This is a genomic window from Streptomyces sp. TBY4 (assembly GCF_024213195.1).
Lineage (GTDB): Bacteria > Actinomycetota > Actinomycetes > Streptomycetales > Streptomycetaceae > Streptomyces.
Map to the genome: position 1 here is coordinate 55,657 of NZ_JANAVF010000008.1, position 57,671 is coordinate 113,327.

The following is a 57,671-nucleotide window of genomic DNA, read 5'->3' on the forward strand; positions in this document are numbered from 1 at the left end:
CGACAACGAGATCAGCAAGGACGAGTTCGCCCGGTTCCTGCGGGACGTGTGGAAGAGCGACGCGAACGAGGGGATGGAGGCGTTCCACAAGCTGGACACCGACGGCGACGGCGTGATCTCGCGCCACGAGTTCATCCGCGCGGTGCGCGAGCACTTCCTCTCGAACGACCCGGACGCGCCGGGCAGCATGTTCTTCGGGCGCGTGTGAGCGGATCCGCATGAGCTCGTACTGCAATCGCGCTCTCGGAATGCGCTCCGGCTGAGACATGTGCCGTAGCGGCATTCGGGTGGTGGGCGGTAATGGCCCGGGATGAAATCGCTGTGTGGCGTGTCCCCGGCCCGCCCCGGCCCCCGAGCGCGGTTGCAGTGCGGCTCTTGGGTGTCCGCAGCGACATCCGTCGAAAGGCTTTTTCAGTGGTGAGCAGTGCATGAGCAGAGAGCACGCCGGGGGGATCCGATGATCTCGCCGCTCACCGCCCCGTCTGAATGCCCGGCTCTTACTCATCGCTGTATCCGTCCCCTTGGTCGCAGGAGCTTTCGTGTGGGGACAACCGGATCCGTCCGCGATCCCAGCGCGCGACTCGACAACCGTGAAAGGCACCTCATGCTGACGCAACCCCCCCACACCTCCCGCGAAGTGGGGACCTTCTACAACCGCCACACGGACGTGTACGACCGTGCGCTCGGCGGCAACATCCACGTCGGCTACTGGGACGACGAAGCGGATCGCAGCCCGATGGAGGTGGCGACCGACCGGCTGACGGACCTCGTCGCCGAACGCCTCGCGCCGGTCGAAGGACAGCATGTGCTCGACGTGGGATGCGGCCACGGGAGCACAGCGGCGCGCATCACCGCGCACCATGCCGTGCGGATCACAGGTGTCAGTGTCAGCGACTACCAGATCGCCCTCGCCAACAGCCGCCCGCAGCCGCCGGAGCTCCCCGGACGGGCCACGTTCCAGTTGGCCGATGCCATGGAACTCCCCTTCCCGGACGAGACGTTCGACGGCGCGTACGCCATCGAGTCCTTGATGCACATGAAGGACCAAGAGGCGGCCATCAGCCACATCGCACGGGTCCTGCGCCCTGGCGGGCGGCTGGTCATCGCCGAGCACAGTCTCGAAGGCGACCTCGATCTCCCGGACGCCACCCGCATGGCCGACGCGTATACGTTCTTCAAGTTCTCGCTGAGCACTGACGGATACCGGAAGATGCTGCGGGAATCAGGCCTGGAGGTGGTGGACCACACCGACATCACCGAGAACGTCCGGCGGTGCTACGACAGCATGGTCGACGGCTGGCGGAACGCCGCACGCGGTCTCGACGGCCAGGAGGCGCGCGAAATGGAAACGGCGGCCGACCTCGGCGAGTGGGTCTTCGGTGTCCCGATGCTGCGGTATGGCCTCCTGACCGCCGTTCGCTCCTGAGCCCCAGCCGGTACCGTCTAGGTCGTGACGCATGTCCTCCCTGCCCTCCCCGGCCCGCTGCCCTTTCCGCCTGGACGGCAGCGCCGCTGACATCCACGGCGAAGCCGCGGCGCTGCGTGCGCTGGGACCCGCCGTCCAGGTCGAGCTGCCCGGCGGCGTGCCGGCGTGGTCGGTGACCGACCCGGGTCTCGCCCGGCGGTTGCTGATCCATCCACGGGTCTCGAAGGACGCCCACCGGCATTGGCCGGCCTTCATCCACGGTGATCTTCCCGCCGACTGGCCGCTGCGGATCTGGGTCGACATCCGCACCGTCCAGACCGCCCATGGGGCCGATCACAGACGGCTGCGCCGCCCGTTGGTCCCCGCGTTCACCGCCCGCCGCGTACGGGCGCTCGTCCCGTGGATCGAGAACGCCACCAGCACGCTGCTGGACGACCTCGCGGAGGCGGCTGCCGTCGCTCCCGACGGAGTGGTGGACCTGCGGACGTACTTCGCCTCGCGACTGCCGTGGCTGACGGTCACCATGCTGGTCGGCCTGCCGGAGGCCATGCACGACAGGTTCCAGGCCATCAACGACACGGTCTTCACCACGGACCTCACCATGGAACAGACCGACGCCACCGCAGCCGAGGCCGCGCGGCTCCTCGCGGACCTGCTCGTGATCAAGACGGAGCATCCCGGTGACGACATCGCCAGCTCTCTGGTCGGCGCGTACCACGAGGGCCTGATCGACGAGCGGGAGCTGGCCGACAGCATCTGGATGGTGCTCGGCGCCGGCTACGGGACCACGGCGAACCTGCTCGACCACGCCGCGGTCAATCTGCTCACGCACCCGGCCCAACGGGACATGGCCGTGTCCGGCCGGGTGGGCTGGGAACAGGTCGTGGAGGAGACCCTGCGCCACCAGGCTCCGGTGGCCAGCTTCATGATGCGCTTTCCCACCGAGGACCTGTCCGACGAGGCGACCGGACTGACGTTCTCGCGGGGTGACGCCCTCATCATCAACTACGCCGCGGTCGGTCGTGACGCCGCAGTGCACGGCGCGGACGCCGAACTCTTCGACATCACCCGCGCCACCGCTCGCGAGCACCTGGCCTTCAGTCACGGCTCCACATACTGCCTGGGCGCGGAACTCGCCCGTCTGGAAGGCCGCATCGCGCTGTCCGCGCTCTTCTCGAGGTTTCCCGGCCTCCGGCTCGCCGTCGAACCGAGCTTCCTGACTCCACTGCCCTCCCTCATCTTCAACGGGCACCGGGAGATCCCGGTATGCCTCGAAGGAACGTCGAACAGTTGAGCATCGATCACCAAGCGTCCCGTCAACTGACGGCGTATCAGCGCGATGTATGGGCCGCCGGCTCCCAGGCTCCGGAGTCACCGCAGTTCAACTGCGTCCTCCATGAGCGCTTGGAGGGGGGTGTCGACCACCACCGGCTGGCCGGCTGTGTGGAGCGAGTGGTGCACCGGCACGAGACGTTCCGGCTGCGGTTCGCCGAACGTGCCGGCGTTCCCTTCCAACGGGTGGCACAGGAGAGGGTCCAGGTCTCCGTGGTCGACCTCTCGCGCCAGCCAGAACCGGACATCTCCTGCGCGGAGTGGATGCGCCGGTCGATGGCGGGCACCCTGCCGCTCAGCGGCGGCCCCCTCGTAGCGGCCGCAGTTCTCCTGGAGAGCCCGGACGTCACGCATCTGCACATCAAGGCCCACCACATCGTCGCCGACGGCTGGACCCTCGACCGGCTGGGCCACGAGATCCTCCAGGACTACGCCCGGGCACCGCACGACGTGCCCAACGGGAGCGCCCGGGAGGCCCCCTCGTACCTGCCGTTCGTCGAAGAGGATGCCACCTACCGCGCCGGCGCGGATGGCGACCGCGACCGCGCCTTCTACCGGGAATACCTCCACGGGGTGGCACCCGCGCTCTTCTCCCGTACGACGGACAGCGGTCCGCGCGACAGCGGCCGCCACTCGTTCATGATCGACGGTGCCCTCATCGGCCGGGTCCGCGCCGCGGGCTACTGGCCCTTCACCTATGTCGCGGCCATGCTCGGCATGTACCTGGCCCGCATCCACCGAAGCGAGGAAGTGGTCCTCGGCGTACCCTGCCTCAACCGCCCGACGGGGCGACACAGGCAGGTGCTCGGCCAGTTCGCCAACACCCTGCCGCTACGGGTCGCGGCACCCGGCGAGCGGACCGTTCGGGAACTGCTCGCCGACGTCCAGGGCGCGACCCGCGTGCTCCGGCGCCATGAGCGGCTCTCGCTCGGCGACATCCTGCGTGAGGTACCCGCCCCGGCCCGGGGCCCACGGCAGCTCTTCGACGTGACGCTCTCCTACGTGAACTGGCCCCGGCCGGAGATTCCGGGAGTCGCGCGGCGGGGCACCCTGATGGCCCGCTCGCACGACCAGGACGCACTGGGCGTCCTGGTGTCCGCCTTCGACGACACGGCCGACCTGCGTGTCGACTTGGACTACGCCCGCGACGTCTTCGACGAAGACCTTTCCATCGCCTCCGTGGCGGGGCACCTCATGACGCTCCTGGAGCACGGTCTGGATCTGCTGGACCGGCCCCTGTCCGAGGTCCCCATGCTCTCCCCGGCCGAATACCAGGACCTCACCGCCGGGCGTGCCCACGGGCGGCAGGTGCCCTACGCGGATCAGGCCACCCTGCACGGCTTGTTCGAGGTGCAGGCCGCCCGCCGGCCGGACCGGACCGCCGTGGTTTCGGCATCCGGGGAGACGCTGACCTTCGCCGAACTCGACGAGCGGGCCAACCGGGTCGCGCGGGCCCTGCGCGCGGAGGGCGTCGGTCCGGGCGACCGGGTCGCGGTGATGATGGAGCGGGAACCGCGGTTGCCGGTCGCGCTGCTCGGCATCCTGAAGTCCGGCGGCGCCTACGTACCGGTGGACCCCGGCCACCCGGCCGAGCGGGTGGGTTCTCTGCTGCGCGACAGCCGTGCCAAGGTGGTGATCGTCGATGACGAGGCCCCAGCCGGTCCTTCCCCCGCCGCGGCCGTTCGACGCGTCGGTGACCTGCTGACCGGCAGCGGCGCCCCGCTCGAACCGCTCGCCACCTCCCGTGACGTCGCGTACGTCATCTACACCTCCGGCTCGACCGGACAGCCCAAGGGCGTCATGGTCGAGCACCACAGCGTCGTCAACCGCCTTGCCTGGATGCAGCGCCGCTATGCGCTCGGGGAACGGGACGTCCTCCTGCAGAAGACGCCGGTCTCTTTCGACGTCTCGGTGTGGGAGCTGTTCTGGTGGGCCGTCGAGGGCGCGGCCGTGGCCCTGCTGCCGCCCGGGGGCCAGAAGGATCCCCGCGAGGTCCTGCGGGCGATCGGCGAGCACGGCGTCACGGCCGTGCACTTCGTCCCCTCCATGCTCGGCCCGTTCCTCGACGTGTTGGAGGAGTCGGCGGCGGCCCGCGAGGCCGTCCGGACCCTGCGGCACGTCTTCTGCAGTGGCGAGGCCCTGCCCGCCGCCCGGGTCGAGCAGTTCAACCGCGTGGTCAACTCATGGCGTCGTGAGAGCGGCACGGAGCAGCCGATGCGGCTGGTGAACCTGTACGGCCCGACCGAGGCCACCGTCGACGTCTCGTACTACGACTGCCCCGGCGGCCACGGCCGTAGCATCGCGCGGGTGCCCATCGGCCGGCCGATCGACAACACAAGGCTGTACGTACTGGGCACCGACGACCTGCCGCAACCCGTCGGTGCCGCCGGTGAGCTGTGCATCGGCGGAGTCGGCGTCGCCCGCGGGTACCTCGGCCGCCCGGAGCTGACCGCCGAGAAGTTCGGCGATGACCCGTTCGTGCCGGGCGGCCGCCTCTACCGCAGCGGAGACCTGGGGCGGTGGCTCGCGGACGGCACCCTGGAGTACCTCGGACGGATCGACAACCAGGTGAAGATCCGGGGCAACCGCGTCGAGCCCGACGAGGTGGCCGCCGCCCTGCGCGCGGTCCCCGGCGTACGGGACGCCATCGTGGTGGGCCACACCACCCCCCACCGCGGAACGGTCCTGGCCGGCTACTACGCGGCCGAGGCCCCGATCGACACGGCACTGCTGCGCGAACGGCTCGGGCAGACGCTGCCGGCGTACATGGTTCCGGCGTCCTTCACCCGGATCGACGCCGTTCCGCTGACCCCCAACGGCAAGGCGGCGCGCGACGCGCTGCCCCCACCGTACGACGTCCGGGAGGCCACCGCGGGCGGGCAGCCGCGCAACCGGACCGAGGCAGTACTGGCCGAGGTCTGGGCCGGTGTCCTGGGTCATGAAGCGGTGGGTATCCACGACGACTACTCCGCCCTCGGCGGCGACTCGATCACGATGCTCAAGGTGCGCGCCGAGGCGGAGGCGCGCGGTCTGCGCTTCTCGCTCACCGACCTCCTGCGCAACCCGACGGTGGCCGGCCTCGCCACGTGCACCGAGGAGTGCGACGCATCCGGGACCGAGGCCGTCCTGGTCCCGTTCGCCCTGGTGGCCGACGTCGACCGGGCCCGCCTGCGGGACGCCCAGGACGCGTACCCGCTGACCCGGCTCCAGCTCGGCTTGCTGTATCACAGCCGCCGGCACGAAAGGTCGGCCAGGTACCGGGACGTCTTCCGGTACACCCTGGAGATGCCGTGGAACGAGGAGCAGTTCCGTCGCGCCTTCGACCGGCTGACGGCACGCCACCCGGCACTGCGCACGGCCTTCGACCTGGCCGGCGCCGAACCGCTGCAGGTCGTTCACTCCCGGGTGCACGGCGGCCTGGAGATCGCCGACCTGCGTCCGCTCGACAGTACGGCGGCCGAGGCCGAGGTACGGGCGCACATCGAGGCACGCCGCCGCCACCCCTACGCGTTCGACCGGCCGCCGCTGTGCCTGTTCCGCGCCCATGTGCGGCCCGCCACCGTCGACCTGGTCCTCAGTTTCCACCACGCGCTCCTCGACGGCGGCAGTGTCGCCACCCTGCTCCAGGAGCTCCTCCAGGACTACGCCCATGGCATCGGCCTGAACACCGGCCCGGTCGAGGACGCGGCGCCTCCTTCACCGGCGACGCATGTGTGGTCGGAGCAGAGCGCTCTGCGTTCCGAAGAGGCGCGGAGCTACTGGCGGGAAAAGCTGGCCGGCTGCGCGTCCCTGCCCATCGAGGCGTTCGCGCCCCGTCTGCCCGGTACGGGCCACCAGCCGGCCTCGCGGCGAGTCGACCTGCCCGGCGCCCTCGTCGAACGGGTGCGGAACTTCGCGGCCGAACACTCCTTGCCCGTGAAGTCCGTACTCTTCGCGGCGCACGCCCTGACGCTGGCCATGCTCGCCGGTACCCGTGAGGTGACCACCGGCCTGATCACCCATGGCCGACCCGAACTGGCCGGGGCGGAGCGCATGGCCGGGCTCTTCCTGAACACCGTCCCCGTGCGCCTGGACACCGCACGGGACAGCTGGCTGGAGGCGGTGCGTGAGTGCTTCCGCCAGGAGCAGGACGGCCATCCCCACCGCCGCTACCCGCTGAGCGCGATCCAGGAGGACCACGGTGGGGCCGTGCTGGACACGGCCTTCAACTACGTGCGCTTCCACCAGCTGTCCCACGTCCTCGGGCTGCGCGGTCTGCGGCTCATGGAATTCCGCACCTGGGAGGAGAACGACTTCCGCCTCCTGGTGAACGCGGTCACCGAACCGGACGGCGCCGGCATGTGGCTGCGCATCGACTGCGACGGTGCGACGTTCTCGGCCGAGCAGGGCGACCTTTTCGCGGCCGGCTACCTGAGCATCCTGCACCGCATGGTGGAACAGCCCTACAGCGGACCGCACTTCGACTTCCTCGCCCCCCGTCCCGTCCTCGCCCCACCCACGGAGCACCCCACGGTCGTGGCGCGCTTCGCCGATCAGGCCGCAAGTACCCCGGACGCGACCGCCCTGGTGATGGGTGAGGAGCGATGGAGCTATGCCCGGCTGGCCGAGGCCGCCGAGAACGTGGCCGGGCGGCTGTACGTGCTCGGCGTCCCGGCGAACGCCCGGATCGGGATCGCCATGAACCGTTCCCCGCTGGCCGTGGCCGTGCTCCTGGGTGTTCTGCGGGCTGGATGCGCAGTCCTGCCGATGGACGTCAGCTACCCGGCCCCCCGGCTGGCCGCGATGGTGGGGCAGGCCCGGCCCTTCCGTGTCGTGGCCGAGCCCCCGTACGCCCACCTGGCCGGTGACCCGGCGCTGGTGCTGCCCGCCGAGTCGGTGGCCGCACCTGCGCCGGCCTGCCCGGTGCGGCGCGAGCCGGACGCCCGGAGCACCGCGTACGTCCTTTTCACCTCGGGCTCCACCGGTAACCCCAAAGGCGTCGCCATGCCGCACCGCACCCTGGCCGCTCTGGTGGCCTGGCAGGCCGGGGCGCCCAGCGCGGTCCCGGGCGGAGTGACGCTGCAGTACGCACCGCTGAGCTTCGACGTCTCCTTCCAGGAGATCTTCTCCACGCTGTGCTCCGGTGGCACCCTGTGCCTGGTCGGCGACGCGGAGCGGCGGGACATGCCCGCCCTGATGCGCCTGCTCGACCGCGAGCGCGTCGAGCAGGTCTTCCTTCCTCCGATGGCCCTCCAGCAACTGGCCGAAGCCACCGGCACGCTGGGCGTCGTTCCACGGGCCTTGCGGGTGGTGGTCACCAGCGGTGAGCAGCTGCGCGTGACCCCGGAGATCCGCGCGCTGTGCGCCGAGCTTCCGTCAGCCGTGCTGGAGAACCAGTACGGTCCGACCGAGACGCACGTGGTCACCGCGTTCACCATGACAGGGGACCCCGCGGCCTTCCCGGCGCTGCCGCCGATCGGCCGAGCCATCGACGGAGCCGAGGTACACGTACTGGACGCCCGGATGCGTCCGGTGCCGACCGGGGTACGGGGAGACATCTACCTGGGTGGCGGCTGCCTGGCCGACGGCTACGAGGGGCGCCCGGACCTGACCAAGGAGCGGTTCCTCGCGCATCCCTTCGCGGACGGTGACCGCAGGCTCTACTACACGGGCGACCAGGGCATGGTGCTTCCCGGCGGGGATGTCGTGTTCCTCGGGCGCGACGACGCACAGGTCAAGGTGCGGGGCTTTCGTGTGGAGCCGGCCGAGGTGGAGCTGGCCCTCACCGGCCTGGCGGAACGGTATCCGGGGCTGCGTGACGCCGCGGTCGTGGCTCGTCGGCGCGCGGGCGGCGAGACGTTCCTCGCCGCCTTTCTCCTCGGCGAGGGCACGGACGAGGACCTGACCGGCATCCGTGAGCGGCTGCGTTCCACCCTGCCCGACCACCTGGTGCCCTCGTACCTGCAATGGGAATCCGAGTGGCCTCTGACCCCCAGCGGCAAGCGTGACGACGCCGCCCTGCGCCGCGTACCGCTGGCCCTCCCCGGCCGGGCCCCCGCCACCGCGCCGCGCGACACCTACGAGCGGACGCTGACAGAGATGCTGGCGGACGTGCTGTCCCTGGACGCGGTTGGAGTGCATGACAGTCTCTTCGACCTCGGTGGCACTTCACTGTCCGCGATGCGGTTGGTGGTCCGGATCGAACAGCGCTATCGGGTACACATCCCCCTGGCGGAGTTCATCGCGACACCCACCCCCGCCGGACTCGCGGCACGGCTGCGCGACGGTGGGGCGAAAGCGGCGTTCGACCCCCTGGTGCCCATCCGGCCGCAAGGCGCACGCCCGCCGCTGTTCATGGTCCACCCCATGGGCGGCAACGTGCTGTGCTACGTCGGTCTCGCCCGGCACCTCCCGGACGACCAGCCGCTGTACGCACTCCAGGCCGCCGGCGCCGACCCCGGCACCACACCGCTGAGCACGGTGGAGGACCTCGCGAACAGCTACCTCACGGCGCTGCGGACAGTGCAGCCACACGGCCCCTACACCATCGGCGGATGGTCCTTCGGCGGCTTCGTCGCCTTCGAGATCACCCGTCGGCTCCGGGCCGTGGGCGAGCAGGCCACTCTGCTGGTGCTGGACACCACAGCCCTGGACCAGGGGCCGCGCATCGCGTGCGACGACGAGGCCCTGCTGGAGTGGTTCTTCCACGAGCTGCTCTGGCCGCGGGACGGCGGCGCGGCACCCGAGCGGGTCATCCCCGACGGACTCGGCTCGCCCGAGGAGAAGTTCGCGTTGATGGCCCGCGTCGCGAGCGAGCGCGGCGTCCTGCCGGCCGGCAGCTCCGGGGCCGTCATCCGCCGCCTGTTCGGCGTCTACCGTGCTCATTGGCAGGCAACGCTGGCCTACCGGCCCCCGCGAGAGAACCAGGACCTGACGCTGATCCGCGCCGCGGAGCCGCTTCCAGCCGCCCTGTCCGCGATGCACCGCGCTGCCGGAACCCGTGCCCAGGACCCCTGCAGCGGCTGGAGCGCCATGACCGGCGGCCGGATCCACATCGTCCGCGTCCCCGGCGACCACCTGACGATCATGGAGGAACCGCACGTGGCCCGACTGGCCGGTACCGTCGCGGGGCTGATCGGCACCGACTTCGCCCGAACCGGCAGGGAGAGCTGACGCCATGCCATCGGGACGGCCTGTGAAAGCCCTTGTCATCGGTGCCGGTATCGGCGGTCTGACGTGTGCGGCCGCGCTGAGACGCGCAGGCATCGACGTCGAGGTGTACGAGCGCGCCACCGAGCTGCGCGACGCCGGCTCCGGCCTGTCGGTGATGAGCAACGCCGTCACCGCCCTGACCGGCTTCGGCATCGACCTGGGCCTGGACAAGCGCGGTCAGGCCGTGGAGTCGTTCAGGATCATGGACCGGCGCGGCCGGCGGATCAGGGACCTGCCGTTCAAGGACGCCTGCGACCAGGTGGGCGCACCGAGCTTCTGCCTCAGCCGCGCGGACCTCCAGGAGGCCCTGTTGGCGGAGGTCGGGGACTGCCCGGTCCACCTGGGGGCCACTGCCGTCGGCTTCGAGGCCGCCGGGGCGGGGGTCACCGCCCACTTCGCGGACGGCCGCTCGGCGAGCGGGGACATCCTGATCGGAGCCGACGGCTTCAACTCGGCCGTGCGACGCCACCTCGTCGGCCCTGAGCAGGCCCAAGACAGCGGCTACCTCATCCGGCTCGGCATCGTCCCCTTCCGGCACCCGTGTTTTACCACGGGCGCCGTACGCCACTACTGGGGCCGCGGACAGCGTTTCGGCCTCATCGACATCGGCCACGGCCGCTGCTACTGGTGGTCGACCATGAGCACGCCCGACGACCCGCCCGCACCAGGCCATGTCAAGCATGCCCTCGGTCGGGCGTACGAGGACTGGGCCGAGGAGGTGCGGGCGGTGATCGAGGCCACCCCGCAGACGGACATCCTCACCGTCCCCTCGTACGACCGGGTCTTTCTGGAGCGGTGGGGCGACGGCCCCGTCACTCTGCTCGGGGATGCCGCCCACCCCATGCTGACCACCCTCGCCCAGGGAGCCGGGCTGGCCATGGAGGACGCCGTCGTACTGGCACGGACGCTGGCCGAGTCGGCGACGGCCGACGATCCGGTGCGGGCTCTGCGCGCCTACGAGGAGCGGCGCCGCGACCGCACCAGGGCGATGGTGACCGAGGCCCGCAAGATGAGCGACCTGACCCAGGGAGCAGGCCTTTGCCGGCGCCTGCTCCGCAACGCCTACTTCCGGTTGGTACCCCGTCACGTCCTCGCCCGGCAGACCACCCGGGCCCTCGCCTATGCGGACGATCCGGCCACCGAACCCAGCAGCGTACAGCGCGAGCTGAGCCCGTTGGAGCGCCTCTACTGGATCGCCGACCGAAGCTCGCCCCTCAACGTCATCGCCCGCGTCCGAGTCCACGGACACCTGACACCGTCGCTGCACCGCCGCGCACTGGACACCCTCCAGCTCCGGCACCCCCTGCTGCGCGTCGCGATCACCGACGACGGCACCGGAGCGCACCCCGCCTTCATCCCACTGGACGGGAGGCAGATCCCGCTTCGGTACGTCCACGTGCCGCCGGACGATCCCACGGCCGCCACGTGGTGGGAGCGCGAGGTGAACGACCGCGAGCTCGTGGAGAGCGTGGACTGGCGCGCCGGTCCGCTGCTGCGCGCGGTGGTGATCACCTCTGGAGACACGGGTGAGGAGGACGAAGGGACTCTCCACGACCTGGTGCTGACGGCCTCGCACATCATCGCCGACGGCAAGACGTGCCTGTCCCTGGTGCGGGAGTGGATCGAACTGGCCGCGCAACTGGACTGCGGCACGCAGCCTCAGGCCACCCCGCGACGGGCCCTGCCCGCGACCGACGACCTGCTCCCTCCTAGCCACCGTGGCGCTGCGGGTGTCACCCGGTTCAAGGCCATGATGCGACGGGAGGAGCGGGCGGCCAGGCGGCGCCCCGCACAGCGGGTCGTCCCCACTCAACAGGTGCCGTTCGAGCAGCGGCGCACCCGGATGGTGCACAGGTTTCTCACCGCCGAGCAGCTGGACCTGATGGTGACTGCGGCCAGACGGCACGGCACCACGGTCCACGGAGCCCTGGCCGCCGCGATGGTGACGGCGGTCGCCCGGGACGCGGCGGTCTCGGTGCCGGTACACTTCGCGATCGGCTCGCCGGTCGACTTCCGCAATGATCTCGAACCGGCCGTGTCCCCCGACGAGGTCGGCACCTACGTGGCCACGGTTCCCTCCCGCGTCCGTTACGAGCCCGGCCGACCGCTGTGGCCCATGGCCCGAGCCATCAGCCAGGATCTGGTGCGGCGCCGGAGACGCCAGGAGCACCTGGCGACGATCAGCCTGCCGCGCTGGACAGGACCGAAGTCACTGGCAGACGCCGAGTCGTTCATGCGTTTCATGGACGAAGAGGGGCCGATCAACCTGTGCCTGTCCAACGTCGGACGCTACGAGTTCCCCGACCGGGTGGGCACGTGGCGAGTCGAGGAGGCCCAGTTCCTCACGGGCATCTCGGTGATGGGCACCATCGTGGCGACGACGACCACCAGTCACGCCCGACTCGCCTGGAACTTCAGCTACGTCGAGGAACTGATCCCGACGCTGCGCGCACGGCGTATCGCTGACGACTCAGTCCTCACCGTGCTGTCCGCCCTGGCCGAGTGACGGGTGGACCGAACACGTGCCGGATCCCGCGGGCCTCCCTGGTTCCCGCTCCTGCGACCCCCGGCTGCCGCTGCGCGAACGGTCCACCCGTGCCCGTGTACTACCGCACGAACGGTGGGCGTTCACGCCGCCGACGCGTCTTGCTTGACCCGCATCAACTCCGCGATCTCCGCCAGGGTGCTCGCTTCCGCAAGTTCGTCAAAGGTGATCTTCAATCCGGGGTCCTCTTCCAGGACGAAGGACAATTCCACCGCGAACAGTGAGTCCAGGCCGAGGGCCGTCGGCGTGGCTTCGGGGGAGACCAGCTCGGGCCGCACCTGCAATCTGTCGGTCAGGATGCTCACCAGAATGTCGTACATGCCGTTTCTCCGAATGAGTTAGTGCGGGTGGGAGAGGTGCGGCCACACGACGGTGGTGGCGCCCCAGGTCAAGCCGCCGCCGAAGGCCGTCAGCAGGACCCGGTGCCCGGGCTTGAGGTCCCCTGCGCGGTTGGCGTGGTCAAGCAGGATCGGGATCGACGCGGCCGAGGTGTTGCCCACCTGCTCGATATTGGCCAGTGCACGATCCGCCGTGACGCCCAGCCGCTTTGCGAGCATGGCGAGGATCCGTGCGTTCGCCTGGTGGGCGACGATCCGGTCCACGTCCTGTGGTTTCCACCGCCTGGCGTCCAACGCAGCCCGGGAGGCAGCGGTCATGTGCTCCACGGCCCGCCAGAAGACTTCTTGCCCCTCCAGACGCAGATACGGGTCCGCCAGGGCGCCATGTGCCTGCGAGCGTTCCTCGGATCCGCCGCCGCGTACGGTGATCAGGTCGCGGCCGGCGCCATCGCTGCCCAGCACGCAGGGCCCCAGGGCACCGGGTTCCTCGCAGTGGCCCGAACGCAGGACAACAGCGCCGGCGCCGTCGCCGAAGAGCATGCTCGTGGGATCGTCCGGGGCGACGCTCAGCGACAGCGCATCAGCACCGATCACCAGAACGCTGTCCGCCGTGCCCGCGGCGATCAGGCCCTGCGCGACACCCAATCCATAGACAAAACCGGCGCACACGGCCTGGACGTCCAGCGCGGCCACACCGGCCAGTCCCAGCCGTGAGGCAACACTCGGAGCGGTGCCGGGGCATGGCCTGTCCGGCGATGTGGTGGCGACGACCACGGCTGCGACATCGCCGACCGCGGACCGGGCCAGTGCTTCACGCCCGGCCGCGACCGCCAGGTCCCCACTGGTGGTACCCGGCGCAACGATGTGCCGGAACCGAATGCCAGAGCGCTGAAACATCCAATCGGACGACCGACCCAGGCGCTCGACCAGCTCTTCGTTGGCCACCTGGCGTGGCGGCAAACACGATCCGACACCTACCAGGACGGACGCCGGCACACCTTGATCCCTCACTTTTCCACCGTCGACTTCGAAGGCGGACCGGAAGCCTGCTCGGGCGACCTCACCACGCTCCCCAGGGGACCCTCGGGCGGCTCACTGCCCACCGGGCCGTCATCGGGGGCAGCCCGTGCGGCGCAGCCGAACACCACGTCAGAGTCCTCTCGTTCAGCCGCCACAGACGTCCCTGCCTACTCCGGAGTGAGCGACACTACTCCAAGTAGCGACATGTATACGTAGTGTCTCATGTGGCCGGTAACGTCGCGCCGAACACCCCCCCCGCACAGTGAAGAGAGGTGAAACCAAGGGCATGGCAGCCAGGGGGCTTCTCACGGACCCCGACCTCTCGGTGGGGCTGGCCAGACCTTCGGTCGAACGCTCTATATCCTGCTCGCTCGCCACATTGGTACGCCCGCCCGCGCGGTGGCCTTCTTAGCGTCCAGCGGCCTGACCGCTGCGATCTTCGCCCTTGCCTCGGGCCGTTAGGCCTCGGGATCGCCGTATCGGTGGTGGCGGGAATGGCGCCCGGCAACCTCACGCTCCTGCTGGCCGCGTCGCCGACCCCTGAGGCACACAGCACTATGGTCGGCTCTCCGGAATCCTCAGCGCGCCCGCCACGGCCACATCCGCACTTGCTCCCTTCGCCGCCGATCTCCTCGCCAACATGATGGGCGGCTTACCCACCGCTTTGGGCTGCTCGCAGCCCTTGCCCTGCTCGCCGCACTCGTCGCGACCGGCACATCCGTCCGCGCAGGCAGCGGGGCGACCCTGATTTCGGAACCTGTGAGCAACAACCTCGAGGCCCCGGCAGGCCGGCCCCCACGGCGATGAGAGGTGGAAACGCGGCAAACCGGCGTCACGATTCCGCACGTAGTGCCCGTAACGCACACCGTCCACGTCACGGAGTCGGTCTCGCAAGGCTCTGACTTGCGGCTTCCTTCGACCTGTTTTACGTAGACCTTATTCTTGTGACCCACCACGTGGAGTGCGTCGCGATCCTGGAGCCGGTCGCAAAGGGCGCCTGACCCGGATCACGTCCTCGGCGTCGAGTCGAGGTCCTGGCTCAACTCCAGCTCAGGAATGCTCCGTTCGTGCCCGCGCCGTCGTGCGCTCGGTCATGATGCGTGGCATGAAGCCGGAGACCAGGCGCCTCGTCCTCGCCGTCGTGGGCGTGGCCACAGCCATCGGGTACGTCCTTCTCCTGTGGCGCGGGCCGTGGTGGGTCGACGGGGCCCATCTGCGCGCGACGAACCTGCAGCCCGCCGACGGCGTCGTCATCACCGGCTTCCGGACCATGCTCGTCGCCGTCGGTGCCGGGGCGATCGCGGGGCTCGGGCTGTACTACACCCACCGCAACCACCGGCACGCCGAGAAGCTCTACGAGCACAGCCAGGAGCAGTTCGCCCACGTGCGGGAGAAGGACCGCGAGCAGGCGGAGCTGACGCGGGAGGGGCAGGTCACCGACCGGTACGTCGCGGCGATCAAGCTGCTCGGGTCCGGGAACCTGCACGAACGGCTCGGTGGCATCTACAGCCTCGAACGCGTCATGAACGACAGCGAGAGGGACCACCGAACGGTCGTCGAGGTCCTGTCGGCGTTCGTGCGTACCCCGGTGGGGAAGGGGCGCGCGGACGAGGACTCCGGGGAAGGGGCGAGCGTCGACATCGCCGCCGACGTGAGTGCGGCCCTGGCGGTTCTCGGGCGCCAGCCCGTGCGGCAGAGCCATCCCGTGACGGACCTGCGCGGGTCCCGCCTCGTCGGCGCCACGGTCCGCGACGTGGACCTGAGGGAAGCGAACCTGCAAGGGGTCGAATTCGAGGGTGCGCTTCTGGAAGACGTCGTGCTGGCGGGCGCCCTTCTTGCTTCGGCCACCCTGGTTGGGGCCGGCCTCCGGGAGGTCGATCTGTCCCAGGCGATTGCCCCGGACGCCGACTTCACCGGAGCGCATTTCCAAGGCGTGAGCTTCACGAACGCGGTCCTGACCAGTGCGGTCCTGGTGGGAGCGGACCTGGGGGGCGTTGATTTCCGTCATGCGTCCTTGCGCCACGCCAAGCTGACCGGATCGTCTCTGGCCAACGCGGTGCTGAGTCACGCAAGTCTTGAGCGGGCCGACTTGAGCGGGGCGGATCTGGAGGGTGCGGACCTCACCCATGCCGATTTCACCGGCGCGAAACTCTGGAAGGCGAACCTCACCGGGGCCGACCTCGGCGGAGCCGACCTGACGCGAGCCGACCTCACCGACGCCGAACTCGCCGGCGCGGATCTCCTTACGGCCCGTGGGCTGAGTGTGCGCCAGCTGGTCAAGGCGCGGTTCACCCATGACACCAAGCTCCCCGAGGAGATGGCCGGTGTCCCGGAGGTCAAGGAGCGGGCCGACGCGTGCGAGGCCGGGGCGGGAGCGAGCCCGGAGTGATGGATCGTCGCAGCCCGGCCGGGTGCGTGAGGAGGCCGTCCAGCACGATCCCGCGGCAGCCGATGCCTGGCTGGGCCTGCCCGCGACAGGCCGGCGGGAGGCCGAAGCCGTTGATGCGAGGCAGCTTCGCCACCCCTCGGTCGGTGCGCTGCGCCGCAGGTGCAACATGGCGCTGCAATCGCGCTTCGACCTCGGCGTGTAAGTCACCCTCCGCCTCGAAACGGCGCGTTACCTCTGGCCGGCGCCGCCGTGTCGGGACTGCGGCGCGAGCGGAGCCGGAGGAAGCCTGGAGGTCACTCGAGGCGGCTCATCTCGACTGCGACGAAACGCGGTTCACCGCCACGAGGTACGCCTTCCTGAAGCAGGGCTGGCACCTCGTCCCGCACTTCTCGCGGAACATCACCAACACCTTCCTTCGCGACGAACCCTGCCCTGGTCGAATAGCACATGTTCCACGAGACCAGGAGTTCCGCGACAGCGTGATCACACCCTGAGGCCCGGCCCGGCGGCGCCGACTGTGCGGCCGTGAAGGCCGGCCCGCCCGGGGACCGTCCGGGGCGGGCCGGGGTTTTCGGGGGGTTACGGGCGGGACGTGAGGTAGCCGCCCATGGACTTGAAGTATTCGGAGGCCGGGAGTTCGCGGCCGTCTTCCGTGCGGACGCTGGTGATGGACAGGCCGTGGTTGCGGCCCGTGCGGGCGTCTGCGCCGGCGACGATGACCACGCCTTCGCCCTCGCGGTAGAAGATGCGGCCGGGGGTGCCGCCGTAGCGGCCCTCGGAGACGACGGCCGTGAGGATTTCGAGGCGCTTGCCCTTGTGGAAGGTGAAGGCGGAGGGGTAGGGGGCCGACTGGGCGCGGATCAGGCGTTCCAGGGTTTCGGCGGGCCAGTTCCAGTCGATGCGGATGTCTTCCTCGGCCCGCTTGTGGAAGAAGCTGGCCTGGGAGCGGTCCTGCTTCGTGAACTCCGTCTGGCCGGACGCGATGAGGTCCAGGGCGGCGATGGTGACTGGCGCGATCAGGTCGACCGTTTTGTGGAAGAGGTCGGTGGTGGTGTCCGTCGGGCCGACCGGGATCGCGTGCTGCATGACGATGTCGCCGGCGTCCAGGACCTCGTCCATCATGTGCGCCGTGACGCCCACCTCGGGCTCGCCGTTGATGAGGGCCCAGATGAGGGGGGAGAAGCCCGCGTACTTGGGGAGGAGGGAGTCGTGGATGTTCAGGGTGCCGTGCGTGGGCAGGGTGTAGATGCGCGGCGGGATCCAGGTGCGCCAGTTGTTGGCCACGAGGATGTCCGGGTCGGCCTCCTTGAGCAGCTGGAACAGCTCCTCGTCGTCCGGGCGGTTGCGGATGACGACCGGGACGCCGTGCTCCTCGGCGAGGTCGGCGACCGAGTCGCTCCAGATCTTCTCGTAGGCGTGCTCGCTCTTCGGGTGCGTCACGACCATCACCACGTCGTGCTCGGAGTCCAGGAGGGCCTGCAGGGTGCGATGGCCCCAGGTCTGATAACCGAACATGACGACCCGCATGGAGGTTCCTCCTCGGAAGAGCGAAATAAGCAAAGGTAAGTAAAGCAAGGCTTACCTAACGACGCAACAGTCCTTATTCTGGGCTTGATTGACCCAAGTGTGAGCCTGTTGTCCGGTTTGTCTGGTCGACAGCCTGCCTGGATCAGGTTAGCTTTACCTAAGTTCCACTCGGCTGCCGGTCACCGGTGCGCCTGGACTCCCCCTTTCCCCCACCCCTGACAAGACGCCTGGCAGGCGGCTGTCCCGCACCAAATGGGAGTGACATGTCACAGGCTCTTCCTGGCGACGCACCACTGATCCACGACCTGATCGGTATCGGCTTCGGGCCGTCGAACGTCGCCATGGCGATCGCGCTCAGCGAGCACAACGTGCGCGTCGGAAGGCAAGAGACGGTCACCGCTCACTTCTTCGAGCAGCAGCCCAGGTTCGGGTGGCACCGCGGCATGCTCATCGACGACGCGACGATGCAAGTGTCCTTCATGAAGGACCTGGTGACGCTCCGGAACCCGACCAGCGAATACAGCTTCCTCTGCTACCTGCAGGAGAAGGGCCGGCTGATCGACTTCGTCAACCACAAGAACCTGTTCCCGCTCCGGGTCGAGTTCCACGACTACCTCGAGTGGGCCGCGGCCAAGGTCGACGACATGGTCTCGTACGGCCACCAGGTCGTCTCCGTCGAGCCCGTGACGCGTGACGGCGTCGTGGAGTACCTCGACGTGACCGCGCGCTCCGGCGACGAGGTCGTCGTCCACCGTGCCCGCAACCTCGTCATCTCCACCGGGCTGCGCCCGGTCATGCCGGAAGGCGTCGAGCGGACCGAGCACGTCTGGCACAACACGGACCTGCTGAAGAAGATCGACGGTCTGGAGGGCGGCGAGCCCACCCGTTTCGTCGTGGTCGGCGCCGGCCAGAGCGCCGCCGAGAACGTCGCCTACCTGCACCGCCGTTTCCCGCAGGCCGAGGTCTGCGCGGTCTTCTCCCGCTACGGCTACAGCCCGGCGGACGACAGCAGCTTCGCGAACCGCATCTTCGACCCCCAGGCGGTGGACGAGTACTTCACCGCCCCGGAGGACGTGAAGCAGCGGCTGATGGGCTACCACGGCAACACCAACTACTCCGTGGTCGACATCGACCTCATCGACGACCTCTACCGGCAGTCGTACCAGGAGAAGGTGCTCGGCACCGAGCGCCTGCGCTTCCTGAACGTCTCGCGCCTGACGGGCGTCGAGGAGACGGCCGACGGGGTCCGCGCCACCGTCAAGTCCCTCGTCACCGGCGAGGAGAGCGTGCTCGACGCCGACGTCGTGGTCTGCGCCACCGGATACCAGCAGGCGGACGGCCTGGGGCTGCTCGGCGAGGTCGCGGACCGCTGCCACCGCGACGACCAGGGCCGGGTCCGCGTCGAGCGCGACTACCGGGTGGCGACCGACCTCGAAGTGAGCTGCGGCATCTACCTCCAGGGCGGAACCGAGCACACCCACGGCATCACCTCCTCCCTGCTGTCCAACACCGCGGTCCGGGTCGGCGAGATACTCGACTCGATCCTCGACCGGAACCTCAAGGCCGTGCCCGACCAGGCGCGCCCGGTTGCCGGGGGAGCCGCCGGCGCCCGCCAGCCGGCCGTCTAGCAGGTCCCGTCCGCTCACTGCCGTGCCTCCGATGCGTCCGCACCGGAGGCACGGCAGTACTGTGCAACCAGTCGCCCCACGAAGAAGGAACGTCCGTGCCCACTGGTACTCGCCGCCCCGCCGACGGCCCGCCCGCCCGCGAGCGCGAGGCGCCCGGACGGCCCCCGGTCCGCATCGGACGCAACGGATGACCCGCCTCGACGTGGGCGCGGCCACGGTCGAACGCCCGGCGCCTTCCCAGGTCGTCGCGCGGGTCCGGCGGCGGCGGATCGTGGGCCTGGGCGCCCTCCTCGCGGTCCTCGTGGTCGCGGCGGTGGTGTCCCTCGCCGTCGGCGCGCGGGCGCTCAGCCCCGCCGAGGCGTGGCACGGCCTCTTCGCGGACCCGGACCCCGACCAGAAGCTCTCCGAAGCCAGACTCATCATGCAGACCGTACGGGTGCCCCGTACGGTCCTCGCGATCGTGGCGGGCATCGCCCTGGGCGTCGCCGGCGCACTGATCCAGGGGTACACGCGCAACCCCATCGCGGACACCGGCCTTCTCGGGGTGAACACCGGAGCCTCGTTCGCCGTGGTGTCGGCGATCGCCCTGCTCGGGCTCACCGACCCGTTCGAGTACGTCTGGTTCGCCTTCCTGGGCGCCGGGCTCGCCGGTGTCGTCGTGTTCGGGCTGTCGAGCATCGGCCGGGGCGCCGGCAATCCGCTGACGCTCGCTCTGGCCGGGCAGGGGGTCGCGGTGTTCCTGATGGCGATGACGACGGCGGTCGCGCTGTCGGACAAGGCGGCGCTGAACGCCCTGCGCTTCTGGAACGCCGGGTCGGTGGCCGGCGTCGGCTTCGACGTCATCTGGCCGGTGACCGCCTTCATCGTGGTCGGGCTGGTCCTGGCGCTGGCCACCCTGCCCTCCGTCAACCTGATGAACCTGGGCGACGACGTGGCGCGGGGACTGGGCGTGAACATCACGCTGATCCGGATCACCGGGATCGTCGCCATCACGCTGATGGCGGGCGCCGCCACGGCGGCGTGCGGCCCCATCGCCTTCCTCGGACTCATGGTGGCGCACGTGGCCCGGTACCTGGCCGGGCCCGACTACCGCTGGCTGGTGCCGTACGCGGGCCTGCTCGGCGCGGTCGTCCTTCTGGTCTGCGACATCGTGGGACGCGTCGTGGTGCGGCCGGGAGAGCTGGAGGCGGGCATCCTCGTCGCTCTCCTCGGCGCCCCCTTCTTCGCGATCCTGGTGTGGCGGGGAAAGTTCAAGAACGCATGAACGTGACAGTGGTGAAGCCTGCCCGGGAGCCCGATCGGCGGCCTTCGGTGGCGCCGGGCGTGCGGATCGGCGGCATCTCGTTCGTCTGGCGGCCCAGGATCCTGCTGGTCACGCTGCTGTTGGCGGCGGCGGCCTTCCTGATGTTCTGCCTGTCCATAGCCGTGGGGGACTTCCCCATCGGCCTGTCCCAGGTGGTGGCCACCCTCTTCGGCGGGGGCGAGCAGGTCGACCAGTTCGTGATCATGGACCTGCGCATGCCGCGGGCCCTGGCCGGGCTCGTCGTCGGCATCGCGCTCGGGATGTCCGGGGCCATCACCCAGTCCATCGCCCGCAATCCGCTGGCCAGCCCGGACATCCTCGGCATCACCGGAGGCGCCAGCGCGGTCGCGGTGTGCCTGGTGACGGTGTCCGGCGGAGCCTCGGCCGCCGTCGTCAGCTCCGTGGGACTGTCCGGAGCGGCGCTCGCGGGCGGTCTCGGCACGGGCCTGCTGGTGTACTTCATGGCCTGGCGCCGCGGGGTCGACGGCTTCCGGCTCATCCTCATCGGCCTTGCCGTGACCGCCGCGATGGAGGCGATCACGACCTGGCTGCTGGCCATCGCCGACATCAGGGACGTGGCGCGGGCCCAGGCGTGGCTGGTCGGCTCCCTGGACAGCCGGTCGTGGGACGAGGTGGGGGTGGCGCTCTGGGGCACGCTCGCCCTCGCGGTGGTCGTGGCGTGCGTCTCCTTCCAGTTCAAGCCGCTGCACTTCGGCGACGACGTGGCCGCCGGTCTCGGTGTTCGGTATGCGGTGGTACGGGCCGTCCTGCTGCTGTGCGCGGTGCTCCTGGCCGGCTTCGCGGTGAGTGCGGCGGGGCCGGTCCCGTTCGTCGCCCTGGTGGCGCCGCAGGTGGCGCTCCGTCTGACGAAGTCCCCGACGCCGCCGTTGGCGGCGTCCGCCGTGGTGGGGGCGGTGCTGCTGATCGGCTCGGACCTGGTCGCCCGTACGGTGCTGCCGATCAGCCTGCCGGTCGGCGTGGTCACCGCCGCGATCGGCGGCCCCTTCCTCATCTACCTCCTGGTGCGGGCGAACCGCCGCTAGGTGATAAAAAGGTTAGGCAAGCCTAAATAGAGGGGGAGCCGTGGTCGCTCAGTCCATCACCGAGATCGAGTCCGGGGCCGGTGCCGTCCCGCGGCTGGCGGCCAAGGGCGTCACGGTCGGGTACGGCGACCGGACCGTCATCGACTCGCTCGACGTGGCGATACCGCCGGGCGTGGTGACCACGATCATCGGCCCCAACGGGTGCGGCAAGTCCACCCTGTTGAGGACCCTGTCGCGGCTGCTCAAGCCGACCGGCGGATCCGTGGTCCTGGACGGCGAGGACATCGCGCGGCTGCGGACCAGGGACGTGGCGAAGAAGCTCGGCCTGCTGCCCCAGGCGCCGGTCGCGCCGGAGGGCCTGACCGTGGCCGACCTGGTGGCCAGGGGCCGGCATCCGCACCAGAGCTGGCTGCGCCAGTGGTCCTCCGACGACGCCTCCGTCGTGGAGCACGCCCTGGCCATGACGGGGGTGGCCGACCTGGCCGACCGTCCGGTCGACGCGCTCTCCGGGGGGCAGCGTCAACGCGTATGGATATCCATGACCCTCGCTCAGGGCACGGATCTGCTGCTGCTCGACGAGCCCACCACCTATCTGGACCTGGCGCACGCCGTCGACGTGCTCGACCTGGTCGACGACCTGCACGAGTCGGGGCGCACCGTGGTGATGGTGCTGCACGACCTCAACCTGGCCGCGCGCTACAGCGACAACCTCATTGTGATGAAAGCCGGTTCGGTCCTGGCGCAGGGGCACCCGCGCGAGGTGCTGACCGCCGAATTGCTGCACGAGGCATTCGGCCTGCGTGCCATGGTGATCGACGACCCGGTGGGCGATCGGCCGCTCGTCGTGCCGATCGGGCGGACTCACGTCCGCAGCGGGCTCGGTCAGAGTGTGGACAGCTGAACAAGAGCTTCTGAACTTAGGCTAGGCTTACCTCACTTCCCCGGGGTACGGTTTGCCTGCCCTAAGTGGGGCCGCAGTGGACAGCACGAAAGCAAGGGATTCCGCATGCTCCTCGACCGAACGACACGTAACAAGCCCTGGCGGCAGCTGGCGGCAACCGTGTCCGCCGCGGCCCTCGGTGTAGGCCTCCTTGCTGGGTGCAGCTCCGACTCGGCCGACAAGGACAAGAAGAAGGACGACGCCGCCAACGCCCCTGCCGCGAACGGCGCGTTCCCGGTCAGCGTCGAGCACTTCTTCGGCACCACCGAGGTCAAGAAGGCCCCCCAGCGGGTTGTCACCGTCGGCTACACCGACGACCAGAACGTCCTCGCGTTCGGCATCAAGCCGGTCGGCATGGTCGACCAGTACCCGAACCCGGCCGGTCAGAGCCCCGACATCAACACCCAGTGGCCCTGGGTGAAGGACAAGTGGGGCGAGACCAAGCCCGAGGTCATCATGAACAACGGTGACGCCGGCCCCAACTTCGAGAAGATCGCGGCCCTGCGCCCCGACCTGATCATCGCGGTCTACTCCGAGGTCGACCAGGCCGCCTACGACAAGCTCTCGAAGATCGCGCCGACGGTCGGCCGGACCAAGGCCGAGAAGGAGCCCTTCAGCGCTCCGTGGTCGGACAACGCCCTCCAGATCGCCAAGGCGGTCGGCAAGGAGACCGAGGGCAAGGCGATGATTCAGGGCATCCAGGACAAGCTCGCCACGGTCAAGAAGGCGCACCCCGAGTTCGCCACCCAGACGGCCGTCGCGGTGTCCTGGTACAAGGACGCGGTCAACCCCTTCACTTCCACCGACGTGCGCGGCCAGCTGCTGACCGGCATGGGCTTCAAGCCCCAGACCGAGCTCGACAAGATCTCGGAGGGCAAGTTCTCCTTCGCGCTCTCCCCGGAGCGCATGAACCTCATTGACGTCGACCGTGTCTTCGTCATCAACGACCAGGCCGACACGGACGCGATGAAGAAGTCCGAGCTCTTCGCCAACCTGAAGGTCACCAAGGCCAACAAGGTGTCCTACCTGCTGGACAGCGAGGGCCCGGCGGCCGGCGCGGCCATGTCCCAGGCCACCCTGCCCGCCCTGCCCTTCGCCATCGACGAGCTCGTCAAGTCGGTCGGCTAGGTGTGAGCACCACGGACACTCGGGTCGCCCCGGCAACCCTGCGTACGACGACCGGACGTGAAGCAGCCCGATGGGTCGTGGCCAACTGCCGCACGATGCCATGGCTGACGTCCGGCGCCGTACTCAGCACGGTCGCCGGGGCGGCTCTGCAGATGCTCCCGGTCCTGCTGCTCGGCCGGGTGGTCGACGCGGTGACCGGGGGCGAATCTCGTTCGGTCCTGGTCACGATCGGGGCCTGGATGGTGGCCGCCGCGCTCCTCGGCGCGGCGGCCACCGCCCTGTCCGCCTACCTGATCGGGCGGCTCGGCGCCGACCTGCTCGCGGACCTGCGCGAAGGCGCCGTACGGGCCGTCCTGGGCATGCCCAGCGCCCGGGTCGAGCAAGTGGGCCGCGGTGACGTGCTCTCCCGGGTCGGCGACGACGTCGCCGTCCTGTCCAAGGGCATCCGGTCGGCCATCCCCACGGTGTTCTCCGCGGGGGTCCTGGTGGCCATCGCCACCATCGGCATGTTCGGCCTCGACTGGCGGCTCGGCCTGGCCGGCGCCTGTGCGCTCCCGGCCTACGGGCTGGCCCTGCGCTGGTACCTGCCCCGGTCGGCCCCGCTCTACCAGAAGCGCGCGGTGGCCCAGGCCGAGCGCGCGCAGGCGCTGATCAGCGGGCTCAACGGGATCGAGACGGTACGGGCGCACCGCCTGGAGGAGGCCTTCCGCGAGAAGGTCTCCGAGGATTCGCGGCGGGTGCGGGACCTCGGCATCGAGGTGTTCCACTTCTTCGGCCGGTTCGTCGGCCGGGAGAACCGGGCGGAGTTCATCGGTCTCACCCTGATCCTCGTGGTGGGCTACGTCCTGCTGGAGACCGGATCCGCCAGCCTCGGTGAGGTGGCGGCGGCGCCGCTGGTGTTCCACCGCCTGTTCACACCGCTGGGCGCGATCATGTTCACCTTCGACGAGGCCCAGAAGTCGGGCGCGAGCCTGACCCGGCTCGTCGGGGTGCTGGCGGAGTCCACCGAGGACCGGCTGGTGGGCGACTCGTCCGCCGCGCCGGAGGACCGGGAGTCGTGCCCGGTGACGGTGAAGGGGCTGACCTTCCGTTACCCGGGTTCCGAGGGGCCGGTCCTGAGCGACGTCAGCCTGACGATCCCGGCGGGCGGCTCGCTGGCCCTGGTGGGCGCGACGGGCGCCGGCAAGACGACCCTGGCCGCGCTCATCGCCGGTATCGGCACCCCGGAGGCCGGGTCGGTGCGGATCGGTCCGACCGACCTCGCCGATCTGGACGAGGCCGCGGCGAGGGCTCTGGTGAGCATCCTGACCCAGGAGACGCACGTGTTCTCCGGGCCGCTCGCCGACGACCTCCGCCTGGCCGCGCCGGAGGCCACCGACGCCGAACTGCTGGCCGCGCTGGGCATCGTAGGCGCGGCGGAGTGGGTCGAAGCGCTCCCCGAGGGGCTGCACACCGCGGTCGGTGAGGGCGGTGCCCGGCTGGACGGCACGAAGGTCGCCCAGGTGGCCCTGGCCCGGCTGGTGCTGGGGCGGGCGCCCGTGGTGGTGCTCGACGAGTCGACCGCGGAGGCGGGCAGCGAGGGCGCCGCTGAACTGGAGCGGGCCGTGCTGGCCGCCTGCGCCGGTCGGACCACGCTGTTCGTGGCCCACCGGCTGACCCAGGCGGTGGCGGCCGACCGGATCGCCGTGCTGGATGCGGGACGCGTCGTGGAGCTGGGCACGCACGAGGAGTTGGTGGCCCTGGGCGGCCGCTACGCGCGACTCTGGCGAGCCTGGAGAGACGCTAGTTAGGTCACCCTAATTTAGGTTAGGCTAGCCTTCGTACCTTGGAAGGGTGTTGAGTCTTCAAATGATGGAACCGAGCGCTCGTCTCGTGCTGATCTCTCCTACGCGCCTGGCAGACGTGCGCCGGCGTACCGGCGGATACTCCGACCGGACCATCGCCGAGGCCTGTGCCATCGGACTGTCGTACTGGGCGACGGGCGAAAGCCCCGACGGAATCGACCTGACCCCCGGCACGCTCTTCGCGGACGTCCTCGGCTGGGTCGACAACGGCGGTACGGCGCCCAGCGGTTGGGAGAGCGGCGCGGCCGCCCCGGACGGCTTCGCCATCGCCGTCCCCGAGGGGGTCCCGGCCTGCGACGCGCAGCGCGCGCTGGACGACCTGGCGGACTTCCCCGACCGGGCCCTCGGCACCATCAGCCCGTCCGGAGTGGCGGAGCGCCTGAAGACCCTCGCCGAGTGGAACGACAACGCGGCGGACCGGGTCCGGCCGACCATCGTGGAGATGTTCCGCGAGCAGGCGCGGCTCCGGCCGGACGCGGTCGCCATCATCGACGAACACCGCTCGCTGACCTACCGCCAGGCGGCGGAGCTGTCCGCGCAGCTGGCCCACCACCTGATCGGCCGCGGACTCGGCTCCGAGCAGGTCGTGGGCATCTCGCTGGGCCGCTCCGCCGACATGGTCATCGGCCTGCTCGGCGTGCTCCAGGCCGGCTGCGCGTTCGTCCCGCTCGACCCGTCGTGGCCCGCCGCGCGCCGCGCCGTCGTCATCGACGACGCACGGGTCGTGCTGCAGCTCAGCGGCTCCGACGAGCAGGACCCCGCGGAACCGGCCGCCATCGTCGTCGATCTCGACGACTGGCGATACGCCGACCAGCCCTCCGAGGGCACCGGAATCACCTCCCACGGCAACTCCCTGGCCTACGTGATCTTCACGTCCGGTTCCACCGGCCGCCCCAAGGGCGCGATGATCCGCCACGAGGCGATCAGCGAGCGCCTGCTGTGGCAGGTCAACGAGATCCTCGGCTTCGGACACGACGACGCCTCGCTGTTCAAGGCACCGCTGTCCTTCGACATATCCATCAACGAGATATTCCTCCCGCTGGTGTGCGGCGGCCGCCTCGTGGTCCTGCGGCCCGGCGGCGAACGAGACCCGCACCACCTGCTCGGCGTGATCGCCGAACACCGGGTCACCTTCACCTACCTCGTCTCCTCCATGCTGGACGTCCTGCTGGAGATCGCCGGAGACTCCGACCGCCTCGACAGCATGCGCCACGTGTGGTGCGGCGGCGAGGTGCTCACCCCCGAGCTGTACGAGCGCTACCGCACCCGGCTCGACATCCCCATGTACCACGGCTACGGCCCGGCCGAGACGACCATCGGCGTCTCCCACGTCATCTACCGGGGCGAGGCCGAGCGCCTGTCGACCTCGATCGGCAAGGCCAACCCGAACACCCAGCTGTACGTCCTCGACGACGAGCTGCGCCCCGTCCCGGTCGGCGTCGGCGGCGAGCTCTACGTCGGCGGTTTCCTCCTGGGCCGCGGGTACGTGAACGCACCCGGCCTGACCGCCTCCCGGTTCGTGGCGAACCCCTTCGCGACCGACGGCTCCCGCCTCTACCGCACCGGTGACCTCGCCCGGTTCGCCCCCGACGGCTCCCTGGACTTCCTCGGCCGCGCCGACAACCAGGTCAAGGTCCGCGGCATGCGCCTCGAACTGGAGGACGTGGAGGCCGGCCTCGCCGAGCACCCCGCCGTACGGCACACCTGCGTCATCGCGAAGAAGAACAGCGCGGGCGGCACCTACCTCGTGGGGTACGTGATCCCCGCCGCCGGAGCCGCGGAACTGCGGGCCGACGAGGTCAAGGCCTGGGCCACCGAGCACATGGTCGAGTACATGGTGCCCGCCCACATCGTCGTCATGGCAGAGTTCCCGCTCACCGCGAACGGCAAGCTCGACCGGCGGGCACTGCCCGAACCCGAGATCGTGACCGGGACGTTCGTCCGGCCCACCACCGACGAGGAGCGCGCCGTGTGCGCGGCCGTCGCCTCCGTGCTGCGGCTGGAGGAAGTCGGCGTCGACCAGGACTTCTTCCAGCTCGGCGGAGACAGCATCCTCGCCATCTCGCTGCTGAGCGCGCTGCGCGAAGCGGGCCTCTACGTCACCGCGGGCCAGATATTCGCCAACAGCGTCCTGGGCGCCCTGGCGGCGGTCGCCGGCCGCGAGGACGTGGCCCGGGTGGACCACGCCGACGTCGCGACCGGTCCCGTCGTGGGATCGCCGATCGTCCAGTGGCTCGGCCGGACCACGGACGCGATCGACGGCTTCGTCCAGGCGGTCGTCCTGAACACCCCGGCGGACCTCACCGCCGACGTCCTCGGCCCCGTCCTCGACTCCGTCGTCGGCCGGCACGACATGCTGCGCGCCCGGCTCGTCCGCGGGGACCGCTGGAGCTTCGACATCCCGGAGGCCGGCGCGGTCACCGCCGACTGGCAGGAGAGCGACGGGCCGCTCGACGCGTGCGTGGCCCTCGCCACCGAAGGACTTGACCCGGACAACGGCGTGATGCTGCGGGCCGTCTGGCGCCGCGAGGCCCGCCAACTGGTCCTGGTCGCCCACCACGTGGTGGTCGACGGCGTGTCCTGGCGGGTCCTGATGGAGGACCTGGCGACGGCGTGGCGCCGGTTCACCGCCGGTCAGGAGATAGAACTCCCCCCGGTGGGCACCTCGTTCCGGCGCTGGACCCAGCTCCTGGAAAGCGCCGGGTTCGACGCGGACCGCGCCTACTTCGAGCGCCCCCTGCCGGGCCCCGACGAGCTCCTCGGCAGGCGCGCCCCGTCCGAGCACGACACGGTCGAGCGGGAGCGGACCCGGGTCTTCACCGTCGACTCCGCGGCCACGACCGCACTGCTGGGCGACATCCCCGCCAAGTTCCACGCGGGCGTCAACGACGTCCTCCTGACCGCGCTCGCCGTCACCCTCGCCCGGTGGCGCCGCGACCGCGGCCAGGAGCAGACCTTCGCGCACGTCGAGCTGGAGGGCCACGGCCGCGAAGGCCGCCACGTGGCGGGCGCCGCCGGCATCGAGCCGGACCTGTCACGGACCGTCGGCTGGTTCACGACGCTGTTCCCGGTGACCGTGGACCCCGGCACGACCGGCGACTTCACCGACCCCCGGTACCTCGCCGCCGCCCTCAAGGCGGTCAAGGAGGACCTCGCCCGCGTACCGAGCAACGGCGTCTCCTACGGCGCCCTGCGCTACCTGGCCGACGCCGCCTTCGCGGCCCCGGCACCCCAGGTCCTCTTCAACTACCTCGGCCGCTTCGACGCGGGCGCGTCCGGGGACTGGCAGCTCTCCGGCACCACCGGGCAGCTCGGCGAGAAGCGCGACCCCAGGATGCGCCTGCCGCGCGCCCTGGAGTTCAACGCGATCGCCGAACCCTCCGCCACCGGCGAGTACGAACTCGTCACCACCGTCTCCTGGCCCGACGGGATGTTCACCGACGAGGACATCGAGGCGATCGGCGGCTACTTCCAGGCGGCCCTCACCGCCCTGGCGGCCCTCGAGGAGGGCGGCCACTCGCCCAGCGACTTCCCGCTGGTGCGGCTGACCCAGGCCGACGTCGACACCCTGGACGGACCCGCGCTCCGCGCCGTCCTGCCGCTGACCCCGCTCCAGGAAGGCCTGTACTTCCACTCGGTCTTCGACGACGACTCCGCGGGCAGCTACGTCGAACAGCAGCTGCTGACGCTGGAGGGCGAACTCGACCCCGACCGCCTCCGGGCCGCGGCCACCCGGCTGCTCACCCTGTACCCGAACCTGGCCGCGCGGTTCACGGCCCTCGCCGACGGCCGCGTCGTCTCCGTACTGGAAAGCGGCGCCGAGGCGCCCTTCACCGTCCTGGAGCGGCCCGGCATCACCGACGAGGAGCTGCACGCCCACGCGGAGCGGGACCGCCGCGCCGGATTCGACCTGGCCACGGGCCCGCTGATGCGGTTCACCCTGGTCCGCGACCCGGAATCCGGCCGTGACGTCCTCGTCCAGACCGTCCACCACATCATCGCCGACGGCTGGTCGGTGCCCCCGATGCTCCGCACGCTGCTCGCCGAATACCACGCGCCGGGCAGCACCTACCCGCTGAGCGGCTTCCCCGACTACGTCGGCTGGCTCGCGGAGCGCGACGCCGACGAGAGCGACCGTGTGTGGGGCGCCGAACTCGCCGAGCTCCCCGGCCCCTCGCTGGTGGCCAAGGACCACACCCCGTCCGACCGGTTCGCCGACACCTCCCTCGAGCCGCCGCTCGACATCGACACCGCGTCCCGTACCGCCGGCGTACCGCTCAGCGTGGCCGTGCACAGCGCCTGGGCCGTGACCCTGGGCGGCATCCTGCACTCCGCCGACGTGGTCTTCGGCTCCACCGTCTCCGGCCGCGACGCGGACGTCCCCGGCATCGAGGACATGGTCGGCCTGTTCATCAACACCGTCCCGCTGCGGGCCCGGTGGGCCCCCGGCACCACGGCGGCCGAACTGCTCGCCTCCGTACGCGAGCACCAGGGCGCGGTCCTGCCGCACCAGCACGTCTCACTGGCCCGGATCGGCCGGCTCGCCGGCGTCGGCTCCCTCTTCGACACCCTCGTGGTGTTCGACGTGGCCACCGACGTGGCCGCGCTGCGCCGCACCGGCGACACCCTCGCCGTCACCGGCCTCGTCAACGAGGGAGCACCGCACTACCCGCTGACCCTGGTCGTGGAACGGGCCCTCGACGGGCGCCCGCGGTTCAACCTGATCTACGACGGCGAACTGCTCCGCGAGAACAGCGCCCAGGACATCCTGAACCGGTTCACGCGGACCCTCACCGGCCTGCTCACCCGGCCGGACGCCCCGGTCGGCGAACTGGCCCCCGAGACGGGCAGGACCCCCGCACGGATCGCCCCGACCACCCTCGGCGCGCTCTTCGACGCCGCGGCGGACCGGGACCCGGCGGCCACCGCCGTCACCCAGTGCGCGCTCGACGGCGCCACCCGCTCGCTGACCTACGGCGAACTCGCCGCCGCGAAGGACGAACTGGCCGCCGCCCTGCGCGCGGCCGGGGTCCGGCCGGGCCGGCGCGTCGCCGTGGCCGTCCCGCGCACCATCGAGCAGGTCGTCGCCCTCGTCGCCATCGTCAGCGCCGGCGGGGCCTACGTACCGCTCGACATGGCCTACCCCGACGACCGGCTGGAGTACGTCCTCGCCGACGCAGCCCCGCAGGCCGTCCTCGTGGACCCCGGTCAGCGCGAACGCTTCACGGCCCTGCTGGAGCGGGCGGGAGTCGCCGCACGCGTCCTCGTACAGGGTGACGAACTGCCGCAGGGGGAGGCCGAGCCCGCCGCCGGCGAGGTCAGCTGGCACGACCCCGCCTACGTGATCTACACCTCCGGGTCGACCGGCAGGCCCAAGGGCGTCGTCGTCCCGCACTCCAGCGTCGTGGCGCTGCTCGCCAACACCCAGCCCGACATGGGCTTCGGCCCCGAAGACGTCTGGGTCCAGTTCCACTCCTACTCCTTCGACTTCGCGGTCTGGGAGCTGTGGGGCGCCCTGGTGCACGGCGGCGAGCTGCTCGTGCCCGACTACGGGCTGACCCGCTCCCCGGTCGACTTCCACCGGCTGGTCCGGGAGCGCGGGGTGACCGTGCTGAACCAGACCCCCTCCGCCTTCTACCAGTTCGTCGAGGCCGACCGGCACGCCGATGAGCCGCTTCCGGCCCTGCGCCGCGTCATCTTCGGCGGAGAGGCACTGGACCTCGGACGGCTGCGCGGCTGGATCGAGCGGCACGGCGCCGTCTCGCCCGAGCTCGTCAACATGTACGGGATCACCGAGACCACGGTCCACGTGACCCACCGGGTGCTGACCGAGGAGGACTTCGCCTTCGGCGACGAGGTGAGCCCCATCGGCGGACCCATCCCGGGCCTGACCACCTACCTGCTCGACGACCGGCTCCGGCCGGTGCCGCCGGGGCAGGTGGGCGCCATCTACGTGGCCGGGGACCAGGTGTCCCTCGGCTACCTCGGCCGGCCGGGCCTGACCGCGGGCCGCTTCGTGGCGAATCCGTTCGCGGGCGACGGCTCCCGGATGTACCACACCGGCGACCTGGCCGTCCGCACCCTCGACGGGGAGCTGGAGTTCACCGGCCGCGCCGACGACCAGGTGCAGCTCAAGGGCTTCCGCATCGAGCTCGGCGAGGTCGAGTCCGCGCTGCGGGACCTCGACGGCGTGGTCGACGTGGCCGTCACCGTGGCCGACAGCGGCGACCACCTGGTCGCGCACGTCGTGGGCCGAGTGCCCGGCGACCTCTCCTCCCTGCTCGGCGAGAAGCTGCCCGTGCACATGGTGCCGGGCCGGGTCCTGCCCGTGGACGCCCTGCCGCTGACCGTCAACGGCAAGCTCGACCGCAAGGCCCTGATCGCGCGGGCCGCGCAGGACGACACCCCGGTGGCCGGCGGTTCCTACGCCGATCCGGCCGCCGGCGCCGTCACCGGATCCGTCGCCGAAGCCGGCACCGAATCCGTACGCGCCGCGCTGGTCGGCATCTTCGCCGACACCCTGTCCCACCCGGACGCCGACGCCGACACGGACTTCTTCGGAGCCGGCGGCGACAGCATCGTCGCCATCACCGTGGTCAACCGCGCCCGGGCGCTCGGCCTGCCGATCGCACCCCGCGACGTGTTCCTCCTGAAGACGCCGCGCGCCCTTGCGGAGCTCCTGGGCACGCGTGCGCCGCAGACCCCGGCCACCGCCGCGGGCCCCGCGCGCCGCGAGGACGGCCCGCTGGCGCCCACGCCGATCATCCTGCGCCAGCGCGAACTGGGCGGCTCCCTCGCCCGGTTCGCCCAGGCCAGGGCGGTGGACGTGGCGGAAGGCACGGCCTTCGCCGACATCGAGCGCGCCGCGAACGCCGTACTGGCCGCCCACCCGGCCCTGCGGATGCGTCTGAACACCGAGCACGGCGTGTGGACCCTGCGCACCGAGCCCGTGGGTACGGCCACCGTCGTCCGCGCGGCCACGGCCGACGCCACGGCCGCCGCGAACGAGGCCGCCGGACGGCTCGACCCCGAGACCGGGGAACTCACGGCCTTCACCTGGCTCGCGGCGACCGGCACGCTGGTGGTCACCGTGCACCACTTCGCGGTCGACGCGGTCTCCTGGCTGATCCTGGCGGACGACCTGGCCGCCGCCCTGCGCGGGGAGACCCTCGCACCGGCGACCACCTCCTACGCGGAGTACGCCGACGCGCTGACCCTGCGATCCGCCGCCGGCACCGACGGCCTCGGGCACTGGATCGACACCCTCCAGGCGCCTCCGCTGCTGCCCGCGCCGGGCGCACTGCGCGACACCACCGTGGTCCTCGGTCCCGAGGCCAGTGACCTGGTGACGCGCACCGCCCCGGCCGCGCTCGGCGTCGCCCTCACCGAGCTGCTGTGCGGCGCCCTGCGCACCGCCCTGACGCGGATCCAGCCGGCCCCCACCGATCTCGCGATCGAGCTGGAGCGGCACGGCCGGGTATCGGTACTGGAGCACCACGACTACACCCGTACGGTCGGCTGGTTCACCGCCATCGCGCCCGTGCGGCTCACCGCGCACACCGACCCCGTCGCGGCGGCCCGCGAACTCGCCGAGCGGCAGCCCGACGAGTCCGGGCACCTCGCCTACGGCCGGCTGCGCTACCTCAACCCGCAGACGGCCCCGCTGCTGACCGCCCGCCCGCAGGTGCTCTTCAACTACCTCGGCCGGGGCAGCGAGTCCCAGGCGCTGCACATCACCGGCGGCGACCAGGGCAGCCCGTACGCCGTGGAGGTCAACGCCTGGACCGACGCGGCCACCGGCAGCCTGCACGCGACCTTCACCCTCGCCGAGGAGATCCCCGACGAGATCACCGCGCACTGGCTGCACGCGCTGGAAACCCTCGCGGAAGCCTCCGTGACGGCCGAGCGCACGGCGCCGGTCACCGCGCTCCAGCGGGGCCTGTTCTTCCAGGCGCAGCTGGCCGGCACGGCCGGACACTACGTCGCGCAGAGCTACTTCGCCCTCGACCACCGACTCGACACCGACGCACTGACCGAGGCCATGGCCGTCGTCATGGCCCGGCACCCGGTCGTCGGCGCCGGCTTCAGCACCGACGACGACGGCAACCCGGTCCAGATCCTCAAGGCCGGCCGCCGGGTCGGCGTCCGCACGGTCGAGCTGTCGACCGACGAGGAAGTCGAAGCCCTGCGCGTCCGTGACCGCAACACCGGCTTCGACCCGGCCGAGCCGCCGCTCATCCGGCTCACCGTGATCCGGCTGCCCGACGGCCGCGACGGCCTGCTCCTCAGCTACCACCTGCTGCTGTGGGACGGCTGGTCCCGCGCGATCGTGCTGCGCGACCTGTTCGAGTCCTACCGCGCCCTGCTCGCCGGCGAGCAGCCCTCCACGACTCCGGCCGTGCCGAGCTTCGAGGAGCACGCCCGGGCGCTGGCCGCCAAGGACCCGGCCGTCTCGGAGCGGTTCTGGGCCGGGCAGCTGACCGGGCTCTCCGGCCCGACGCTGCTCGCCGGACCCGCGCCGGTCCTCTCGGAGGACCTGCCGCCCGCGCTCCTGCACACCCTCACCGCCGAGCAGTCACAGCTGCTCCGGGAGACCGCCAGGGCGAACGGAGTCACCCTCAACTCGGTCCTCACCGGCGCCTTCGGCCTGCTCCTCGGCGCCCACACCGGCCGCGCCGACGCCGTGTTCGGGGTGACCGTCTCCGGCCGGGAGGGCGAGGGCCTGTCCGACATCGTCGGCGTGCTCCTCAACACCGTGCCCCTGTGGACCAGGGCCCGGCCGCAGGACACGGTCGGGGAGTACCTGGCCTCCGTACAGGCGGCCCGGGTCGACGCGATGGAGCACGAGCACCTGGGGCTCGGCGAGATCCAGCGGGCCAGCGGCCACGACACCCTCTTCGACAACCTGTTCGTCCTCCAGAACTTCCTGGACCTGGACGGGCTCGCCGAGATGAACGCCCGCCACGGCATCACCGAGGTGAAGTCGGACGACTCCACGCACTACCCCTTCACCTGGGTCGTCACGCCCGGCGACCGGCTCACGGTCAAGCTGGAGCACCGCCACGGCGACTCCGACAGCGCCCGCCGGCTCCTCGACGACTACGTCGGCCTGCTCCAGAACCTCGCCCGGTCCACCGGACCGGTGGGCGCGCTGCCCGGCCTCGGGCCGGTGCCCGCTCCCGCCGAGCGCACCGACATCGGCACCGACACGGTGGTCGACCGCTTCGACCGGGCGGCGGACCGCGCACCCGAGCGGGTCGCGCTCGTCGCACACGGGCGGAGCATGACCTTCGCCGAACTCCGTGACCGCAGCCGCCTGCTGGCGGGCGTGCTCGCCGGGCGCGGCATCGGCCCGGAGAAGACGGTGGGCCTGGCGATCCCGCGCACGCTGGACTGGATCGTCGCGCTGTTCGCCGTACTGCGCACCGGAGCCGCGTACGTACCGCTGGAGCTGGACCACCCGGACGAGCGGATCGCCACGATCGTCGCGGACGCCCGGCCCGAGGTGATCCTCACCGTCAGCGCCGTCTCGCCCCGGCTGACCGGCGAACTGATCGAGCTGGACGGGCCCCTTCCGGACGCCGAGCCGCTGGTGACCTTCGCGACCGACGACCCGAACCGGCTGCGGCACCCCGCGTACACGATCTACACCTCCGGTTCGACGGGCAAGCCCAAGGGCGTCGTGACCGAGTACGCCGGACTGACCAACATGCTGATCAACCACCAGCGCCGCATCTTCGAACCGGTGCTGGCGGAGCACGGCAACCGGATCTTCAAGATCGCGCACACGGTGTCCTTCGCCTTCGACATGTCGTGGGAGGAGCTCCTGTGGCTCGCCGACGGCCACGAGGTGCACATCTGCGACGAGGAACTGCGCCGCGACGCGCCCGCCCTGGTCGACTACTGCCGCGAGCACGGGATCGACGTCATCAACGTGACCCCGACCTATGCGCAGCAGCTGGCGGCCGAAGGCCTCCTCGACAACCCGGACCGGCGTCCCGCGCTGGTGCTCCTGGGCGGCGAGGCGGTCACCCCGACCCTGTGGCAGCGGCTCGCCGAGACCGAGGGGACGGTCGGCTACAACCTGTACGGCCCGACCGAATACACCATCAACACCCTGGGCGTCGGCACCTTCGAGTGCCAGGACCCGGTGGTGGGCGTGGCCATCGACAACACCGAGGTGTTCGTCCTGGACCCGTGGCTGCGGCCGCTGCCGGACGGCGTTCCCGGTGAGCTCTACGTCTCCGGCATCGGCATCGCCCGCGGGTACCTGGGCCAGACGGCCCAGACCGCGCACCGGTTCGTGGCCTCCCCGTTCGGGGCGCCCGGCGAGCGGATGTACCGCACCGGCGACCTGGTGGTCCGCCGGCCGGACGGGAACCTGATGTACCTCGGCCGCACCGACCAGCAGGTCAAGATCCGCGGCCACCGCGTGGAGCTGGGCGAGGTCGAGGCCGCGTTCGCCGCGCACCCGGCGGTACGGTTCACCGCCGCGGTCGCGCAGCCCGACCCGCAGGTCGACGGCGCCCACCGGCTGGCCGCGTACCTCGTACTGGCGGCCGGTGCCGATCTCGCGGCGGTCGCCGCCGAGGCGGGCACCGGACTGCCGGACTACATGCGCCCGACGCACTACGCTCAGGTCGACGCCATCCCGCTCACGGTGAACGGGAAGGCCGACACCAAGGCCCTGCCGGAGCCCAAGCCGCTGGGCGCGCTGACCACTTCGGGCGAGCGCGGCCCGGAGACCGAGACCGAGGTCCTGGTCTGCGAGTTCTTCGCCGAAGCCCTGGACCTGGACGACGACGAGGTGAGCGCCGTGAGCGATTTCGTGTCCCTCGGCGGACACTCCATGCTGGCCGTACGCCTGGTCGGACTCCTGCGCCGTGAATTCGGCCCGACGATCACCATCCGTGACCTGCTCACCCTGCGAACCCCCGAAGCGATTGCCCGGCACCTTGATGACAACTCCTGACGTCCAGAGATCCCGCCGCGCGGGATCCGACATCCTCCGGACCGCCATACGGCGCAATGTCGGCGCCATGGTCTGGGGCACCGTCCTCATGGGCCTGTACCAGGCGGGCGAGACGGCCTTCCCGATCGCGCTCGGCATGATCGTCGACCACACGATGAGCGGGGGCAGCCCCGGGGCGCTCGCCCTGGCGATCGCCGCGCTGGCCGTGATCATCACGACCGTGTCGCTGTCGTGGCGGTTCGGGATGCGCATCCTGCAGAAGGCCAACACCACCGAGGCCCACCGCTGGAGGGTGCGGGTCGCGTCCTGCGGCCTCCAGCCGGTGGCCCGGGACGTGGACCTCAAGTCCGGCGAGGTGCTCACCATCGCCACCGAGGACGCCGACCAGACCGCCGACATCGTCGAGGTCGTACCGATGCTGATCAGTTCCTCGGTCGCGCTGGTGGTCGCGGCGGTGGCACTGGGCCTGGCGGACTTCCGGCTCGGCCTGCTGGTCATGGTCGGAACGGCTCTGATCCTCTCGACGCTCAGCGTGATGTCGAAGCGGATCGGCAGCAGCACCCAGGAGCAGCAGGCCCGGGTGGCCCGGGCGGGTGCGAAGGTCGCCGACCTGATCACCGGCCTGCGCCCGCTGCACGGCTTCGGCGGCAACCACGCGGCGTTCCGGTCCTACCGGAAGGTCAGCACGGAGGCGAAGGAACAGTCGATCACCGTCGCCCGGGTGAACGGCGTCTACACGGGCACCGCGCTCGGCCTGAACGCCACCCTGGCCGCCTCGGTGACCCTGACCGCGGGCTGGCTGGCCTTCGAGGGGCAGATCAGCATCGGTGAGCTCGTCATGGCCGTGGGCTTGGCGCAGTTCATCATGGAACCGCTCCGGCTGTTCTCGGACATGCCCAAGTACGTGATGATGGCGCGCGCCTCGGCGGAGCGGATGGCCCTCGTGCTGTCCGCCCCGCCGGTGGCCGCCCCCGGGACGGCCCGTCCGGCACCGGGCGGGGACCTGGAGGTCGACTGCGTCCGGTACGAGTCCCTCCAGGGGCTGAAGTTCCGCGTCCCGGCGGGCCAGTTCACCGCGATCGCGGTCTACCAGCCGCGCGCCGCGGCCGAGCTCGCCTCGATCCTGGCCGTGAACGTGCCGCCGACCGCGTACGACGGAACGGTGCGGCTCGGCGGGCGGGACCTCGCGGAACTGTCGGTCGAGGCGGTCCGCGAGCTCATGCTGGTGAACCCGTACGACGGGGAGATCTTCGCGGGGACCCTGCGCACGAACATCGATCCGTCGGGCACCAGCCGGACGGTGCCCGAGGCCGTGGAGGCCTCCATGCTGACCGATGTCGTCGCCCTGCACCGGCAGGGACTCGACTACGAGGTCCGCGACCGCGGTTCGAACCTCTCCGGCGGGCAGCGCCAGCGGCTCTCGCTGGCCCGCGCGCTGGCCGCGGACTCCGACGTGCTCGTGCTGCGCGACCCGACCACGGCCGTGGACGCAGTCACCGAGCAGCTCGTCGCGCGCAAGATGGCGGAGCTGCGCCGGGGCCGTACCACCGTGGTCATCACCAGCAGCCCGGCCCTGCTCGATGCCGCCGACCGGGTCCTCGTCCTGGACGACGGGGTCGTCGCGGCCGAGGGCACGCACCGGCACTTGCTGGCCACCGATGCGGCGTACTGCGCGGCGGTCACGCGGTGAGTTCCTGAGCGGGTGAACACGAAGGGGCCCGGGGGCCCGGCGATTCGCCGGGCCCCCGGGCCCCCTTGTCGTCAGACCGTCAGACCGTCAGGCCAGCGCCCAGGCGACGTCCCGGAGCAGGGCCTCTCGCCAGCCCGCCCGGTCGTGGCCGGACGGCGACCTGGAGATCCGTACGGTCGCACCGGCCTGTTCCGTGAGGGCCTCGACCAGTTCGCAGTGGGGGAGCATGCGCGTCTCGTGCTCGCCGAGGTCGAAGGCGATCCGCAGCCCGGACGGGGCGGGGCGTTCGCGCAGCCGCGCGGCGATGGCGCCGCCGCGCGGGCCGCCCAGGGGGTCCGGCAGGTCCGAGGCCTCCGGCGTCCACCAGAACGACCCCGACTGGCAGGCGACCCGGGACACCAGCTCGGGGAACTCCGTCGCCGCGTACAGCGCGCTCAGACCGCCGAGGCTCTGCCCCGCGACCACCAGCCGGTGCAGGTCCGCGGGCACCCCGCTGTCGGCGACCAGCGGCAGCAGTTCGTCCCGTACCGCCTCCCACAGCTCGGGCCGGCAACCGAACTCCGCCGACCGGTCCTTGGTGGGCAGGAACACCAGCGTGGCCGGGGGCATCTCGCCGGCCTCGAAGGCCGCGTCGAAGGCGGTCATCGCCGGGTGCAGGTACAGCCAGTCGTCCCCGTCGAGCAGCAGTACCACCGGTCCGCCGCCGCCCACCGGGTGGACCCGTACGGTGCGCTTGCCGCCGAGCCGTTCGCTCGCCCAGCGGATCCGGGTGCGCGGCAGCGGCAGTACGTCGTCGGCGCCCACGGCGGGCCAGTACGGCTGGGGCGGAAGGTCCGGGGTGGCGACGATGGACCGGTCGCCGCCGGCCCGGAGGGGGTTGAGGGGGTCGGCGTAGGACGATCCGTCATCCGCGAGGAACCGGTAGGTCACCCGGAGCCGCGCCGGCATGCGCACCTCGGCGTACCAGCAGTCCGTGTCACGCCACCGGAGCAGCGCGACCGGGTCCGACCAGCTCTCGAAGTCGATGACGATCGGGGAGCCGCGCCACAGGAACAGGGTGACCCAACCGCCGTCGCCGGAAGGCGCGGACGCGGGAGTCGCGGCCTCCCAGAACTCATCGGTGCCGGGCGTGCCGGGCAGGTCGAACGCGGCGAAGGGGCTCTCCGAGCCGTCCTCGGCCAGGATCCGTTCGAGTGCACGCATCGGTGTCTCCTTGTGAGGGGGAAGGGGAAACGTTAAGCTTTATAATTAGGCGAGCCTAACCTAAGTGGTTGGCTCTCTTCATTCCCGATCGACCTTTCCCACGGGCACGGCGCCCGCTGTCGGACCGTGCGCGCCGCACGCCGACGCCACCCGCCGGTCCCATCGGGCTCCTGGAGGAACCCCAGTATGAGCACCAACCCGTTCGACGATGCCGACGGCCGTTTCCTGGTCCTGGTGAACGACGAGGGTCAGCACTCCCTCTGGCCCTCCTTCGCCGAGGCTCCCGGCGGGTGGTCGGTCGCCCTCGCCGAGACCACCCGTGACGCCTGCCTGGAGTTCATCGAGTCGAGCTGGACCGACCTGCGCCCCCGCTCCCTCGCGGCGGCCGTCGAAGCCTGAACGGGGTCGCCCCGCGGGTGAACGCCCCTGTGGGGAACCGGTGTACGGCCCCGGACGCGCCGCGCTCGCGGTGTGCCCGGGGCCGCTCCGTGCCGGGAAGTGCGAGCAGAACCGAGCTAAATTAGGTTAGGCTAAGCTAACTGCGCAGACGTTGTGCGGAGCCGCTCGCGGCATCAGGGGAGGGGATCGTCATGGGCCTGCCGGTCATCGGTTCCTATCCCATGCCCGACCGTGCCGCCCTGCCCCGGTCCTGCGCCTCCTGGGCCATCGACCCCGGCCGCGCCGCACTCCTCGTCCACGACATGCAGAACCACTTCGTGGGGGAACTCCCCACGGACAGGTCCCCGGTCGTGGAACTCGTCGAGAACATCACGGCACTTCGGGCCCTCGCCACGGCGCTGGGAATTCCGATCTTCTTCACCGCCGAGCCGGCCGCCCAGCCGCCGGGCCAGCGCGGCCTCGCCGCCGACGTCTGGGGGCCGGGCATCGGGGACGGGACCGACGCCGCCGCGATCATCCCGCCGCTCACCCCGCGGCCGGGCGAGCGCGTACTGGCCAACGTGCGCCACAACGCCTTCCTCCGCAGCCACTTGGGGAGGCTGCTGCGTTCGGAGGGGCGTGACCAGCTGATCGTCTGCGGGGTCCACGCCCACCTCGGCGTCCTCCTGACGGCTGCCGACGCCTTCATGAACGACATCCAGCCCTTCGTGGTCGCCGACGCCGTCGCCGACCTCTCCGCCGAGGAGCACGAGATGGCCCTGCGCTGGGCCGCCCGCAGCGCGGTGGTGTGCACGACCGAGACCCTGCTCCGCGAGCTGCTGCTCGGCGAAGGGTCCCGAAGCGTGCGCAAGGACGCCTGAGCGCGTCCCGCCGACGCCCGCACCGCGGCGCCTCCCTGCGCCGTAGGCGCCCACACGAACCGAGAGAGAGCGGAAGAACATGACCGTACGGGTCGCGGTGGCCGGTGCCAGCGGCTACGCGGGCGGGGAGCTGCTCCGCCTGCTGAGCTCGCACCCCGCCGTCGAGATCGGTGCGCTGACCGCGCACAGCAGTGCGGGGCGTCCGCTGGGAACCGTGCAGCCGCAGCTTCCGGAGTTCGCCGAGCGGATCCTCCTGGACACCTCGGCCGCCTCCCTGCGCGGCCACGACGTCGTCTTCCTCGCCCTGCCGCACGGCCAATCGGGCGCCCTGGCAGCAGAGTTGGAGCCCGGCACCCTGGTGGTGGACTGCGGCGCCGACTTCCGGCTGCGGGACCCGGCGGCCTGGGAGCGGTTCTACGGCAGCGCCCACGCCGGCACCTGGCCCTATGGCCTGCCGGAACTGCCCGGAGCGCGTGCAGAGTTGAAGGGTGCCACCCGGATCGCCGTTCCCGGCTGCTACCCCACGGCCGTCACCCTGGCCCTGTTCCCCGCCTACGCGGCCCACCTGGTCGAGCCCGAAGCCGTCATCGTCGCCGCCAGCGGAACCTCCGGCGCCGGACGCGCCCTCAAGACGCACCTCCTCGGCACCGAAGTGATGGGCTCCATGAGCCCGTACGGAGTCGGCGGCAGCCACCGGCACACCCCGGAGATCGCCCAGAACCTGTCCCGCACGGCGGGCACGGACGTGACGGTCTCCTTCACGCCCACCCTGGCGCCCATGCCCCGGGGCATCCTCGCCACCTGTTCGGCCCGGCTGAGCCCGGCCGCCGAGGCGCTCGCGGAGGACGACGTGCGCGCCGTGTTCGAAGCCGCGTACGCCGACAGGCCGTTCGTGCGGCTGCTGCCGCCCGGCCAGTGGCCCACCACCGCCGCCGTCCTCGGCTCGAACACCGCCCAGGTGCAGATCGCCGTGGACCCGGACGCCCGCAGGCTGATCTGCGTGAGCGCCATCGACAACCTGACGAAGGGCACCGCCGGTGGCGCGGTGCAGAGCATGAACATAGCCCTCGGCCTGCCGGAACGGCTGGGCCTGCCCATGAATGGAGTGGCTCCGTGAGTGTGACCGCCGCCCGCGGATTCCTGGCAGGCGCCGTGCGCGCCGGCATCAAGGAGTCCGGTGACCCGGACCTGGCCCTGGTGGTGAACCGGGGGCCGTCGCGCACCGCCGCCGGCGTCTTCACCTCGAACCGCGTGCAGGCCGCGCCCGTACGCTGGTCCCGCCGCGTGCTCGACGACGGACGGATCTCCGCCGTTGTCCTCAACTCCGGTGGCGCGAACGCCTGTACGGGCCCCGGTGGCGCGGAGGACGCGCGGGCGATGGCGGAGCGCACCGCGGCGGTCGTGGAGGTCGCCGCGGACGAGGTCGCGGTCTGCTCCACCGGCCTGATCGGCGTCCGGCTCCCGATGGACCGGGTGACGGCCGGCATCACCGCCGCCGCGGTCCGGCTGTCGCCCGAGGGCGGCGAGGAGGCGGCCGTCGCGATCAAGACGACGGACTCCGTCCACAAGACGGCGGTGGCCGCCGGCCCCGGCTGGACGGTGGGGGGCATGGCGAAGGGCGCCGGGATGCTCGCCCCGGGACTCGCCACCATGCTGGTCGTCCTGACCACGGACGCCGACGCGGGCGCCGGGGCACTCGATGCGGCGCTGCGCGAAGCGGTCCGCACCACGTTCGACCGGGTGGACTCGGACGGCTGCATGTCCACCAACGACACCGTGCTGCTGCTCGCCTCGGGCAGCTCGGGGATCACGCCCGCACCCGCGGAGCTCACCGCCGCCGTGCACGCCGTGTGCCGGGACCTGGCGCTCCAGTTGGTGGCGGACGCCGAGGGCGCGTCCAAGGAGATCGAGGTCTCCGTCGTGGGTGCGGCCACGGAAGAGGACGCCGTGGAGGTGGGCCGCTCGGTGGCCCGCAACAACCTCCTCAAGTGCGCACTGCACGGCGAGGACCCGAACTGGGGCCGCGTGCTGTCCGCGATCGGCACCACCGCGGCCGTCTTCGACGCGGACCGGCTGGACGTGGCGATCAACGACGTCTGGGTGTGCCGGGACGGAGCCGAGGGAGAGCCGCGGGACAAGGTGGACCTGTCCGGCCGCCGGATCACCATCACCGTGGACCTGCGCTCCGGTGACTCCTCGGCCGTCATCTGGACCAACGACCTGACGGCCGAGTACGTGCACGAGAACAGCGCCTACAGCTCGTGAACGGGACCGAGGCGACGGAGGAGACGATGGCGGGGGAGACGATGCGCAAGCAGACGCGGGACACTGTGCCGGTCACCGTGCCGGAACCCCGGGACCTGCCCTGGCTGGAGCAGCTCCAAGGCCGGACGGTCGTCGTCAAGTTCGGCGGCAACGCCATGGTGGACCCCTCCGCGCACCGGACGTTCGCCCAGGACGTCGTGGAGCTGTGGCACGCGGGCCTGCGGCCCGTCGTCGTCCACGGGGGCGGTCCCCAGATCAGCGCACTGCTCGACCGGCTCGGCCTGGAGACCCGCTTCGAGGCCGGGATGCGGGTGACCACGCCGGAGACGATGGACGTGGTGCGCATGGTGCTCACCGGCAAGGTCCAGCGCGAACTGGTCGGGGCCATCAACGCCCACGGGCCGTTCGCCGTCGGCCTGTCGGGCGAGGACGCCCACACGATGACCGCCGTACGCCGCCCTGCCTGGGTCGACGGCCTGCCGGTGGACATCGGCCTGGTCGGCGACATCGTGGACGTGGACGCCGCGACGATCGCCGGCCTGCTGGAGCAGGGACGCATCCCCGTGGTCTCACCCGTCGCGCGCGGCGAGGACGGCCAGGTCTACAACGTCAACGCGGACCTCGCGGCCTCGGCCCTGGCCGTGGCCCTCGGGGCCGACCGGCTGGTGGTGATGACCGACGTCGAGGGGCTGTACGCGGACTGGCCGCACAGCACCGAGGTGATCGACCGCCTCACGGCCGGCGAACTGGACGCCCTGCTGCCGGAGCTCGCGAGCGGCATGCTCCCCAAGATGGAGGGCTGCCTGCGCGCCGTACGGGCGGGCGTCGCCAAGGCGCAGGTCATCGACGGCCGGGCGCCGCACGCGCTGCTGCGCGGAGTCTTCACCGAGGGCGGACCCGGCACCACGGTGGTGCCGGACGAGGAACCCGGCCCGGAGGGGCCGGGCGGGGACAAGGGGGACGGCGCGTGACCGCCGACAGCACGACGCCACCGCTCGCCGACCGCTGGCGCGCGGTGATGATGGACACCTACGGCACCCCCGCGCTCGCCCTGGTCAGGGGCGAGGGCAGCACGGTCTGGGACGAAGGCGGCCGCGGGTACACGGACTTCACGGGCGGGATCGCCGTCAACGCCCTCGGGCACGCCCACCCGGCCCTGGTCTCCGCCGTCCAGGAGCAGGTGGCCCGGCTCGGCCACGTCTCGAACCTGTTCGTCTCGGAGCCCGCCGTCGCGCTGGCGGAACGGCTGCTGGCCCTGCTGGACAGGCCGGGCCGGGTGTTCTTCGCCAACTCGGGCGCGGAGGCGGTCGAAGCCGCCTTCAAGATCGCCCGCCGGACCGGGCGCCCGCACCTGGTCGCCGCGGAGGGCGGGTTCCACGGGCGCACCCTGGGGGCCCTGTCCCTCACCGGCCAGCCCCCGAAGCGGGAGCCCTTCCTGCCCCTGCCCGGGGAGGTCACGCACGTTCCCTACGGGGACACGGAGGCGCTCCGCGCGGCCGTCACCGAGCACACGGCAGCCGTCGTACTCGAACCCCTGCAGGGCGAGGCCGGAGTCGTCCCGGCGCCCGGGGGCTACCTGCGCGCCGCCCGCGAGATCACCCGCGCCACGGGGACCCTGCTCGTCCTGGACGAGGTGCAGACCGGGATCGGCCGTACCGGCCACTGGTTCGCGCACCAGGCGCAGGCGGGAGCGGACCCGGACGTGATCACCCTGGCCAAGGGGCTGGGCGGCGGCCTGCCGATCGGCGCCACGGTCGCCTTCGGCGCCGCCGCCGAACTGCTGACCCCCGGTCAGCACGGCTCCACCTTCGGCGGCAACCCGGTGGCGTGCGCGGCCGGACTCGCCGTCCTGGAGACCATCGAGAAGGAAGGGCTGCTCGGCCACGCCACGAGGGTGGGGGAGCGGCTGAGGCTCGGCATCGAGGCCCTGGAACACCCCCTGGTCCGGGAAGTACGGGGCTCCGGCCTGCTCCTCGGCGTCGTCCTCGCCGAGCCGGTCGCCGCGCGGGTCCAGCGGGCCGCGCAGGACGCCGGGTTCCTCGTGAACGCGGCGGGCGCGGGCGTCGTACGCCTGGCGCCCGCCCTGACACTGCCGCAGGAGCGCGCCGATGCCCTGGTGGCGGCGCTGCCGGGGATCCTCGACGCCTCGTAGGGGCCGGGAGAGGGTCGTACGGCCAGGGGCGGGACCCTCGGGGACCCGCCCCTTCGTCGTGTCCCGTGTCGGGGTCCGGGCCCCTAGAGGGCGCGGGACAGGACGCGGGCACCGCGGGCGGGGTCGAGCGACCGGGCCCAGTCGGTGGGGGCCAGGGTCGGGGAGGCCGGGAGGAAGCCGTGGAGGAGGAAGAGGCGGCCGCTGCCGGTCGTCGCCGTGAACAGCGTGGGCAGGGAGTGGGAGCGGGCTCTGGCGAACGCCGCTTGCAGCAGTCGGGCACCCATGCCCGAGCCCTGCCGGTGGGCCGCGACGCAGAAGTTGTACAGCACGCCGGCGGCGGGGTGTTCGCGCAGACCGAGACAGCCTTCGAGGGTTCCGTCGGGTGCTTGCGCGACGAGGAAGTCCGACGCCCGGGAGAGATAGAGGGAGAGCGGGCGTTCGCGGAGCGCCCCCGCGTGGACGAACGGGCGGGAGAGGGCGGCGAGCGCCGGGCCGTCGTCCCGGCGCGCCGGGCGCACCGTGAACTCGGGGACCTCGTGCCACCGGGAAGCGGGGGCGCGGGGCGGCAGGGTGGCGTGCGCGGCGGCAGGGGGCAGCGTGGCCGTGGTCAAGGTGTTCCTTCCTCGGTTCCGCCGTGTGCGGGGCAGGTGCGGAGGCGGAGGCCTCCCGACGGAACGGTCGAGGTTAGGCTAGCCTTACCTGGGTGGCGGGGCCAAGTCGGCCCGTACGGAGGGCGCGTGCCGCCACGTAGCCGGGAAGGGCGGGCAGGTCATCGACGGTCCATCCCGGCGGAGCCGAGGGTGTGGCGCCGGTGCCCACGTACGTCAGGGCCGGATTCCCGCCGAGGCCGATGCCGACCCCCTTGAGGTAGGCCTCCTTCCGGGACCAGCAGCGCGCCACCGCGGCGGGGCGCTCGCCGGCCGGCAGCGCCGACAGCTCTTCGCGCTCCGCCGGATGGAGGACGGCCGTCAGTTCCGAGGCGACCTGGGCGGCCACCGCCGGCGCCGGCCGCTGCTCCACGTCGACGCCGACCGGGCTGTCCGCGAAGGCCATCAGGACGGCGTCCCCCGCGTGGGACAGCGAGAAGTGCAGCGGTGTGCCGGGCACGGCCGGCCGCCCGTGCGGCGCGCCGCAGCCGGGGCACGGCTCGCGGAAGAAGCGCACCCGCGCCGGATCCTGCCCGAGCCGCTCGCCCAGCAACTGCCGCAGCACGACGTGCGCGACCCGGTACTGGTCACGGTCGCAGGCGCGCCTGAGCCGCTGGAGCCGGGCCCGCTCGGCGCCGTCGAGCACGCGCTCCCAGGCCCGCGCCTGATCCGCGTACTGGCTCACGCGCACGGCCCACAGCCCCGGTCCGGGGGAGGTGAGCCAGGGCCGCGCCGCCGGGGTCGGTGCGCCCGTCATCCGCAGGGGCGGCCGGGATAGTCCTCGCCCTCCGGGGCCCCGGCCTCGCGCATCCGGTACATGACCTCCCCGAGGAGCGCGTCGTCCACGTCCACGGGCATGTTGAACTCCCGGTCGAAGACGAAGGAATCGCCCGCGCCCGCGTGCCAGATCACCCAGCGCGGGGGCATCTCGGGCGCCTCCCACAGCGGGGAGAACCGTTCCAGGACGTTCACCTGACTGCTCACAGCTTTCCTTCGTCCGTCGCTTCGTTTCCGTCGACAAATGTCGCCACGACCTCGATGCCGGCGATCCGCGAGGGATCGACGTGCCGCGGGTCGTCCCCCAGGACGACCAGGTCGGCGCGCTTCCCCGGGGCGAGGCTGCCGGCGCTGTCCTCCCACCGGCAGGCGTACGCACCGGCGACCGTGTACGCGCGCAGCGCCTCCTCCACGGTGACCGCCTCGTCCGGCCCGACCCGCAGACCGGAGGCGGAGGCGCGCTCGACCATGAACTGGATCGCCCGGAGCGGAGCCCCGTCCGTCACGGGGCGGTCCGAACTGCCCACGAGGTTCACCCCGTGGTCCAGGAACCCGCGCCCCCGGTACATCCAGGGGGCGCGCTCCTCGCCCATCACGTTCGCGTAGTCGTCGCCGAAGGAGTGGAGGAAGGTGGGCTGGACCACCGCACTGACGCCCAGGCGCGCGAAGCGCGGCAGCTGGTCGGGGCGGATCAGTCCGGCGTGCTCGATCCGGTGCCGCGCGTCCGGCCGCGGCAGCAGCCGCTGGGCCTCCTCCAGCGCGTCGAGCGCGAGGTCGGCGGCGCGGTCCCCGATGGCGTGGACGGCGAGCTGCCAGCCGGCGAGGTGGCCGTCCACGATCAGCCGGGTGAGGACCTCGGGTTCGTCCTGGAGCTGGCCGGTGTGGTCCGTACCCGCGTACGGGGCCGTGAGCGCGGCCGTACGGGCCATCATCCCGCCGTCGGTGTAGATCTTGAGCGCGCCCAGCGACAGCCAGTCGTCGCCGAACCCGGTGCGCATGCCCAGGTCCAGGGCCCGCGGGATGCCGTCCTCGCGGTGCGCCCCGCGCGGCCGCAGCGTGTCGCCGGCGGGCATGAGCTGCACCCGCAGGGGCAGCCGCCCCTGGTCCCGCAGCAGTTGGTACGCGCCGAGCTCCACCGGGCTGTGGCCGAGCAGCCCGCCCCCGATGCCCGCCTCGGCGACGGCGGTCACGCCCTCGGCGAGGCAGGTCCGGGCCGCACGCTCGACGGCATCGGCGATCTCGGCCTGCCCGTACGGCAGCCGGAGCCGCCGGGCGGCGGACATGGCCGCCTCGGCCAGGAAGCCGTCCTGGTGCGGAACGTCAGCGGGGAGCAGCGCCAGCACCGCACTGTTCACGACGCACCCGTGCCCCGAGTCGTGCATCAGGAACACCTTGCGCCTGCTGCTGACCGAGTCCAGCTCGGCGGCGGTCAGATGCCGCCCCAGGGCCCGCTGGTCGTACCCCATGACATCGACCCAGGCCCCGTCCCCGCCCACCGACCGGGAAACCGCCTCGGCCACCACCGCGAGTACGTCCTCGACCCGCTCGCACGGGGCGACGCTCGGGGTGCTCTGCTTCAGCCCGGTCCAGGCCAGGTGCACATGGCTGTCGATGAACCCGGGCAGCACGGTGGCACCCTGCAGATCGACGACCTCCCGGGCGGGCAGCGAGGCCACGTCCTCGTCGAACCCCACGATCCGCCCCCGCCAGATCCCCACCTCACGGGCGAAGGGCCGGTCCGGGTCCATGGTGACGATGTTCGCGTTGGTCAGCCTCGAAGACAGCATGGGCGGTCCAACTCCCCCTGGCGGCAACGCGCGCGTACACGGGTCAGGACGGGGTCGAGCACCACCACATCCGACTTAGGTAACCCTAACCATACATGCCGCGCACGGTCAACGTACGGACCCACCCTCCTGCGTCGCCGTGCCCTCCACGAACCGGCTCAGCACGTAGGAGCTCTGCTCCGCCGGCCGCCGGCACAACGTGTCGATCCGCAGCAGCGCCTCGTCGACCCGCTCCTCCCGCAGTCGCCGCAGCCGCGCACGCAACACCGCCTGGTCGCCCGTCTCGAGAACCACCTCCCACCGCCCCGCGTCCGCCGCGGTACGCGCATCCACCCGCCGCCGCGCGGCCTCTTCCCGCCGCTTCCGCTTCCCCTGTCCTGGCATCGGCCCAGAATCACCGTCGGGGGGCCGGCGCGGCAAGCGCGTTGACCCCGGGTCAGACCGGGAGGCCCGTCGGTTCCTTGATGCGCTTCATGATGATCTGCGAGTTGACCTCCGTGACGCCCGAGAGGGCCGTGAGCTTTTCGATCCAGAGGCGCTCGTACGCGCGGAGGTCCGCGACCGCGATGCGCAGGAGGCAGCCGGGGCTGCCGAAGAGGCGGTAGGCCTCGATGACGTCGGGGATGTCCTGGAGGGCGGCTTCGAAGGCTTCGACGGCCTCGCGGTCGCGGCGGACCTCCACGGAGACCAGGACCTCGAAGCCGCGGCCCACCGCTTCGGGGGAGATCACCGCGCGGTAGCCCTGGATGATCCCTTCCTCTTCGAGCTGGCGGACCCGGCGCATGCAGGGAGAGGGGGTGAGGCCCACGCGCTGGGCCAGTTCCTGGTTGCTGAGCCGGCCGTCGGCCTGGAGCTCGCGCAAGATTTCTTTGTCGATCGCGTCCATGGCGCAATTATCAGGCATGTTTTATGAACGGGTGGGGTGAAATCGCAATCGTGTTGCGCGTAGATCGGCCTACCATTGCCGTTTGTAGAAAATCTGTGCGGGCTGTTGTGAGGGAAGGGTCGTGGTCATGGGACGCATCGTCGTGATCAGTACGGGCGGGACGATCGCCAGCCGCTGGCAGGGTTCCGGTTTCGCGGCCGATGCGGACGGGGCCGAGGTCATGGCGACCGCGCCGCTGCCGGAGGGGGTGAGCGTCGAGGTCGTCGATCTCTTCAGTGTGAACAGCCCCCGGCTGACCACCGCCCACCAGCTCACCCTGCTGCGCACCGTGCACGAGGTGCTCGCCGACCCGGGCGTGGACGGGGTCGTCGTCACGCACGGGACGGACACCCTGGAGGAGTCCGCGTTCCTGGTGGACCTGCACCACCACGACGAGCGATCCGTCGTCTTCACCGGTTCGCAGCGGCCCATGGGCGCGGCCGACGGGGACGGTCCCGGGAACCTCTACGATGCCCTGCTCGCCGCGTCCAAGACGCGCGGGCTCGGCGTCCTGATCACGTTCGCGGGGCGGGTGCACGCGGCCCGGGGGACCGTGAAGGCGCAGGCGGTGGCGCTCGACGCGTTCGCCGACCCGTCGAAGGAGCTCCTGGGGAAGGTCGGCTTCGGGAAGGTCACCGTACTGCGGACGCCGGTACGGCCCGAGCCGCTGCCGCTGCCCGCGATGCCGGAGGCGCCGGAGGGCCCGCCGCGGGTGGACGTGGTGGTGCACCACGTGAGCGGTGACGCGGTGCTGCTGAACGCCGCGGTGGCGGCGGGAGCGCGGGGGATCGTGCTCGTCGGGACGGGCGCGGGGAACGCCACGCCCGAGGTGGTGGACGCGGTGAAGGCGGCTGTCGGGGCGGGCGTGCTGGTCGCGCTGACCACGCGGGTGGCGGCCGGGCCGGTGACGGAGATCTACACCCACGGGGGTGCGGTGGATCTGGTCGCCGCCGGGGCCGTGCCCACGGGGACTCTGCGGGCACCGCAGGCGCGGGTGGCCGTGCTGGCGGCGCTGCTCTCCGAGGGGGATGCGGAGGAGCGGGGCCGGGTGCTGCGCCGCGTGCTGGCCAGCGGCGGATCCGTACTGGTTCCCGCCTGACCCCGGCAGGGCTGGAACTACGAGTCGCTGAAAGCCGCCAGTAGGCGGTCCGCCGCCAGGGTGGGGGTCAGGGTGCCCGCCCTGACGTCCGATTCCAGGGCCGGGGCCAGGTCCCGTACCGCCGGGTTCGAGCGGAGGCGTTCCAGGAGTTCGTCGCGGACCATCGACCAGGTCCACTCCACCTGCTGGGCCGCCCGCTTCGCGGCCAGGCGGCCGCCCGCCTCCAGGAGCCGGCGGTGCTGTTCCAGGCGGTTCCAGACCTCCTCCAGGCCCGTGGATTCCCGGGCGCTGCACGTCAGGACCGGCGGGGTCCACGCGGCGTCGGCCGGGTGCATCAGCCGCAGGGCGCTGGACAGTTCGCGGGCCGCCGCCTTCGCGTCGCGTTCGTGCGGGCCGTCCGCCTTGTTGACGGCGAGGACGTCGGCCAGTTCCAGGACGCCCTTCTTGATGCCCTGGAGGCCGTCGCCGGTGCGGGCGAGGGAGAGCAGCAGGAAGGAGTCGACCATCCCGGCGACCGTGGTCTCGGACTGGCCCACGCCCACCGTTTCGACGAGGACCACGTCGTAGCCCGCTGCCTCCATCACGATGATCGATTCCCGGGTGGCCTTCGCGACCCCTCCCAGCGTTCCCGCGGAGGGGGAGGGGCGGACGAAGGCCGCGGGGTCCACGGAGAGGCGTTCCATCCGGGTCTTGTCGCCCAGGATGGAACCGCCCGTGCGGGTGGAGGAGGGGTCGACGGCGAGGACCGCGACCTTGTGGCCCAGGCCCGTCAGCATCGTGCCGAAGGCGTCGATGAAGGTGGACTTGCCGACGCCCGGCACCCCGCTGATGCCGATCCGGCGCGCCCGCCCCGCGTGCGGCAGCAGCTCCGTCAGCAGGCTCTGCGCCAGCACCCGGTGCGCGGGCAGGGTGGACTCGACGAGGGTGATCGCGCGCGCGATGAACGCGCGCTTCCCGTCGAGCACGCCCTTGGTGTAGGCGTCGAGGTCGATCTTCGGCACCCCTGCCCGCCTACAGCTCGTGGCCCAGGTCCGCGGCGAGCCGCGTCACCAGGTCGTGCGCCGCGTCGGGGATGACCGTGCCGGGCGGGAACACCGCCGTGGCCCCCATCTCGAGGAGGGTGGGGACGTCCGCGGGAGGGATGACCCCGCCGACGACGATCATGATGTCCTCGCGGCCCTCCGCCGCGAGGGCCTCGCGCAGCGCCGGTACGAGGGTCAGGTGACCGGCGGCCAGCGAGGAGACGCCGACCACGTGCACGTCCGCCTCGACGGCCTGGCGGGCCACTTCCTCCGGGGTCTGGAACAGCGGGCCGACGTCCACGTCGAAGCCCAGGTCGGCGAAGGCGGTCGCGATCACCTTCTGGCCGCGGTCGTGCCCGTCCTGGCCCATCTTGCAGACCAGGATGCGCGGCCGGCGGCCCTCCGCCTCCTCGAACCGGTCGACGAGCGCGCGCGTGCGCTCCAGGGACGGGGACTCGCCTGCTTCGGTTCGGTACACACCCGAGATCGTACGGATCTGGCTCGCGTGCCGTCCGTACACCTTCTCCAGGGCGTCCGAGATCTCGCCGACCGTGGCCTTGGCGCGCGCCGCGTCCACCGCCAGGGCGAGGAGGTTGCCCTCGCCGCTCGAGGCCGCGTTCGTCAGCGCCCGCAGGGTGTCCTGGGTGACCGCCTCGTCCCGCTCCTCGCGCAGCCGCCGCAGCTTCTCGATCTGCTGGGCGCGCACGGAGGAGTTGTCGACCTTGAGGACATCGATCTGCTCGTCGGTCGCCACCCGGTACTTGTTGACGCCGATCACCGGCTGCCGGCCCGAGTCGATACGGGCCTGCGTGCGGGCCGCCGCTTCCTCGACCCGGAGCTTGGGGATGCCCGCGTCGATGGCCTGCGCCATGCCGCCGGCCGCCTCGACCTCCTGGATGTGCTGCCAGGCGCGCCGGGCGAGGTCGTACGTCAGCTTCTCGACGTACGCGCTGCCGCCCCACGGGTCGATGGACCGGCAGGTGCCCGACTCCTGCTGGAGGAGGAGCTGGGTGTTGCGGGCGATGCGCGCCGAGAAGTCCGTCGGCAGCGCGAGGGCCTCGTCCAGCGCGTTGGTGTGCAGGGACTGCGTGTGGCCCTGGGTCGCCGCCATCGCCTCGATGCAGGTGCGGGTGACGTTGTTGAAGACGTCCTGTGCCGTGAGGGACCAGCCCGAGGTCTGCGAATGGGTGCGCAGGGAAAGGGACTTGGCGTTCTTCGGATCGAACTGCTTGACCAGCTTCGCCCACAGGAGACGGGCCGCGCGGAGCTTCGCCACCTCCATGAAGAAGTTCATGCCGATCGCCCAGAAGAAGGACAGGCGCGGCGCGAAGGCGTCCACGTCCAGGCCGACGGCCTGACCCGCCCGCAGGTACTCCACGCCGTCCGCGAGGGTGTACGCCAGCTCCAGGTCGGCCGTGGCCCCGGCCTCCTGGATGTGGTAGCCGGAGATCGAGATGGAGTTGTAGCGGGGCATCTTCTGCGAGGTGAAGGCGAAGATGTCGGAGATGATCCGCATCGAGGGCTTCGGCGGATAGATGTAGGTGTTGCGGACCATGAACTCTTTGAGGATGTCGTTCTGGATGGTCCCGGCGAGCTTCTCGGGGGAGACGCCCTGCTCCTCCGCCGCCACGATGTAGAGGGCGAGGACCGGCAGCACCGCGCCGTTCATCGTCATCGACACCGTCATCTTGTCCAGCGGGATTCCGTCGAAGAGCTGGCGCATGTCGTAGATCGAGTCGATCGCCACGCCCGCCATGCCGACGTCGCCCGTCACCCGCGGGTGGTCGCTGTCGTAGCCGCGGTGCGTGGGCAGGTCGAAGGCGATCGACAGGCCCTTCTGGCCGGAGGCGAGGTTGCGCCGGTAGAAGGCGTTGGACTCCTCGGCCGTGGAGAAGCCCGCGTACTGCCGGATCGTCCAGGGCTGGTTGACGTACATCGTCGGGTACGGGCCGCGCAGGTACGGGGCCACACCCGGGTAGGTCTGGAGGAAGTCCAGTCCCTCCAGGTCACGGCCCGTGTACAGGGGCTGTACGCCGATCCCCTCGGGGGTCTCCCACAGCAGCTCGGCGGCTCCCGAGCCGGTGGACTCCTTCAGCGCGGTGCGCCACTGGTCCTCGGAACCGGCGGCCGGGGCCGCCCCGTCCAGCGGGAGTTCGGAGAAATCGGGGATGCGGGGGGTGGTCACTGCGCGACTCCCATCCGGTCGAGTACGGAGGACAGCACGGCGACCGCGTCGCAGCCGGCGAAGACGTACTCGTCCACGGCCTCCGCGGCGGTTCCGGGCCTGCCCGCGAGGAACACGGTCGTCGCGCCCGCCGAGCGCAGGGCCGCCGCCACCGCCCCGGCCTGCTCCTCGTACAGCGCGTCGCTGGAGCACAGCACGGCCATGCCGTCGGCCCCGCTGGCCGCGTAGGCCGCCGCGGCCGTCTCCGGGGTCACCGACACCGGGTCGTGGACCGGGGTGATGCCGCCCGCCTGGAACAGGTTCGAGGCGAAGGTGGCGCGGGCGGTGTGCGCGGCCGCCGGGCCCAGGGCCGCCAGGAACACGGTCGGCCGGGCCCCCGTCGTCTCCAGATGTACGTCGCTGCGGGCGCGCAGTGCCTCGTACGCCTCATCGCGCCGCACGCGCGGCAATCCGCCGGCGAGCGGGGCCGGAGCGGGTTCCCGTACGACCGGCTTCTCGGAAAGGTGCGGGAACTCGCTGACTCCGGTGACGGGTTCGCGGCGCGTGGCCAGTTTCTTCGAGCGCGCGGCCCAGGTGGCGGCGAGGCGTTCGGCGACCAGGCCGGAGCGCAGGGCGGCGGCCTGGCCGCCCGCCTTCTCGATGGTCTGGAAGAACTCCCAGGCGGCGTGGGCGAGTTCGTCGGTGAGCTGCTCGACGTAGTACGAGCCGCCCGCCGGGTCGATCACCCGGGCCAGGTGGGACTCCTCCAGCAGGATCGTGGAGGTGTTGCGGGAGATGCGGCGCGCGAAGGCGTCGGGCAGTCCCAGCTCCTGGTCGAAGGGGAGCACCGTGACGGAGTCGGCGCCGCCCACGCCCGCCGCCATGCAGGCGACGGTGGTGCGCAGCATGTTCACCCAGGGGTCGCGGCGGGTCATCATCACCGGCGAGGTCACGGCGTGCTGGCGCTGGGCGCCGGCGACGGGGGTCCCGCAGGCCTCGGCGATCCGGGCCCACAGCCGGCGGGCGGCGCGCAGCTTGGCGATGGTGAGGAACTGGTCGGCGGTGGCGGCGTAGCGGAACTCCAGCTCGCCGAAGGCCGCCTCGGTGCTCAGCCCCGACTCGGTGAGGGCGCGCAGGTAGGCGACCCCGGTGGCCAGGGAGAGCCCCAGCTCCTCGGCGGCGCTGCCGCCGGCCTCGTGGTAGGGCAGGGCGTCGACGGTCAGGGCCCGTACGTGGGGCCAGGCGGCGGTGTCCGCGGCGAGCGCGGCGGCCTCCGCCAGGTCCAGCGCCCGGCCCGTCCGGGCCTCGTGGCCCAGCGGGTCGGCGCCGAGCGAGGCGTGGGCGGCCTCGGGGGCCACCGCGCGCTCGGCGTACAGCGCGAGCAAGGCCCGTGCGGCCTCGGCGAATTGGGCTCCGGGGTCCAGCGAGACGGGTGCGAGGTCGAGGTAGACCCCCTCCAGGGCGCGGCCCAGGCCCTCCACGGGGAGGCCGGCGTCGCCGACGGCCAGCCACAGCGAGGTGGTGCCGTTCTCCAGGTCGGCGAGGGCCGCGTCGTTCACCCGTACGGGGTCGGTGCCCGCGATCCGCTGGCGCACGTCCCAGCCCGAGGCGGCGCTCCCCTCGGCCCGCCCGCCCCGTACGAAGGGCGCGAACCCGGGATATCCGGTGTCGGGCGCGGCTTCGGGCGCGGTGTACAGCGGGCGGGTGGTGAGCCCGTCTTCAAGCTTCGTGGACAACGCGTCTTCCGCTGCCCCGCCGGAAACTTCCTTGCCCGACTTGCGCAGCACGCCCTCTACCAGGCGCTGCCACTGCTCATGCGTCGCGTCAGGGAATTCGGCGGCCAAGGAGAGCCCGTCATCAGGCAGGACCGTCATGGCTCGAATGTTAGGGGGGTCCTTGTGAACGACCTATAACCACCGGATGTGATCTCGCCCTCTCATGTGAGACCGGAGGGATCACGAAAGAGCGGGGCGAGGAGGACGGACGCGGAGGCTACCGGGAGTACGGCCGGACCCGCGTGCGGGGCCACGATCCGCCGCCCGTAGCGGTCCGGGTCGCCGGCCGCGTCGCGGATCTCGTCGAGGTAGCCGTCGTGCAGGATGCTGGCCAGCTCGGCGACCACCATGACGGCAGGGTTGAACACGTCGAGGAGCAGTGCGGCGGCCCGGCCGACGGTACGGGCGCGTTCGCGCAGCAGCCGGTCGGCGCGGGGGTCGCCGGTGGCGGCGGCGTCGACCAGCAGGTTGACGGACGGCTCCGGGACGATGCCCCGGCGCACGGCCTCGGCACCGAGCACCCCGTCGGAGACGCTCGCCTGGAGGCAACCCGTACGGCCGCACGCGCAGGGGGTCCGCGAACCGGGCACCGGGAGGTGCGCTACGTCCCCGGCGGCGGCCCCCGGACCCTGGTGCACGGTGCCCTCGATGCCGAAGGCGGCGTCGACGACGTTGCCGATGAAGAGGTGGAGGAGGCTGGAGCGGGCCTCCGGGCGGCCGAAGAGGATCTCGGCGTGGGCGACGGCGCGGGCGTGGTTGTCCACGGAGACGGGCAGGCCGAGGCGGCCGGAGAGCTCGGCGGCGAGGGGGAGATCGCGCCAGCCGAGGGCCTCGTGCCGCACGACGGTGCCGTCGGCGGGGCGGACCCAGCCGCCGAGGGCTGCGCCGAGGCCGAGCAGGGGGCGGCCGGCGGGGTTGGAGTCCCGGAGGAACCGGCCGAGCTCGGCGGCGATGTCCGCGGGGAGGCCGCCGGGGGACCGCCCCGCGTGCGGGAAGGCCCGGCGGGCCAGCACGCGGCCGCGGAGGTCGACGAGGCTGAAGGTGGAGGCGGGCACACCGATGTGCAGCCCGGCGGCGAGGGGGCCGCCGAGCGGGCCGGTGTGCAGGTCGAGGGGGATCCGGGGGCGTCCGGGCCCGGGGTCGGCCGCGGACGTCCGTGGCGGACCGGGGTGCTCGTGCAGGAGCCCGGCGCGCAGCAGGGCCGTGGTCTGCCGGGACACGGCCGCCGGGCTGAGACCGCAGAGCTTCGGGATGTCGCTCCGCGCGAGGGGGCCGTCGGTCAGGACGGCACGGAGCACGGCGGCGGCATTGGCGGCGGCCCGGCTGTCACCGGGGGTGGGGGACACGGGGGGCGGGCTCCTCGGGGATGGGCGGGATACGGCCCCGATCATGCCGTGCCGCCGCGCGTGACGGGGCGACTCCGGGATGCAGGGCCAGCCGGACACGCTCCACGGGGCACGAGGCACCCACCACGGTCTTCCGGCCACAGACCGCGGGCCGCCGAACACCGACCGCCCGAGCCGGGGCGCCGGCGGCGGGGGCGCCGGGCTCCGGGCGCCGTGCGCCGGCGGGGCTGACGGGGGTCGGGTGTCGGTGGCGTGGCCGGCGGGAGTGGGGGCGGGAAGGGGCGGTGCGTGGCGGGTGCGTTGCGGCGGCGTGAAATCAGGCCATGGGTTTCGGCCGTTCGGGGCATGGCGGGAAATGGTGAATGGGCAGGTCACACGGTGTGTGCGCCGAGGGTTCGGGGGGATGTTGGGGGCTGCCCGGTGGGGTTGACCGGGGGTGGGGGCGCTGGCAGTCTCCGGGACATGTCCGCGACCGAGTTCCTCGCCCCGCGGCTCCGCACCCCCGGCCTCTGTACCGCGCCGGGCGAGTGTCAGGGCCGTCGCTGTACGGCCCCGCTCTGTTCCTGAGCGCCGCCGGCCCTGAGCCGCACCGCTCCCAGGTGTGACTGCCCCAGAGCGTCACTGCGCCCGGGTGTGAGCGTCCGTGAGCGTCACTGCTCCTGGGTGTGAGCGTCCCTGAAGCATCACTGCTCCGGGGTGTGAGCGTCCGTGAGCGTCGCTGCTCCGGGGTGTGAGCGTCCTTGAGCGTCGCTGCTCCTGGGCGTGAGCGCTCCTGGGCGTCACCGCTCCTGGGCGTCACCGTCCCTGGGTGTCAGTGCCCTGAATCCTTGCGTCGCCGCGGTCCGGGCTCTCGGGCGTTCGTGCCCCGTCGTCCGGGGCGTGCGCGGGGCCCTGAGGTTCGGGCCGGATCCACCGGGTGCGGCCCACCCGCTCA

The 57,671-nt window shown here is 71.8% G+C and carries 35 protein-coding genes (1 of these 35 running past the window's edge); 21 read left to right on the forward strand and 14 right to left on the reverse strand.

The genetic code is table 11. The features are described 5' to 3' along the window. The 5 genes from NLX94_RS39385 to NLX94_RS20620 all read left to right on the forward strand — a co-directional run. Window positions 1-208 carry the 3' portion of an EF-hand domain-containing protein gene (locus NLX94_RS39385; RefSeq protein ID WP_254384454.1) on the forward strand. The gene continues 344 nt to the left of window position 1, outside the view, so 208 of the gene's 552 nt are visible here — the last part of the coding sequence; its start codon lies off the left edge, out of view; its stop codon occupies window positions 206-208. A 396-nt stretch (window positions 209-604) separates the two neighbouring features. Next, a complete protein-coding gene (locus tag NLX94_RS20605; RefSeq protein ID WP_254384455.1) occupies window positions 605-1,426 on the forward strand; it encodes a cyclopropane-fatty-acyl-phospholipid synthase family protein in 822 nt (273 codons plus the stop codon). A 31-nt stretch (window positions 1,427-1,457) separates the two neighbouring features. After that, window positions 1,458-2,720, forward strand: coding sequence for a cytochrome P450 (locus tag NLX94_RS20610; RefSeq protein ID WP_254384456.1), 1,263 nt, complete (start codon window positions 1,458-1,460; stop codon window positions 2,718-2,720). After that, window positions 2,693-9,910, forward strand: coding sequence for a non-ribosomal peptide synthetase (locus NLX94_RS20615; protein WP_254384457.1), 7,218 nt, complete (start codon window positions 2,693-2,695; stop codon window positions 9,908-9,910). Before NLX94_RS20610 ends, NLX94_RS20615 begins: the two co-directional genes overlap by 28 nt. Window positions 9,911-9,932: 22 nt before the next feature. Then, window positions 9,933-12,455 carry an FAD-dependent monooxygenase gene (locus NLX94_RS20620; protein ID WP_254384458.1) on the forward strand — a complete coding sequence of 841 codons (2,523 nt, stop codon included), beginning with the start codon at window positions 9,933-9,935 and terminating at the stop codon, window positions 12,453-12,455. A 122-nt stretch (window positions 12,456-12,577) separates the two neighbouring features. Here NLX94_RS20620 and NLX94_RS20625 read toward each other — a convergent pair whose 3' ends face one another. Together NLX94_RS20625 and NLX94_RS20630 are read right to left on the reverse strand one after the other, a co-directional pair. After that, window positions 12,578-12,814 carry an acyl carrier protein gene (locus NLX94_RS20625; RefSeq protein ID WP_254384459.1) on the reverse strand — a complete coding sequence of 79 codons (237 nt, stop codon included), beginning with the start codon at window positions 12,812-12,814 and terminating at the stop codon, window positions 12,578-12,580. Between the two features lie 18 nt (window positions 12,815-12,832). Further along, window positions 12,833-13,777, reverse strand: coding sequence for a beta-ketoacyl-ACP synthase 3 (locus tag NLX94_RS20630; RefSeq protein ID WP_254384460.1), 945 nt, complete (start codon window positions 13,775-13,777; stop codon window positions 12,833-12,835). Between the two features lie 1,180 nt (window positions 13,778-14,957). Between NLX94_RS20630 and NLX94_RS20635 the strand changes: the two genes are divergently transcribed. Further along, complete coding sequence (locus NLX94_RS20635) at window positions 14,958-16,241, forward strand: pentapeptide repeat-containing protein (protein WP_254384461.1); 1,284 nt, start codon at window positions 14,958-14,960, stop codon at window positions 16,239-16,241. A 579-nt stretch (window positions 16,242-16,820) separates the two neighbouring features. Here NLX94_RS20635 and NLX94_RS20640 read toward each other — a convergent pair. Next, a complete protein-coding gene (locus NLX94_RS20640) occupies window positions 16,821-17,768 on the reverse strand; it encodes a methionyl-tRNA formyltransferase (RefSeq protein ID WP_254384462.1) in 948 nt (315 codons plus the stop codon). Between the two features lie 263 nt (window positions 17,769-18,031). On the opposite strand from NLX94_RS20640, the gene NLX94_RS20645 reads away from it, so the two are divergent. From NLX94_RS20645 to NLX94_RS20680, 8 genes are all read left to right on the forward strand, one after another. Beyond that, a complete protein-coding gene (locus NLX94_RS20645; RefSeq protein ID WP_254384463.1) occupies window positions 18,032-19,396 on the forward strand; it encodes a lysine N(6)-hydroxylase/L-ornithine N(5)-oxygenase family protein in 1,365 nt (454 codons plus the stop codon). A gap of 187 nt (window positions 19,397-19,583) precedes the next feature. Next, complete coding sequence (locus NLX94_RS20650; protein ID WP_254384464.1) at window positions 19,584-20,660, forward strand: iron ABC transporter permease; 1,077 nt, start codon at window positions 19,584-19,586, stop codon at window positions 20,658-20,660. Further along, the gene (locus NLX94_RS20655; RefSeq protein ID WP_254384465.1) at window positions 20,657-21,742 is read left to right on the forward strand and encodes an iron chelate uptake ABC transporter family permease subunit; all 1,086 of its coding nucleotides are present in this window, start codon (window positions 20,657-20,659) and stop codon (window positions 21,740-21,742) included. Before NLX94_RS20650 ends, NLX94_RS20655 begins: the two co-directional genes overlap by 4 nt. 40 nt (window positions 21,743-21,782) lie before the next feature. Further along, a complete protein-coding gene (locus NLX94_RS20660; RefSeq protein ID WP_254384466.1) occupies window positions 21,783-22,643 on the forward strand; it encodes an ABC transporter ATP-binding protein in 861 nt (286 codons plus the stop codon). A gap of 105 nt (window positions 22,644-22,748) precedes the next feature. Then, window positions 22,749-23,810: an iron-siderophore ABC transporter substrate-binding protein gene (locus NLX94_RS20665; protein WP_254384467.1), complete on the forward strand. Its 1,062-nt coding sequence runs from the start codon at window positions 22,749-22,751 to the stop codon at window positions 23,808-23,810. A 2-nt stretch (window positions 23,811-23,812) separates the two neighbouring features. Next, complete coding sequence (locus tag NLX94_RS20670; RefSeq protein WP_254384468.1) at window positions 23,813-25,600, forward strand: ABC transporter ATP-binding protein; 1,788 nt, start codon at window positions 23,813-23,815, stop codon at window positions 25,598-25,600. A 58-nt stretch (window positions 25,601-25,658) separates the two neighbouring features. Next, the gene (locus NLX94_RS20675; RefSeq protein WP_254384469.1) at window positions 25,659-36,626 is read left to right on the forward strand and encodes a non-ribosomal peptide synthetase; all 10,968 of its coding nucleotides are present in this window, start codon (window positions 25,659-25,661) and stop codon (window positions 36,624-36,626) included. After that, window positions 36,613-38,316, forward strand: a complete 1,704-nt coding sequence (locus NLX94_RS20680; protein WP_254384470.1) for an ABC transporter ATP-binding protein — start codon at window positions 36,613-36,615, stop codon at window positions 38,314-38,316. Before NLX94_RS20675 ends, NLX94_RS20680 begins: the two co-directional genes overlap by 14 nt. 87 nt (window positions 38,317-38,403) lie before the next feature. Here the strand turns inward: NLX94_RS20680 and NLX94_RS20685 are convergent, their stop codons facing one another. Further along, window positions 38,404-39,519, reverse strand: coding sequence for an alpha/beta hydrolase-fold protein (locus NLX94_RS20685; RefSeq protein WP_254384471.1), 1,116 nt, complete (start codon window positions 39,517-39,519; stop codon window positions 38,404-38,406). 186 nt (window positions 39,520-39,705) lie between these two features. Between NLX94_RS20685 and NLX94_RS20690 the strand changes: the two genes are divergently transcribed. From NLX94_RS20690 to NLX94_RS20715, 6 genes are all read left to right on the forward strand, one after another. Continuing rightward, window positions 39,706-39,918 carry an MbtH family protein gene (locus tag NLX94_RS20690; RefSeq protein WP_254384472.1) on the forward strand — a complete coding sequence of 71 codons (213 nt, stop codon included), beginning with the start codon at window positions 39,706-39,708 and terminating at the stop codon, window positions 39,916-39,918. Window positions 39,919-40,109: 191 nt separating this feature from the next. After that, the gene (locus NLX94_RS20695; protein ID WP_254384473.1) at window positions 40,110-40,778 is read left to right on the forward strand and encodes an isochorismatase family protein; all 669 of its coding nucleotides are present in this window, start codon (window positions 40,110-40,112) and stop codon (window positions 40,776-40,778) included. Window positions 40,779-40,857: 79 nt separating this feature from the next. After that, on the forward strand, window positions 40,858-41,895 hold the full coding sequence (gene argC / locus NLX94_RS20700) for an N-acetyl-gamma-glutamyl-phosphate reductase (protein ID WP_254384474.1): 1,038 nt from the start codon (window positions 40,858-40,860) through the stop codon (window positions 41,893-41,895). Continuing rightward, window positions 41,892-43,043: a bifunctional glutamate N-acetyltransferase/amino-acid acetyltransferase ArgJ gene (argJ, locus tag NLX94_RS20705; RefSeq protein ID WP_254384475.1), complete on the forward strand. Its 1,152-nt coding sequence runs from the start codon at window positions 41,892-41,894 to the stop codon at window positions 43,041-43,043. Before argC ends, argJ begins: the two co-directional genes overlap by 4 nt. A 41-nt stretch (window positions 43,044-43,084) precedes the next feature. Next, a complete protein-coding gene (argB, locus tag NLX94_RS20710; RefSeq protein ID WP_374684001.1) occupies window positions 43,085-44,014 on the forward strand; it encodes an acetylglutamate kinase in 930 nt (309 codons plus the stop codon). A gap of 47 nt (window positions 44,015-44,061) precedes the next feature. After that, a complete protein-coding gene (locus NLX94_RS20715) occupies window positions 44,062-45,195 on the forward strand; it encodes an acetylornithine transaminase (RefSeq protein ID WP_254384652.1) in 1,134 nt (377 codons plus the stop codon). 83 nt (window positions 45,196-45,278) lie between these two features. Here the strand turns inward: NLX94_RS20715 and NLX94_RS20720 are convergent, their stop codons facing one another. From NLX94_RS20720 to NLX94_RS20745, 6 genes are all read right to left on the reverse strand, one after another. Beyond that, window positions 45,279-45,806 carry a GNAT family N-acetyltransferase gene (locus NLX94_RS20720; RefSeq protein ID WP_374683994.1) on the reverse strand — a complete coding sequence of 176 codons (528 nt, stop codon included), beginning with the start codon at window positions 45,804-45,806 and terminating at the stop codon, window positions 45,279-45,281. A 73-nt stretch (window positions 45,807-45,879) separates the two neighbouring features. Next, window positions 45,880-46,599, reverse strand: a complete 720-nt coding sequence (locus tag NLX94_RS20725) for a 4'-phosphopantetheinyl transferase superfamily protein (RefSeq protein ID WP_254384476.1) — start codon at window positions 46,597-46,599, stop codon at window positions 45,880-45,882. Next, window positions 46,596-46,826: a hypothetical protein gene (locus NLX94_RS20730; protein ID WP_254384477.1), complete on the reverse strand. Its 231-nt coding sequence runs from the start codon at window positions 46,824-46,826 to the stop codon at window positions 46,596-46,598. The genes NLX94_RS20725 and NLX94_RS20730 overlap by 4 nt, the downstream gene beginning before the upstream one ends. Next, window positions 46,823-48,406, reverse strand: coding sequence for an amidohydrolase (locus tag NLX94_RS20735; protein WP_254384478.1), 1,584 nt, complete (start codon window positions 48,404-48,406; stop codon window positions 46,823-46,825). The genes NLX94_RS20730 and NLX94_RS20735 overlap by 4 nt, the downstream gene beginning before the upstream one ends. 108 nt (window positions 48,407-48,514) lie before the next feature. Further along, window positions 48,515-48,790 carry a hypothetical protein gene (locus tag NLX94_RS20740; RefSeq protein ID WP_254384479.1) on the reverse strand — a complete coding sequence of 92 codons (276 nt, stop codon included), beginning with the start codon at window positions 48,788-48,790 and terminating at the stop codon, window positions 48,515-48,517. A gap of 52 nt (window positions 48,791-48,842) precedes the next feature. Continuing rightward, entirely contained in the window at window positions 48,843-49,292 is a 450-nt protein-coding gene (locus tag NLX94_RS20745) for an Lrp/AsnC family transcriptional regulator (RefSeq protein WP_254384480.1), read from the reverse strand. Window positions 49,293-49,419: 127 nt separating this feature from the next. Between NLX94_RS20745 and NLX94_RS20750 the strand changes: the two genes are divergently transcribed. Further along, window positions 49,420-50,430 (forward strand): asparaginase, encoded by a 1,011-nt coding sequence (locus tag NLX94_RS20750; RefSeq protein WP_254384481.1) that lies wholly within the window; start codon window positions 49,420-49,422, stop codon window positions 50,428-50,430. A gap of 17 nt (window positions 50,431-50,447) precedes the next feature. Here the strand turns inward: NLX94_RS20750 and meaB are convergent, their stop codons facing one another. The 4 genes from meaB to NLX94_RS20770 form a co-directional block, all read right to left on the reverse strand. Then, window positions 50,448-51,431 carry a methylmalonyl Co-A mutase-associated GTPase MeaB gene (meaB, locus tag NLX94_RS20755; protein ID WP_254384482.1) on the reverse strand — a complete coding sequence of 328 codons (984 nt, stop codon included), beginning with the start codon at window positions 51,429-51,431 and terminating at the stop codon, window positions 50,448-50,450. 10 nt (window positions 51,432-51,441) lie between these two features. Then, complete coding sequence (scpA, locus tag NLX94_RS20760; protein ID WP_254384483.1) at window positions 51,442-53,637, reverse strand: methylmalonyl-CoA mutase; 2,196 nt, start codon at window positions 53,635-53,637, stop codon at window positions 51,442-51,444. After that, entirely contained in the window at window positions 53,634-55,490 is a 1,857-nt protein-coding gene (locus NLX94_RS20765) for a methylmalonyl-CoA mutase family protein (protein WP_254384484.1), read from the reverse strand. Before NLX94_RS20765 ends, scpA begins: the two co-directional genes overlap by 4 nt. A gap of 62 nt (window positions 55,491-55,552) precedes the next feature. Further along, entirely contained in the window at window positions 55,553-56,737 is a 1,185-nt protein-coding gene (locus NLX94_RS20770) for an ROK family protein (RefSeq protein ID WP_254384485.1), read from the reverse strand. Between the last annotated feature and the right edge of the window lie 934 nt (window positions 56,738-57,671).

Bases quoted from the DNA above. Each gene is read 5' to 3' on its own strand.
- NLX94_RS20605 (WP_254384455.1), top strand. From the start codon at position 605: ATGCTGACGCAACCCCCCCACACCTCCCGCGAAGTGGGGACCTTCTAC.
- NLX94_RS20610 (WP_254384456.1), top strand. From the start codon at position 1,458: ATGTCCTCCCTGCCCTCCCCGGCCCGCTGCCCTTTCCGCCTGGACGGC.
- NLX94_RS20615 (WP_254384457.1), top strand. From the start codon at position 2,693: ATGCCTCGAAGGAACGTCGAACAGTTGAGCATCGATCACCAAGCGTCC.
- NLX94_RS20625 (WP_254384459.1), bottom strand. From the start codon at position 12,814: ATGTACGACATTCTGGTGAGCATCCTGACCGACAGATTGCAGGTGCGG.
- NLX94_RS20635 (WP_254384461.1), top strand. From the start codon at position 14,958: ATGAAGCCGGAGACCAGGCGCCTCGTCCTCGCCGTCGTGGGCGTGGCC.
- NLX94_RS20640 (WP_254384462.1), bottom strand. From the start codon at position 17,768: ATGCGGGTCGTCATGTTCGGTTATCAGACCTGGGGCCATCGCACCCTG.
- NLX94_RS20645 (WP_254384463.1), top strand. From the start codon at position 18,032: ATGTCACAGGCTCTTCCTGGCGACGCACCACTGATCCACGACCTGATC.
- NLX94_RS20650 (WP_254384464.1), top strand. From the start codon at position 19,584: ATGACCCGCCTCGACGTGGGCGCGGCCACGGTCGAACGCCCGGCGCCT.
- NLX94_RS20655 (WP_254384465.1), top strand. From the start codon at position 20,657: ATGAACGTGACAGTGGTGAAGCCTGCCCGGGAGCCCGATCGGCGGCCT.
- NLX94_RS20665 (WP_254384467.1), top strand. From the start codon at position 22,749: ATGCTCCTCGACCGAACGACACGTAACAAGCCCTGGCGGCAGCTGGCG.
- NLX94_RS20675 (WP_254384469.1), top strand. From the start codon at position 25,659: ATGATGGAACCGAGCGCTCGTCTCGTGCTGATCTCTCCTACGCGCCTG.
- NLX94_RS20680 (WP_254384470.1), top strand. From the start codon at position 36,613: ATGACAACTCCTGACGTCCAGAGATCCCGCCGCGCGGGATCCGACATC.
- NLX94_RS20685 (WP_254384471.1), bottom strand. From the start codon at position 39,519: ATGCGTGCACTCGAACGGATCCTGGCCGAGGACGGCTCGGAGAGCCCC.
- NLX94_RS20690 (WP_254384472.1), top strand. From the start codon at position 39,706: ATGAGCACCAACCCGTTCGACGATGCCGACGGCCGTTTCCTGGTCCTG.
- NLX94_RS20695 (WP_254384473.1), top strand. From the start codon at position 40,110: ATGGGCCTGCCGGTCATCGGTTCCTATCCCATGCCCGACCGTGCCGCC.
- argC (WP_254384474.1), top strand. From the start codon at position 40,858: ATGACCGTACGGGTCGCGGTGGCCGGTGCCAGCGGCTACGCGGGCGGG.
- argB (WP_374684001.1), top strand. From the start codon at position 43,085: ATGCGCAAGCAGACGCGGGACACTGTGCCGGTCACCGTGCCGGAACCC.
- NLX94_RS20715 (WP_254384652.1), top strand. From the start codon at position 44,062: ATGATGGACACCTACGGCACCCCCGCGCTCGCCCTGGTCAGGGGCGAG.
- NLX94_RS20725 (WP_254384476.1), bottom strand. From the start codon at position 46,599: ATGACGGGCGCACCGACCCCGGCGGCGCGGCCCTGGCTCACCTCCCCC.
- NLX94_RS20735 (WP_254384478.1), bottom strand. From the start codon at position 48,406: ATGCTGTCTTCGAGGCTGACCAACGCGAACATCGTCACCATGGACCCG.
- NLX94_RS20740 (WP_254384479.1), bottom strand. From the start codon at position 48,790: ATGCCAGGACAGGGGAAGCGGAAGCGGCGGGAAGAGGCCGCGCGGCGG.
- NLX94_RS20745 (WP_254384480.1), bottom strand. From the start codon at position 49,292: ATGGACGCGATCGACAAAGAAATCTTGCGCGAGCTCCAGGCCGACGGC.
- NLX94_RS20750 (WP_254384481.1), top strand. From the start codon at position 49,420: ATGGGACGCATCGTCGTGATCAGTACGGGCGGGACGATCGCCAGCCGC.
- NLX94_RS20765 (WP_254384484.1), bottom strand. From the start codon at position 55,490: ATGACGGTCCTGCCTGATGACGGGCTCTCCTTGGCCGCCGAATTCCCT.